Here is a 56,997-nt window from a genome sequence, read left to right on the forward strand (position 1 = left end):
CGCCGCTATAATGATTTTCCTGTGTTTCGGGCAATTGCCTATCCGTGAAGTTTCCCTTGCCCGGTCGCGGCAAACCTACCATCCTGTCAGGAAAGAGAAGAGCTCGGATAGCCGAGAGGATGGAGGCCCCCGCGTGATCGAGCCGCTGGTGTTCTTGCCTGGATTTATGTGTGATGCCCGACTGTTTCGCCCGCAGGTCGAGCTGTTGTCCCGCACGCGGGCAGTGACGGTTGCGCCTGTATCCGGTGGCGAGCGGATTGAAGAAATCGCTTCGGGTCTGGTGGACCAACTGCCGCATCGTTTCGCGCTGGCCGGTCTGAATCTTGGGGGCGTCGTGGCACTGGAGTTGATCAGACGGGCACCGGAACGCGTTTCGCGCTTGTGTTTGATGGCTACTGACGCGCAGGCAGATACACCGCAAATAGCGGCCAGCAGGGAAGATCTGATCATTGCAGCTCAAGGCGGTCGGCTGGAAGAGGGGATGCGTAAACTTGTGGGGTCTGACGCTCTGGCACCGGGGCCGCAGCGTATTCCCATTCTAAACGATCTTCTGGCAATGGCTGAGGGGATGGGGGTCGAGACCTTTGTACGTCAGATGCGCGCTTTACAGCGCCGCTCCGACCAGCAAGCCGCTTTACGGAAGATCAAGGTGCCCACATTGGTACTGTGCGGTGCGCACGACACTCTGACGCCGGTCCGGCGGCATTCCTTCATGGCCGATCTGATCCCGGGCGCTGAACTGCATGTTATTGAAAACGCGGGGCATCTGTTGCCCATCGAGGCACCTGAAGCCGTAAACGAAGCTTTGCAAAACTGGCTCAACGCCCCGCAGCGTTTCGACTAGGGGTAAAGTGTCGCGCGTTCGTCTTTCGTGATAACCAGCGGTGTGACAACTGGCTCACCGGTTTCACTGTCGAAAAACGGTGTGTTCCTCCACCGCCCTGACAGGCGCGAACCTGCGACGCGGCGCAGTAGCCCAAAGGCCGCAAACCTTATTTTCTCATGTTTTTGCTTGCCGTTCGGCTGAGGGACAAACCCACGTGTCGTCACGGGTCCCAGAACCGAAATGTCACCTGTAAATCTGCGAACAATAAACCCGGCAAAGGGAAGATTTGGGCCAGGTGGAGTTGTTGCCAGCGGGGCATTGCAGCAACTGGCGTACCATCGCAGCATCCCCTTGGGGCTAAGCCTCATGGTCGCAAGAAATTTTTTGCCTTTGGTGATCTTAATTTCATCCGGTGCCATCTGGAGTATATCGACGGCTCCGGGCGCTGGGTCCGGTCGTTTGAAATACAGCTGCGCGGCCCGGCAATCGTGGCAGAAACACGCGACATGCGTCCCTTGCCGGACACCTCGGGCCGAAATGTTTCCCCGCAAGCTGCCGCACTGACAGGAAAAGGCGAGACCGCTATACGCAGGCTCGCTCATGTTTTTCAGGCTACTTTGTTTGTGTTGGCAGCGTTGCGGCGCTTGTTGCGGCTGTTTTCGTTCATGAAATCAATCACAAGTGGGCGGATGTTGTCACGCCAGCTGCGGCCCGCGAAGATGCCATAGTGGCCTGCGCCGGGTTCCACATGGCTTGCCTTTTTGCTGTCCGGCAGGCCGGTGCACAGATCAAGCGCGGCAATGCACTGTCCGGGGGCTGAAATGTCGTCGTTTGCCCCTTCGACCGTTTTCACCGCTACATTGGTGATCTTGGACATGTCCACCTTGTGTCCGGCAACGACAAACTCGTTCCGCGCAATCTCGCGGTTCTTAAAGACACGCTCGACGGTCGACAGGTAAAACTCGGCGGTCATGTCCATAACGGCAAGATATTCATCATAGAAGCGATTGTGCGCATCCTGATCCGAGGCTTCGTCACGAATGACCCGCTGGATTTGATCCGAGAACGCCTTGGAGTGTCGCTCGGCGTTCATCGACATGAACGAGGCCAGCTGCAACAGCCCCGGATAAACCATGCGACCGACGCCCTTGTACTTGAAGCCAACACGCTGGATCATTGTCTCTTCCAGTTGGCCCATTGTGACGCGTCGTCCGAAATCGGTCACATCAGTCGGTGTCGCATCGGGATCCACCGGTCCACCGATCAGGGTCAATGTGCTGGGTTGCGCCTTAGGTTCAACCTCGGCCAAATAAGCTGTGGCCGCAAGGGTCAGGGGCGCAGGCTGGCATACGGCAACAACGTGGGTGTCAGGGCCCAGCTCTTTCATAAAATCGACAAGATAGAGGGTGTAATCTTCGACATCGAACTTGCCCGCAGACACTGGAATATCGCGCGCGTTATGCCAATCGGTGATGTAGACTTCGCAATTGACCAGCAGGCTTTTTACGGTCGAGCGCAGCAGGGTCGCGTAGTGGCCGGACATGGGCGCAACCAAAAGGACCTTGCGTGGCTGTTCTTCGCGGCCATTGACGCGGAAATGGACCAGATCGCCAAAGGGGCGTTCAAGAACGGTTGTGACTTCGACCAGATGATCTTTCCCGTCTTCACAGGTGAAGGTCCGGATGCCCCAGTCAGGTTTGACAACCATCCGCTGGAAGGTCCGCTCGGTCACTTCCCCCCAGGCCGCCATCCAGTTGAACGTGGGGTTGGGCACCATGGAAAACATCGGATAAGATGCCATCGCGCTGGCCGTCGCACCCAGCCATTGGTTGGTGTTGCGCATGGTTTCCATAAGGTCGTAGGTCGTCATGTAGCGCATAAATGGGGCCTCCTGAGTGTCAGCCTGAGAGTTCGGACCATTCGTCGCTTTGCCCCCCAGCACCCACGACGTTATTCTGCATAGCAGCGAGGTTAGGGGGGAATTGTTAAAATGACAACAAGTGAAGACCAAATGCCAGACGTATCAGATGAACATATTGAACGCCTTAAAGAAAATATGGGTAAGGTCGAGCAGCTCTCGAAACGTTTGATCGATGTTATGGCGACAAAAAAGTCGCACACCCCTGCTTTAGATGGCCCGAATCAAGAGCTTTTTGCACGAGCAGCAACGGCCTATTGGGCCGAGGCTTGGCAAAATCCCGCCAAACTGTTGGAACAGCAGATAGAATTTTGGGGAAAGTCGGTTTTGAACTTTGCTGAAGCGCAGCAAGCCCTGACAACCGGTGAAGTGGAGGACGAAGAAGCCAAACCCGGGGACAAGCGCTTTGCCAACCCCATGTGGGAAACCAACCCCTATTTCCGTCTGATCCGTCAACAGTACCAAACCAACGCTCAGGCCATTGCGCAGGCTGTCGCCTCGGTCGACGATTTGGATGTCAGGGACAAGCGACGCTTGCAGTATTTCTCGCAGCAGATCATCGACATGATGTCGCCGACCAATTTTCTGGCGACAAACCCGGATGCGCTGCAAAAGGCGGTCGAAACCGAGGGTCAATCGTTGATTCAAGGGTTGGAGAACCTTGTTGCAGACCTGGAAGCCAATGATGGCGAACTGGTCGTGAAGCTGGCAGATGAAAGTGCATTCGAGGTTGGTGGAAACCTGGCAACCACGCCGGGAGACGTGGTTTACCGCAATCGGATGATGGAACTGATCCAGTACAAACCTGCGACGGATACTGTGCATGAGACACCGATCGTCTTGTTCCCGCCCTGGATCAACAAGTTTTATATTCTGGACATGAAAGCCCAGAACAGCCTGATCAAGTGGATCACCGAGCAAGGTTACACCCTGTTTGTTGTAAGCTGGGTCAATCCGGATGAAAGCTATGCCGAAACCGGCATGGAGGATTATATTCAGGACGGCTTTTTGACGGCAATCGACGTTGCCAAGAAGATCTGCAAGGTCAAACAGGTCAATGCAGTTGGCTACTGCATCGCGGGCACCACGCTCAGCCTGACTCTGTCACTGCTGAAACAGCGTGGCGACAAGTCGGTAAAATCGGCAACGCTGTTCACGGCGCTTACGGATTTTTCTGATCAGGGTGAATTTACACCATTCCTGCAAAACGATTTCATCGACGGGATTGAGGAAGAGGTGAACAAGGAAGGTGTGCTGCGCTCGTGGATCATGGCACGTACGATGTCATTCCTGCGGTCGCGCGATCTGATCTATGGACCGGCCATTCGCAGTTATATGATGGGCGAGATGCCTCCGGCCTTTGATCTGCTGTATTGGAACGGCGATGGCGCGAACCTTCCGGCCAGAATGGCCGTCGAGTATCTACGCGGTCTGTGTCAACGCAACGAGTTTGCAACTGACGGTATTGAGCTGATGGGACACAAGTTGTCCGTCAGTGATGTGGACGTGCCCTTGATGGCCATTACCTGTGAAACCGATCATATCGCCGCTTGGAAAGACTGCTATCGTGGTGTTCAGAAGATGGGATCGCGGTCGAAGACTTTCGTGGTTTCAGAGTCTGGTCATATTGCAGGTATTGTGAACCCGCCAAGTAAAAAGAAATACGGGCATTACACAAACCCGGACCTGAAAGCGGATTCTGCTACCTGGCTGAAAGAGGCGGATTATCACGAAGGGTCCTGGTGGCCAATGTGGGACGCCTGGCTGAAGAAACGGTCCGGCAAACAAGTGCCTGCGCGCGTTGCCGGCGATTCGGATTATGCCAGCCTTGCACCCGCTCCGGGGACGTATGTTTTGGCAAATCCAAACGTCTGATTTCATTTTGAAACTTAAATTATTCTGCGCTGCAGCAAGAAAAAACTTGCAATGCTGCGACGCAGCATTCATATTGTCCTCAAGCTGATGAAGCCCGGGGTGGGCCCGGACCGGCTAAAAGGATTAGGACAATGGCAAAGACCCAAGACTTTAGCGCGATCATGAAAGACATGATGGGCGCGTTCCCGGTGGACACCACCGCAATGGAAGATGCATTCAAATCGACCGCTTCGCTGAACGAGAAGCTGTCGGGTGTTGCTCTGGAAGCTGCTGAGAAATCGGCCGAGATCTCGAACAAATGGACCAAGGAAACCCTGGCCAAACTGACCGAGATGTCGAAAGCAAAGACAGAGCCTGCCGATTACGCAAAAGCGGCAACCGACTTTGCAAGCGCGTCGGCTGAAGTTGCAGCTGAAAACCTGGCTGCTTTCGCTGAAATCGCGAAAAAAGTTCAGACCGAAACCGTTGAGCTGCTGATGGCTGCTGGCAAAGACGTTGCAGAAGAAGCAACTGCTGCTGTCAAGAAAGCGACCGACGAGGTCACCACTGCAGCCAAAAAAGCTGCAACTGCAAAGTAAGAAACGTCCGCGAACCGCACCCAATCCTCCCATCTGGTGCAATCGCGTTGGGCAGGTCCATTGACCTGCCCTTTCTTTTTGTGCTGCAGTCGCATAACCTGTGCTGCAACGCATCATCCTTGGGGAGGGTACCCGGTGTCGGACCAAGAAAAACCGCTGCTGATCAAGCGCTATGCCAGCCGTCGGCTGTATAACACCGAGACCAGCGACTACGTGACGCTCGAAGATATTGCGGGGTTTATCCGCGAAGGGCGCGAAGTGCAGATCATCGACCTGAAAACCGGGGATGACCTGACACGTCAATATCTGCTTCAGATCATTGCCGAACATGAAAGCCGGGGCGAGAATGTGTTGCCGGTGAATGTGCTGAACGATCTGGTCCGCAGCTACATGGTGCCGGGCGGGGGAATGATGCCGCAATTCCTGCAAAGCTCATTCGAGATGCTGCGCGAAAGCCAAAGCAAGATGATGGAGAATATGAACGCCATGAACCCGATGTCGCAAATGCCGGGGTTCGACGCGCTGCAAGCGCAGCAAAAAGCGTTCTTGAAAGCCATGACTGGTGGTTTGTCTGGCGGATGGTCCTCGCCAGACGAAGAAGAGGGCAAGGCAGAGCCCAAAGAAGATCTGGACGAAATAAAGAAGCAGTTGGCAGAACTTCAGCAGAAGTTATCCAAGCTGAATTGAACTGATCTTGAAATGAAATGGCCCACGTTTAGCGGGCCTTTTTCGTTTCAGGTGCCATAGACAGGTACTGGGCCGGTCACTTCACCCACCGAGGCCAACAGAATATCCGCGATCACGTCCAGCTCTTCGCGGGTCAGACGCACGGGAAGGCGCACATCACAGGCTTTCATCAGCATGGCACGAGTCTGGGGAAGCTCGAATTTTTCGGGCATGAACTGCCAGTTCCAGAAAGCGCGGGCATTGTCCTCGCTCAGGCCAAAGACCTGTACCTTCACGCCACGTGCCTCGGACGCGGCGGCAAAGGCGCGAATGTCGTCTTCGTGCATCCCAACCAGATTGAATTGAATCGAGTCTGGCGCGCGCTTCTCGGGTGCCAGCGGATCGGGAACGTTGATGTAAGTTGAGCTGTTAAGACGTTCGGCCACATAATCGTGGTTTGCCAGGCCGTCGCGTACACGGCGCGCCAGTTCCGGGATCTGCGGGCGGATCACCGCGGCACTCAGATTGCTCAGGCGCAGGTTGTACAGCGGCAGTTTATTCTGCCAGCGGGCAAAAGCTTCTTCCAGTTCGGGCGAATTGTCGCCATGCGGACCTTTGTGCTTCTTCCAGTTATGCTCATACGCGCCGGACATGATGACGGCGCGAGCGACCAGATCGGCATCGTCTGTGATCAGGATGCCGCCTTCACCGGCGTTGATCATCTTGTAGGACTGGAACGAGAAACAGCCGACTTTGCCAATGGTGCCTATATTGCCGCCATGCCATGTGGTGCCCAGCGAATGCGCGGCGTCTTCGATCACAGGAATGCCGTGCGCGTCGCACAGTTCCATGATTGCGTCCATGTCGGACGTATGTCCGCGCATGTGGCTGATGATCACTGCTTGAACGTTGCCCAGCTTGCCCTCGAAATCGGCCAAGTCGATGCGATAGTTTTCGCCCACTTCGCACAGAACCGGAATACAGCCCGCGTGCACGACGGATGAAGGCACTGCCGCAAATGTAAAGCCAGGGATCAGAACGCGCGCGTCGCGGGGCAAATCCAGCGCCTTGAGCGACAGGAACAGCGCGGCAGAGCAGGACGATACTGCAAGCGCATATTTCGAGCCCAGCAATTCCGCGAACTCGGCTTCCAGCAAGGCCACCGGGGCATCTTGTGGCGCGGTATAGCGGAACAGATCGCCTGATTGCATCAAGGCGTCGATGGCTTCGCGGGCTGCTGCGGGGATGGGTTCGGCGTCATGGACGTTTGGTGGAAGCGTCATATTTGGATTTCCCGAATTCTATCTTTGGGAAAGATAAAGCTATTCACGGGGCAAGCCAAGCGCTCATTCGGCGCAGTGGCAAGAATTCACCAATCTGTCGTAAAGTACCTGGATCAGACCCCAAGCCGGTCGCGCAAAGCGAACCACGTCATCGCCAGCACCAGCAACGGGTTGCGCAAGGCAGGGCCGCCGGGGAAAGGCAGGGCAGGCACGCGCGCCATCGTGTCAAACCCCTCGGCTTGTCCCTGAATGGCCAGTGCCATGAGCTGCCCGGCATGTGTCGCGGTTCCGACACCATGGCCGGAATACCCCGAAGCTGACAGGATATTTGGTGCAACGCGGGCAAGGTAAGGCATCCGCCGCATGGTGATCGCAAGCGTTCCACCCCATGCATAGTCGATTTTGACATTGCGCAGATGCGGGAAAATCTCGGTCATGGGTTTGCGGACCTTGGCGGCTATGTCCGAAGGGAAACGGTAGCCGTAGCTTTCCCCGCCCCCGAACAACAGGCGACCATCCGCACTCAGGCGGAAATAGTTCACCACAAACTTGGTGTCCGCAACCGCGACATCCTGAGCCAGAACCCGCGCCGCATCGCTGCCCAAAGGTTCGGTGGCGGCAATGAAGTTGTTGATAGGCATGACCCGAGAGGCCACAGATCGATTGAGGTCGCCCAGATAGCCGTTGCAGGCCAGAATCACATGCTCGGCGCGGACACTCCCGTTTGAGGTTCGGATCACCGCAGGCTGCGATTCATCTATCCCGGTGACCTCGGTGCTTTCGTAGATCCGAACGCCCGCTTTCGCCGCCGCTCTCGCCAACCCCAACGCAAAGTTCAAAGGATGCAGGTGCGCCGCACCCGTATCCAGATAACCGCCTTTGTATGCCGGGGACGGGCAGAGCGCACGGCCTGCGTTTTCATCCAACAATTCGATCTGGTCATAGCCGTACCGTTCAGACAGATGACCGGCATGATCATGCAACTCTTTCTGCTCTGAGGTGCTTAGGCCCAAAACCGCGATTCCGGGTTTCAAGTCACAGTTGATCTGGTGTTTGGCAATCAGGGACTTAACCAGATCCTTGGCGTCTTCGGCCAAATCCCACAGCTTTGCAGCATCCTCGTCGCCGACAAGACGTTCTAGATCTTCCTGATCCATCCGTTGCGCACTGCCCAACTGACCGCCATTGCGGCCCGATGCGCCAAAGCCGACACGGTGTGCCTCAAGCAGCACGACATCGATCCCGGCTTCGGCCAGATGCAGCGCTGCGGACAGGCCGGTGTAACCGCCGCCGACAACACACACTTCCGCCTTGATATCTCCTGATAGCGGGGGAAAACGATCCATCGGGTTCGCCGTCGCAGCGTACCAGCTGGCAGGGTATTCGCCCCTGCGGTCATTGGAATAAAGCAGGTTCACGGTGTGTCTCAGACGTTGATCAGAAGGTGCTCGCGTTCCCACGGAGAAATGACCTGCAGGAACTCCTCATACTCAGCCCGTTTCACGATGCCATAAACGCGGGCAAATTCGGGCCCAAGGACCTCGTGCAGGGCAGTGGCCCCGTCGAACAGATCCAGCGCTTCCCCCATGACCTGAGGAATATCCCCTTCGCCTTCATAAGCGTCGCCATAGAACTGGCGGCGTGGGCGTTCCTGTTCGATCAGGCCCAGATAGCCACAGGCCAGCGACAAGGCGATGCCAAGATACGGGTTGCAATCCATCCCGGCGATACGGTTTTCGACACGGCGCGCTGCGGGGCCAGACAGCGGGACGCGGATACCGGTTGTGCGGTTGTCGCGGGCCCATTCCAGATTGATTGGCGCAGCGTGGTCCTTCACATAACGACGGTAGGAATTCACATAGGGCGCCATCACGGCCAGACCGGAGGGCAAGTGGTTCTGCAGCCCTGCAACGAAGTGGTAAAACGCATCCGTCTCACCGCCCTGTGGACCCGAAAAGATATTCTCACCCGTTTCCATGTCGATGATCGAATGGTGGATGTGCATGGCCGATCCTGGCTCTTCCTCGATCGGTTTGGCCATGAAGGTCGCAAAACAATTGTGGCGCAGCGCGGCTTCGCGGATCAGGCGTTTGAAATAGAAAACCTCATCGGCCAGCTTGATCGGATTGCCGTGACGCAGGTTGATCTCCAACTGTCCGGCACCGCCTTCCTGCGTGATGCCGTCGATCTCGAACCCCTGATGTTCGGCGAAATCATAGATGTCGTCGATCACCGGACCGAACTCGTCCACCGCTGTCATGGAATAGGCCTGCCTGGCAGCCGCCGGGCGACCGGAACGGCCCATCATCGGCTTGATGCCCTGTGCCGGGTCGACATTGGGGGCGACCAAGAAAAACTCCATCTCAGGCGCAACAACGGGTTTCCAACCCCTGTCGTGATAGAGCTGCACAACACGCTTCAGCACGTTGCGTGGGCTGTAAGGGATTGGATTGTCATCCCGGTCATAGGCGTCGTGGATCACCTGTAGCGTCCAGTCTCCGGTCCAGGGCGCGGCGGATGTGGTCGAGAAATCGGGCTTCAGGATCATGTCCCGCTCGATAAAGCCATCTTCACCCGCAGCCTCGCCCCAGCCACCTGTGATGGTCTGGTAAAAGATACTATCGGGCAGATGGAAATACGACTGCTTTGCAAATTTCGAAGCAGGCACCGCCTTGCCCCGTGCAATGCCCGGTAGGTCCGAGATGATACATTCAACCTCGTCCAGTCGCTGTCCGTGAAAGTACGCTTTGGCGGCGTCCGGCAGTTTATCAGTCCAATCAGCCATCAGGCTCTCTCTTTCTTTAGAAACTCGGCCATCTGGCGCGCGATGTTGGCATTGTCGTCAGGGGCCGTCTCGCGATTTTCGGCTTCGCGCATCAGGTCTTCGGGCACGACGCCTTTACCCCGCGTCCGCATCAGGCCCGAAACGAATCCGTTGGAAAATTCGGGATGGGCCTGAACTGTCCAGATCGTGTCACCGTAGGCCAGCATCGCATTCTCGCAGAACGCATTCTGGCCTAGAACGCGTGCCCCTTTGGGTGGTTCAACAACCTGATCCTGATGCCAGGCATTTAGCCAGATCTTGTTTCCTTCATAGTCGTATTCAGTGCGACCCACGGCCCATCCGCCCGAAAACTTTTCGACCTTCCCACCCAAAGCTTGAGCAATGATTTGGTGGCCAAAGCACACACCAATGAGCGGCTTGCCGCTTTGCTGGATTTCGCGCACCAGCTTTTCCAGTGGGGCAATCCAAGGCAGATCTTCATAAACCCCGTGGCGCGAGCCAGTAATGACCCAGCCATCCGCATCGTCCGCACTGCTTGGGAAAACTCCATCTACGACCGCAAAGGTTTCGAACTCGAACCCATTGCTACTTAGAAGTTTGGGGAACAAAGCGTCATAGTCCCCGAATTCACCTTGCAGCACATTGGGGGTGTGACCGGTTTGTAGAATGCCGATTTTCATGTGTCACCAAATTTGATCAAATTAATCCTACCCGAGTCAGGCAGAAGCGGCAAGAGGGGTTAAACCGCCTCGAGATAGCTTAGCCAATGATCCTCTGGCGGAATATTTGTAAATCGAGTGACCTCTTGCCGCTTGGTCATGGTCAGATAGCGGATCAGATCGGCAGGGAACAGCCGGGCCACCAAAGGGTCGGAATCGAACCTGTCGATAGCGGTGGACCAGTCCGGCATCAACAGGGGCAGGTCGGCGATGTCATAGGCGTTTCCCGTGATCGGGGCAGGGGGCTGCAACCCGTCTTCGATGCCAACAAGCGCCGCGCCCAGCACTGCGGTCAGCATCAGATAAGGGTTGATATCCCCGCCCGCGACGCGGTGTTCGATGCGGCGTGCCGCCGGCGCGCCGCCCGGAATACGAATGGCCGCGGTTCTGTTTTCGTAGGCCCAGCACGCCCCCGTCGGCGCGTGTGCACCCGGAATAAGCCGTGTGTAGGAGTTGCCGTGGGGCGCAAAGATCAGCGTGCTGCCAGGCATAGCCGCGACACAGCCTGCCACGGCAGAATGAAGGATGTCGGTGCCCTCAGTTCCGCCATTGTCGAACACGTTACGCCCGTCTTGATCCAGAACCGAGAAATGCACGTGCATCCCGTTACCTGCATCATCCGCATAGGGTTTGGACATGAAAGTTGCCGCAAACCCGTGTTTGCGGGCCAGCCCGCGCGTCAATGCCTTGAAAAGCCACGTATCGTCTGCACAGCGCATGGCGTCTTGGTGGTTCAGGTTGATCTCGAACTGGCCGATACCGCTTTCTGATATGGCCGTCTGTGCAGGAATGTCCATATCGGCACAGCCGTCGTAAAGGTCAGTAAAGAAAGCCTCGAACGCATCCATCTCGGCAACCGACAAAACAGCCTCGTCTGACAGGCGGCGTCCGGTGTTCGGGTTCATGGGAGGTTGCGGTTGCGGGCCAGAGGCATCAATGAGCGTAAACTCCAGCTCTGTCGCAGCGACAACCGACCAGCCGCGTAGTGCATAGCGGTCCAGCATGTCTGACAAGGCGTGGCGCGGGTCTCCTGCAAATGGGTTTCCTTCGTCATCAAACAGGCTCATCGGCACCAAAGCCGTCTCACTCTCTAGCCAGGGAACCGGCACCGGCCCACGTTCGGTTGGACGTAACACGCCATCTGCGTCGCCGGTTTCAAAAACCAGCGGGCTTCCGTCGATATCAGCGCCCCACAGGTCTACGTTCAGTGCCGAAAATGGCATCCGTACCGCGCCCTTTTCCAGTTTGTCGGCGTAATCGGGGGGCACTCGTTTACCACGCATCTGTCCATTCAGATCACATGCTGCAACGCGAAAATTGTGCAGGGCGCTCAGGTCCATTGGGGGCTCCGTCGGTGCTACTCCCCCGAGATGTACTTCAATGTATCTGCTTTGTCATCAAATTTGATCAAATTTTGAAGGCAGTGTAATTGGAACTTCCCCGCGCCAGTTCGGCCCGGCGCGGGGAGGTGCTTTTAGGCAAAGCTCACGCCATGCTCTTCCATGGGCAGTTGCGCCACATGCACACCTGACAGGGCATTGATCGCGTTTGCCAGTGCAGGTGCCGACGGCGGCGTGCCAGGTTCTCCGACGCCTGTCGGCGCTTCGGCCGATGGCACGATATGCACGTCAATTGCAGCTATATCCCCAATACGCAGCGGCTCGTAATCCGGGAAGTTGTATTGATCCACAGCGCCGCTGGTCAGCGTGATCTGGTCACGCATCACGTGTCCAATGCCATAGCCGATACCACCTTCCATCTGGGCGCGTACAACATCGGGGTTCACCGCAATGCCGCAATCCACGGCGCAGGTGACCCTTTCGATCTTGATGCCAGTTTCGGGATCACCCGAGACCTCAACCACTTCAGCTGCGTAGGACCCAAAGGACTTGTGAACCGCAATCCCCTGTGACCGGCCTTCTGGCGCGTTGCCCCAGCCGGCTTTTTCAGCCGCCAGTTTCAAAACGGCCGCCTTGCGTTGTTGGTCAGGATTACTGGTGTCGGACAGGTAGGACAGACGGAATTCTACCGGATCACGGCCTGCGGCCTCTGCTACCAGATCCATCATGGTTTCCATCGTATAGGCCGTGTGGGTATGGCCAACCGAGCGCCACCACAGCACCGAGGTTGCTTTTGGTGTGTCCGTTAGTCCCAGAGCCATGCCAGGAATATTGTATGGGCTGTCTGCAATACCTTCGATGGAACTGTGATCGACTCCGTCATGGACGGCAAAAGCCTCAAATGCCGTGCCTTTCATGATCGACTGACCGGCGACTTGATGTTGCCATCCGAGTATTCCGCCTTGTGTATCCAGTCCGACACGGACCTTGTGACCAAACGCAGGTCGATAATACCCACTGCGGATATCATCCTCGCGTGTCCATACCAGTTTCACCGGACGAGAGCGGTCGGTAACGACAAAGGCCAAGGCAGCCTCGACTTGATAATCGGCATCCGGGGTTGCCCGGCGCCCGAATGAACCACCTGCCAGCATCGTTTTGATGTGAATCTTCTCGGGCGGCAGCTGGAAGATCTGCTGATAGGCCATATGCGGACCAGTTGGCATCTGCGCACCATCATGGAGCACTATGTCCCCGTCGGCTGTCTGCTCAATAGTGCAGTTCAGCGGCTCCATTGGTGCATGGGCAAGCAGCGGGAAGTAGAAGGTCTTTTCGATAACCTTGTCCGCCCCTTCGATGGCCGCCGACACAGCCGCAAAGTCTGCCTTGTTCACGTTATACGTGGGTGCGGCGTCCAGAGCGGCCATGATCTCGGCCTTGATCTGGTCCGAGTCACGGGTTTCAGCACCGGACATGTCCCATTCGACCTCAAGCGCTTCACGCGCCTGAATCGCGGCCCAGGTGTTTTCTGCGTAAACAGCAACGCCCGCTTGATTGGGCAGGACTGCGGCGTTGATGTAACCTTTGACCTCTTTCGACGCGCTGTCGTCAAAGCCAAGCGCGATGCCGCCTTTCGATTCCGGGCGCTTGATCATGGCGACCATCTGGTTCGGCAGATGCACGTCCATAGCGTACATCGCCTGACCGTTGCCTTTGATCGCCGAATCCTTGCGGCGCACTGTGTTATTGCCGATCAGGCGAAACTCGGACGGGTCTTTCAGGCGCGGTTCAGCCGGGGCCTCCAACTGAGACGCGGCGGCCACGAATTCAGCAATCGGTGCTGATTTGTCGCCCGCCTTAACGATGCCTTCTTGGATGGAAATGCCCGATACATCCACGCCCCAACTTTGAGCTGCAGCGTTGATCAGCATCTCGCGCGCTGCGGCACCTGCCTGACGGTATTGCATCCAAGAGTTCGCCATCGCCGTCGAACCTCCTGTGCCCTGGAAAGGACCGAACAGAAGGTTGTTGTAAACGTTCGGATCAGACGGCGCGAACTCGTACTCGATCTGGTCCATGGTCAGGCCGATTTCTTCTGCAATCAGCGTCGGCAGGCCGGTCGCAGGGCCCTGACCTTTTTCAAAGTGTTTGACGATGGCAGTCACCGTGCCATCGGCATCAATCTTCACAAACGGGTTGAACTTAGCGGTCTCGGACGAGGCTGCCGCCAGCGCACCATCAGGGCGGGTGCCAACCAGCAGCACAGCACCGGCAGCGGCGGCACCTTTCAGAAATCCACGGCGAGAGGTGTTGATGGTCATGGATCAGGCCTCCAGAATAACAGACGCGCGCTGGATCCCGGCGCGGATGCGTTGATAAGTGGCGCAGCGGCAAGCGTTGCCAGACATGTAGTCGTCGATCTCTTCAACCGAAGGCTTGGGGTTTTCTGACAGCAGCCCGACAGCCGACATCACCTGACCGGACTGGCAATAGCCGCACTGGACCACGTCCAGCTCGACCCACGCCTGCTGAACGGCAGCGCCGATCCTGTCTTCACCAACCGCCTCGATTGTGGTGATTTCGGCGTCTTCGACGTCTTCGATATAGGTCTGGCACGAGCGGACAGGCTCGCCATTCATATGCACGGTACATGCACCGCACGAAGCAACGCCGCACCCGAATTTTGTTCCGGTCAGTTTCAGTTCGTCGCGGATCACCCAGAGCAGGGGGGTTCCGGCTTCGGCGTCAACCTCATGGGTCTTACCGTTCAATTTCAAAGTTAAGGACATTGGGGACTCTCCTGTTCGCGCTTGCTTCCTCAAGAGGTAAACTGGCGGGTTTACTAATGGCACATGATTTCACCTTTGTAAACTCTTGCGTTTACCTAGGATTTGACCAGCCCCTGTCAATGGGTCTATAGCTCGGGTATGAACGAATGCAGCGCACCGAATGCGTCCAAATACGCACAGATCATCGAAGCTGCCGTGACCGAGTTCCAGGAAAAGGGCTTTGCCGCGGCCAGTATGGATCGGATTTCAGCGCGGGCTGAGGTGTCCAAGCGTACGCTGTATAAGTATTTTGAAAGCAAGGATAATCTGTTCCGTTCCATCGTGGTTGAACTGTCCAGCCGTTTTGCCGAAGTACTCGAACTCCGTTACGAAAAGGGTCGTGATATTCGAGAGCAATTGACCGAGCTGGCATGGGCCGAGGGGCGGATATTGATGCTTCCCGACGTGATCGCCATGGCTCGGATGGTGGTCAGCGAAACTTTGCGCAATCCAGAGCTCGCGGCTGCGGCTCAGGGCAAACTCGATAAAACCAAGACCTTTATCACCATGCTGAAAGAAGCGGCCGAGGATGGGCAGCTGCGGATTGATGATCCGGAACGGGCAGGGCAAGAATTTATTGGTCTGATCAAGGCGCGGGCGTTCTGGCCATTGATGTTCAGCGGCGGCGCCCTGAGTGAACCTGAAATGGCCGAAACGATCGAAAACAGCGTTCAGATGATAATGAGCCGATATGGCATCGACCCGGATACCGGTGCCGCCTGAGGTCATCGGGACGGTGGTCTAGGAATGTGTTAGGGCTTTCCCGTCTGATTCGGGCGGCGGCAGTGCCATCCGAGCAGGCACCAGGATTTCAGGATTTGTCAGGACGGAGACGTTGCTGTGACAGGCAAGGCGACACAGGCGGCACGATTGAGCGTCGCACCGATGATGGATTGGACAGATCGGCACTGTCGTTATTTCCACCGACTGCTCAGCTCGCAGACCCTGTTGTATACCGAGATGGTGACTGCCCCTGCGCTTGTGCGCGGCGGTGCTTTGCACCTGTTGGACTTTTCACCGGATGAACATCCAGTAGCTTTGCAACTTGGCGGTTCGGACCCGAAAGAGTTGGCGCAAGCCGCGCGGTTGGGGGCCGAGGCTGGATATGATGAGATCAACCTAAACTGTGGCTGCCCGTCGGATCGGGTGCAATCAGGCACCTTTGGGGCGGTTCTGATGAAGGATCCGGGTCGCGTAGCAGACTGCGTGTCCTCCATGCGTGCGGTGGTGGACATAGATGTGACGGTAAAGTGCCGCATCGGTGTGGACGATCAGAATCCCGAAGAGGTGCTGCCCACGTTTCTGGAGCAGATCCGCGCAGCAGGCTGTCAGAGGGTCACGGTCCACGCGCGCAAGGCGTGGCTGCAGGGGCTGAGTCCCAAGGAAAACCGGGATATTCCGCCTCTGGACTATGATCTGGTGCACCGGATGAAAGCGGCGTTTTCGGACCTTCACATCTCGATCAATGGTGGTATCGCCTCATTGGACGAGGCAAGGGCCCACCTGGAGGCTGGTCTGGATGGCGTGATGATCGGGCGCGCAGCCTATCACCAGCCGGGCGATATCCTGTCAGCAGCCGATCAGCGCATCTTTGCAACCGGAACTCCGCGTGATCCCTTTAAGGTCGTTCAACAAATGGTGCCTTATGTCGAGCAACACCTTGCCAATGGAGGACGGTTGCACCAGATCACGCGTCATATGCTGGGTCTCTTTGCAGGCCGCCCCGGAGCGCGTGCATGGCGTCGCGCCTTGTCCGAGGGGGCGGTGCACGAGGGGGCCGGGCCCGAGGTGATGCTGAAGGCGCTGGACCGCGTTGCGCCCATGGCAGAAGTTTAAGCGGCAGGGGGAACGATGCCCGAGACGATGTTGCTGGCCCAGATGCTGGGCCTTTTGCTTGTGATTGGGGCGCTGGCCGGCGTGCTGGCCGGATTGCTGGGCGTCGGCGGCGGCATTGTTCTTGTGCCGGCTTTCTTTTACGCGTTCCAATCCCTTGGGTACGGCGGTCCGCAGCTGATGCAACTGTGCCTGGCGACATCGCTTGCCACGATCATCGTGACATCGGTGCGCTCGGTTATGGCGCATAACAAAAAGGGTGTCGTAGATTGGGATATTCTGCGTAGTTGGGGCCCGGGTATCGTCATTGGCGCGATAATCGGCGTTCTGGTCGCGTCCGCCCTGCGGACCGAAGCCTTGCAGGCGCTGTTCGGAGTTCTGGGGATGGTAATCGGTGCTTATCTTGGGCTGGGCCGCGCTGAATGGCGGCTGGGCGATGTCATGCCCGGCGGGATCAAACGGGCAATTCTGTCGCCCTTGGTCGGGTTCCTCTCGGTTCTGATGGGGATTGGCGGGGGCAGCTTTGGGGTGCCACTGATGAGTCTCTACAACACGTCGATCCACCGCGCTGTCGCAACTGCGGCCGGGTTCGGAGTGATCATCGCCGTGCCGTCGGTCATCGGCTTTCTGTTTCTTGAGATCGCGCCCGAACATCGGCCTCCATTAACCATCGGGGCCGTCAATATTGTGGCCTTTGGAATTGTTGTCGCGATGACGATGATCACCGCACCCTGGGGGGTGAAAGTGGCCCACGCGATGGATCCAAAACCTTTGAAGCGGGTTTTTGCGGTATTTCTGACGCTGGTGGCCCTGAACATGCTGCGCAAAGCGGTTGGGCTATGAGTGATTTCTGGGCCAAAGGCTGGGTGACGTTCCCCTATGATCCAACATTGGCAGAGTGGGTGAGCCATGCGTTACCTGCTGCGCTTGCATCAACAACAGATCCAGCTCATGCGGAATGGTTGGACTGCGAAGGCACATGGTTTATTGGCGTGGATGCCTTGCCCAATGACGCGCGGGGCAGGGTCGGAACGTCCGGACCGCTGACCGGGCAAGCTATGGCATTCATTGGCGAACATTTTCGCGATTTGCCCCTGCACAAAGGGCAGGTTTCGGTGATCTATCCGGGCTACCCGCGCCCTCGCCGAGGGGAAAATGAGGCCGCCACTCGGTACCGTCGAAACCGGGATGCAGCCCATGTGGACGGTTTGCGCCCAATGGGCCCGGATCGTCGTCGGCGCGTGGATGAACCTCATGCATGGATATTGGGCATACCGCTGACCGAGGCCAGCGCCGATGCGTCTCCCATGGTGCTGTGGGAAGGCAGCCATCACATACTGGGGGCTGCGTTCAGGGATGCGCTGAAAGATGAGCCGCCAGAGGCCCAGCACGAAGTTGACATTACAGACATCTATCAGGCCGCCCGCCGAGAGGTTTTTGACACCTGCCCGAAGGTTGAGTTGCCCGCCAAGCCGGGAGAAGCCTATCTGTTGCATCGCCATTGTTTACACGGCGTTGCACCCTGGGCCGACGCGGCCACGGCTGGGCCAGATGGACGGATGATCGCCTATTTCCGCCCTGAATGCTCTGGGGGAGTAGCCGAATGGGCCGAATCTGCCTAACCTCCTGTCATTATTTGGCTTTGGAGGATTTGACCGATGATTGTGGTCCAGACGAGTTCTGATGGTGCGCTGATAGAAGTTGAGTTGTCAGGGCAGGTTACAAGCGCCGATTACACAAACACCCTGGTTCCCGCGATCGAGGCCGCCCTGGCCGAGCATGACGCGGTGCGGCTGCTGGCCATCGTGCAGCCTGAATTCAAAGGGTATGATCTGGGTGCTGCATGGTCGGATACGAAGCTGGGGCTTAGCCATTGGCGCGGCTTTGACCGGATCGCCGTTGTTGCCGATCAGGGCTGGGTGCAGACCAGCATCCGACTGGCAGCCCCGATCCTGCCCTGTCCGGTTCAACTGTTTGATCTGGCCGATCTGGAAGCCGCCCGCCGCTGGATGCGCGAGTCGCTGGGCTCGATCCACGTGACAGATTTGGGCGGGCCTTGTGTGCAGATCAGCCTGTTGGGCAAACTGGACCCCGAGGAATACAAGCAGGCAGAGCGTGATCTGGATGCTTTGCTGGAGGACCGCAACGGGTTCCGCTTGCTGATCGACCTGCGGGAATTCGACGGGTGGCAGGGGTTGTCTGCGCTGGCCGCACATTTTCGATTGGCCAGTCGTCACATCGGCCAGTTGGACCGTGCAGCGATCGTTGGGGACAAATCCTGGCAGCATATGGCGCAAAGGGTTGCTAGCCATGTTCTGGGCACCCGGACCCAATTCTTCCCGTCCGAAGAGTTCGACAACGCAAAAACCTGGCTGGCTGCCGGATAAAAATCAAAAACCAGCGGTCAGGTTCTTGAGCGTTGACCGCTGCCTGCGCCCTGTAGTTCCACACGCGATCTGGCAGTTTTCCCGTTTTTGCCGCTGCACACTTTCTGACGGCATTAAGAAAACATCCTGAAAAGCTGACGCAAGGGAAGCTTGAAGCCGTGCTTGTTTTTGTTGACTGGTGCATCAAAAACAAGCACTAATCCGCGCGTTTTCCCCCTTATTTTGACGGAAAACATCTTTTACCACGCCTTGTCGCTGCGGGTTGCCACTCACGTTGAACTTACCGTTCAAGAGCTTGATCCCCTCGGAGCTCTTACTCGATCCGCAGCGACACAATTATTAAAATTAGATTTTCTGAGATGAAGCTAATGGGTTTAATGGAAAGAGTTCTGGAGCGCGCCGCTTGGGTCAAACAGCGATCAGAGCATGAGCGCACCACCGTCCAGCATGACAAAGCCACACGATCCGAAATGACGGCCTTGTTTGGAAATGAGCTACGCGTATCAAGCTTTGAACGTGCCAATCAGGGTAAAACCGCGGCGCGGGAAACGGCAGGCTGAAGGCTTAAGACTCTTTCAGGCGAGCTGCCCGTCCACCGCGCCGTTTCGCCAGCCGCGGCTTGCGAGATGGCAGATCATCCATGATTTCAGCTCGCTCGCTGCTGTCCATTTTGGACCAGCGCGAGATTTCGTCAATCGTGCGATAGCACCCGGTGCAGATGCGTTCGGTCGGGTGAACAACGCAGATTTGGATGCAAGGGCTTTCGACCTCATTCCGTTTCCAAACCATGTTCGTCATTGACGGTCTCCGACCTCGTTACAAAAAGCGCAGCCTGTCCAGCGCCCCTTGCAAGATATAACCTGCGGCAACGTGATCAATAACCTGTCCGCGACGTTTTCGTGTCGTATCCGCCTCGAGCAGTGCTTTTTCTGCCGCAACCGTGCTCAATCGTTCATCCCAGAACCCGATGGGCAGATCGGTCAAACGCGACAGATTTCGTGCAAAAGCCCGTGTTGACTGGCAGCGTGGTCCCTCGGACCCATCCATGTTTTTTGGCAATCCCAACAGGATGCCACCGATCTCACGATCGGTCACGATCTCGATCAGACGTGCAGAATCCAACGTGAATTTCTTGCGTCGTACAGTCTCCAGCGGACTGGCCACTCCGCGCATTCGGTCGGACACGGCAACGCCGATTGTCTTTTCACCAAGATCCAGACCCATGAGCGCCGCCATCGGTGGCAACGCTGCTGCGAAGTCCTCGAATGCGTCGTGGATCATTGGGCAATCCCGGCCTGCAAAGCGGCTGCGTCCAGGATTTCAAGCGCTTCGGAATTCCCGGCAAAGACTTGCATCGCCTCCTTGTGAATATCGATGGCCCGCTGACCCTGACCCAGAACACCCAAAGCTGCAATCAGGCGAGCCCATTCCTCGGGCGCTCCACCTTCAGTGGCCAGACGGTCGGACAGCTGGTTTACCATCCCCTGAATCATCTCTTGCCGTTCCTCTGGTGTCAATTCTGCCGCAGCGGCCATGTCTTCCTGACTGGGTCCGGGCGCTTCGCTCAGGTCTGGTGCGTTGAAGACACCGGCGCGAAAAGCCAGCTCATCGATCTGCGCCCGAATGGCCCCGGCCCAAGGCGCGCTGCTCGGGGAATCCTGAAGGGTTTGCACCCACATGCGATAGGCCAGATCCGGGCGTCCGACCTGAGCCAGCATCTGCCCCCAGTAGTAACGCGCCGGACCATGGCGCGGGTCTCGGTTAAGCGCTCCGGTCAGGGCCTGTTCCGCTTCGGGCGACACATATCCGCCTGCTGCAAGGATCATCATCTCGGCAAGATCGGCATAGGCGTCGGCGGTGGCTGTGTCACCGGACAGTTCGATCACCTTTTGCTGCGCAGTATATCCCGCCTTGAAGTTACCTGCGTTGGTCTCGTGCTGTGCCAACAGCATCTGCCCCTGCAAATCATCCGGACGGGCGGCAACGGTGTCCCGCAGCTGGGTCAGGAGTGCTGCATAGCTTTCGTCCAGCTGCGCGGGCTGCGGAGGGGTCGCGAGCTGCTCGGCCGCGTCCTGAGGCGGGCGATTGGCGCGGACTTCTTCAGCCAGCTCCATACGCGCCGTCAGCGGCATGTCAGGCAAACCCACCGCGCCGGTTCGATCATACATAGCCATTGCGCCGCCGATCAGAAGCAGGGCGACAATAGTTACCGACACGATGGAAACGACCCGCGATGGCCCGGCATCTGCGCTGCCGTTTTTCATGTGCTCGTCAGCAGCCAGAATACGACGAGAGATTTCGGTCCGGACCCGTTCGGCATCCACCTCACCGATCACGCCGCGTGCAAGGTCTTTGTCGACCCCTGCCAGTTGCTCGCGATAAACCTCGAGGTCATACGCAGCCGCAGGTTTTTTCCCTCGGCGTTTGCGCAGAAGTGTAAAGCTCAGGAAAGCCGCGATCAGCAGCGCGACAAGAAAAATCAGAACCCAGAACGTCATTGTCTCTCCGAAGATGTTGTCCTGACTTAGACCTGCTGGCCGCCCGACAAAAGGGACAAATGGCCGCGAATGAGCGACATGTCGCAATAGTGCGATATTGCGGCGTTGCGCGGCAGGGGTAATATGCAGTCACACGGCATATCTGCGCCCAATCACCGAACCGGATGGATTCGCACATGAAACACTATTCAGCCTTTGCTGTTGCGCGGGAAGCTCTGCGCTATCACACCGGATGGGAGCGCGCCTGGCGCTCGCCCGAACCCAAGAAACGTTATGACGTCATCATCGTCGGTGCTGGCGGGCACGGTCTGGCGACCGCGTATTATCTGGGTAAGAATTACGGCATTCAGAATGTCGCGGTTATCGAAAAAGGCTGGCTGGGCGGTGGCAACACCGGTCGCAACACGACCATCATCCGCTCGAACTATCTGCAGGACCCGTCTGCGGCGATCTACGAAAAAGCACGCAGCCTTTATGAAGACCTGAGCCAGGACCTGAATTACAACATCATGTTCAGCCCTCGTGGCGTGATGATGCTGGCGCAGACTCAGCACGAAATTCGCGGGTATCAGCGCACGGCGCACGCCAACGCACTGCAGGGTGTAAAGACCGAATGGATCACCCCTGAGCGTGTCAAAGAACTGGTACCGATCATTAACCTCGACGGCCCACGTTACCCGGTTCTGGGTGCGCTGTGGCAGGAACGCGGCGGTACCGCCCGTCACGACGCCGTGGCGTGGGGCTATGCGCGCGCGTGTTCTGCCATGGGCATGGACATCATCCAGCAATGCGAAGTCACCGGCGTGCGCTCGGATAATGGCCGAGTGGTTGGCGTCGACACCACCAAGGGCGCGATCGATTGCGACAAGCTGGGTATCGTGGTTGCGGGTCATTCCGGTCAACTGGCCGAGATGGCGGGTTTCCGTCTGCCGCTGGAAGCGATTGCGCTGCAGGCGCTGGTATCCGAGCCGATAAAGCCCTGCATGGATGTGGTCGTGATGGCGAACACCGTGCATGGGTACATGTCGCAATCAGACAAAGGCGAGATGGTGATCGGTGGCGGCACCGACGGGTTCAACAACTATACCCAGCGCGGCTCGTTCCACCACATTGAGGAAACCGTGCGCGCGCTGGTCGAAACGTTCCCGATGATCTCGCGCCTGAAAATGCTGCGGCAATGGGGTGGGATCGTGGATATGACCGGCGACCGCTCTCCCATCTTGTCGAAGACACCGCTGCAAGGCTGCTTCATCAATGGTGGCTGGGGTACCGGTGGCTTCAAAGCCATTCCGGGCTCGGGTTGGGGCATGGCACAGCTGATGGCCACGGGCCACTCACCGCTGACCGAAGCCTTTTCACTGGACCGCTTCAAGGAAGGCCGCTTCATCGACGAAAGCGTCGCCGCCGGGGTGGCGCATTGATGGAGCTTGGTGTCAGGGCAATTTCCCAAACTTCCGAAACAGGTCCCTTTGATCTCACGGTTTGGTACTTGTCGGTCAGGTTTTCCACAACATTGGAAAGAGGCAGTCGTTTTGAAAATTGACACTCTACCAACTGCCATTGATGGGCGGCCGCGCAAGACAAAGCTGGCGTTACTTGATTTTCTGTTAAGATGCTTCGACGCCCAAGCGGAACTGGTTACTGTCGTTCAGGTCGGCGCAAATGATGGGCGACTGGATGACCCAATCTGGCAATTTTGGTCCAAAGACTATTGGCGCGGTGTTTTGATCGAGCCACACCCTGTTTACTTCTCTGATCTCTCATCGATGCATGAAGAGAATCCGAATGTTGCGCTGGTTAATTGCGCTGTTTCCGAGTGGCCGGGCAAAATGGACTTGTATCATATGGATGAAGGGGTTCGCGACCGATGCCCGCGTTGGTTGCGTGGCTGCGCTTCGTTGACTGAAGAGCGGATGCTTTCAGCCGTTCAAAGGGCCAATCGCAATCGAGGCGAAGATATCCCGCTCAGTGCCGTGGTTTGCACTCAGGTTTCGGCCCGACGTCTTGACGATATTCTGCATGACTTGGAAATAACCCAAGCTGATCTTCTTTTGATCGACGTCGAGGGGCACGAAGTTTCCGTTTTGAACAGCTTCGATCTCTCAAGTCTCAATCTCAAGCTTGCCATCATCGAATGCAACGTAGGTGACAGAGGTGATGAGGAAACGATCGTGTCAACACTGAACGACGCTGGCTTGCTTACTTACAAGTTCGTCAACGACATCGTTGCTGTGCGCCCTGAGGTCATCAATGTGCCCGTTGAAGCGATGCTTCACTTTCAAAATTTTGTGCCACTGGTTGGAGATCGACAGCCGGTACCAACTGACCGGGAATAGGTGTGGAGTGACCAAATGCTAATCCTGAATTGCCCCTACTGCAGCGTCGCTGCCGAAGAAACCGAGCTGGCTGCGGGTGGCGAGGCGCATCTGAAGCGTTTCGGCCCGGACTCGTCAGATGAAGACTTCCACGACTACCTGTTCATGCGTGAAAACCCCAAGGGCGTTCATTTCGAACGCTGGCGCCATGCTAATGGCTGCGGCAAGTGGTTCCATGCCGCGCGCTGCACACAAACGCTCGAGGTCTTTGGAACCTATCCCGCCCAGACCACTGAGCCACCGCAAGAAATCAAGGACGCCATCACGGCGAAACGTCCGGGATGGAGCAGGAGAGACTTCTCCTGATGCTTCATCTTTTCCAAAATACTCCCGTCGGAGGCGCTGACGCCTCCACCTGCGAAAGGTCCGCACCATGAGCACCCGTCTCGCAAAACAAGGCCGGCTGATTGACCGGTCGAAAAAGGTCACGTTTACGTTCAACGGCACCTCAATGCAGGGGTACGAAGGCGATACGCTCGCTTCTGCTCTGCTGGCCAACGATCAGATGATGATGGGCCGGTCGTTCAAGTATCACCGGCCCCGTGGCGTTGTCGCCAGCGGTGCGGAAGAGCCGAACGCACTGGTCGGTCTGGGGCAGGGCAACCGGTTCGAACCGAACCAGCGTGCCACCACGACCGAGGTCTTCAACGGTCTGACCGCGATCTCGCAGAACCACTGGCCGAACCTCGAGTTCGACATTGGTGCGGTGAACACGGCGTTCGCGCGGTTCCTGCCGGCTGGCTTCTACTACAAGACGTTTATCCATCCCAAACCGTTTTGGAAACACGTTTACGAACCGATCATCCGCCAGTCGGCCGGTCTGGGCAAAGCGCCCGACAAGGACGGCAGTGATGCGGATACCTATGAACATTTTTATGCCTTCACCGATGTCTTGGTGATCGGCGGCGGTGTGGCCGGTCTGCTGGCCGCCAAGGCTGCGGCGCAATCGGGTGCCAAAGTCCTGCTGATCGAGCAGACTGCGCATTGGGGTGGTCGCGCTCCGGTTGACGGTGGCACCGTGGATGGTGAGCCTGTGGATAAGTTCGTGGAGCAATTGGTTTCCGAACTCGAAACAATGGGCAACGTTACTATGCGCGCACGCTGCATGGGCGCGGGTGTTTATGACCATGGTTATGTGCTGGGTTACGAGCGTCTGACCGACCACACGCCGGGCGTGCAAGGCCCGCGCCATCGCTTGTGGCGCATTCGTGCCAAACAAGTTGTAACTGCAACAGGCGCAATCGAAAGGCCTTTGTCCTTTGCTGGAAACGATGTTCCTGGCGTGATGCTGGCTTCGGCCATGCGCGACTATGTTGTGAACTGGGGGGTGACTCCGGGGGATCGGGTCATCGTCGCCACCAACAATGATGACGCTTACCGCACCGCGATCACCTTGAAACAGGCGGGTGTGGATGTTTTGCGTATTGTTGACGCTCGGGCAACGGCTGGGCCATTGGCAGAAGAAGCGCGTCAGTTGGGTATCCGCGTCGATCCGGGCAAAGCCATTGCCAAAGTCAAAGGCGGCAAGCGCGTCAAAAAGGTTGCAATCTGTAATCAGGAAGGCGTCGGCGGTGCGCGTGAAGAGGTTGAGGCAGATGCGGTCGCCATGTCGGGCGGCTGGTCACCGGTGGTGCACATGTGGTCCCATTGCGGCGGCAAGCTGATTTGGGACGACGCGAATGCTCATTTCCGTCCCGACCCGTCTCGTCCGCCTTTGGGTGCGAACGGAGAGGGGTTTGTCGTTGCCGCAGGCGCGTCTAACGGCCCTCTGGCGTTGGAAGACGTCCTGACTGACGCCCACGCCGCAGGTAAGGCTGCCGCCAAGGCGGCTGGCTTCAAGCCCAAGAACACCAAGGCACCAGCTGGTGAAACAACCGTCGAAGCACCGATGGAAGCAGTTTGGCTGATGCCCGCCAATGCCGAGGTGCAACTGCGTATGAAGTCCTGGCTGGACTTCCAGAACGACGTCAAAGTTTCGGACGTCCAACTGGCTGCACGTGAGGGTTACGAGAGCGTAGAGCACACCAAACGCTATACCACGCTTGGTATGGCGACGGATCAGGGTAAGTTGAGCAACATCAACGGCTTGGCGATCCTTGCTGACGCACTTGAATCTGAAATCCCGAAGGTCGGTACAACCACGTTCCGCCCGCCGTACACTCCCATCTCTATGGGTGCGATCGGTGGCGAAGCGCGCGGCGATGTATTCCAGCCGATCCGTCAGACTCCGATGCACAACTGGCACGACAAGAACGGCGCCGATTGGGAACCGGTCGGTCACTGGCGCCGGACCTATGCCTATGTCCGTCCCGGTGAATCCGTGCATGATGCGGTCAATCGCGAGGTGAAGAACACGCGTGAGAACCTGGGCCTGCTGGATGCCTCGACGCTGGGAAAGCTGATCGTCAAAGGGCCTGATGCTGGCAAGTTTCTGGACATGATGTACACCAACATGATGTCCACGCTGAAGGTCGGCAAATGCCGCTATGGCCTGATGTGTTCCGAGAATGGATTCCTGATCGACGACGGCGTTGTCGCCCGGATCGACGAAGACACTTGGCTGTGCCACACCACCACCGGCGGGGCCGAGCGCATCCATGGTCACATGGAAGAATGGTTGCAGACCGAATGGTGGGACTGGAAAGTCTATGTCGCCAACGTGACTGAGCAATACGCGCAAGTCGCCGTGGTCGGCCCCAACGCGCGAAAGGTGCTCGAGAAACTCGGCGGCATGGATGTCAGCAAAGAGGCGCTGCCGTTTATGGAGTGGCGCGATGGCAAGATCGGCGCGTTCGATTGCCGTGCTTACCGCATCTCATTCTCGGGCGAGTTGTCCTATGAGATCGCTGTTCCCGCTTCTCAGGGTCAGGCGTTCTGGGATGCTCTGATCGAGGCAGGAAAAGAGTTTGGTGTCATGCCATACGGCACTGAATGTCTGCACATCCTGCGGGCCGAGAAGGGCTTTATCATGATCGGCGATGAGACCGACGGCACGGTCATTCCGCAGGATCTGGGGCTGCACTGGGCGCTGTCGAAAAAGAAAGAGGACTACCTCGGCAAACGCGCCCATTCGCGCAGCCACATGGCCGATCCCGAGCGCTGGAAACTGGTCGGGCTCGAGACTGTGGATGGATCTGTTATTCCCGACGGTGCTTATGCGGTGGGTGAAGGCGTCAACGCCAACGGTCAGCGCAACATGATCGGGCGTGTGACCTCGACTTATTACTCGGCCAATCTGGGCAAAGGGATCGCAATGGGCCTGATCAAGCATGGACCAGATCGCATGGGCGAGATTGTCGAGTTCCCGGGCACCGATGGTAAAACCTACAAAGCCAAGATCGTGGACCCGATCTTCTTCGACAAGGACGGGGAGAAGCAGAATGTCTGAACCCATCAGCGCACTGAACCACGCCAGCTATGACGGTATCGCCAGGGTCACGGAATGCGGCCTGCAAGGCATGATCACTCTGCGCGGTGATCTGTCCGACAAGGTTCTGGCCAAGGCCATCAGGGACGCCACCGGGCAGAAAGTACCCGGTCTGCGCGAGGCACTGGTCAAGGGCGACACCGGAGTCTGCTGGATGTCTACCGACGAATTGCTGGTGCTGGTGCCATACGCCGAGGTTGAGGCCAAATTGGCCGCAATGACCAACGCGCTCAGCGGCACTCATGCTCTGGCGGTCAACGTCTCGGATGCGCGCGCGGTTTTCAGTATCTCGGGTGCCAGCGCGCGTGAGGTCCTGGGCAAAGTCGCTCCGGTTGAACTATCGGCAGAGGCATTCCAACCCGGCCAAATCCGCCGCTCGCGTCTGGCGCAGGTGGCGGGGGCGTTCTGGATGGACGACGCCGAAACCTTCCGTGTTGTCTGCTTCCGGTCGGCGGCCGATTACGTTTTTAAACTGCTCAAGGTTGCAGCGCAGCCAGGCAGTGAGGTTGGCGTTTACTAACCTTTGAATCAGCACCGTAGATTAGAGCCGCCCGCGTCTCGTGGGCGGTTTTTTTGTGGAAAGGCATTCAAGTCGGTTTTCCTGCGGTTAGTTGCACCTGTGGTCCTGGACATAATCGATTTGCATTCATTTGGGGAAAGTGGTTCTGTAAATTCGCGTTAGATGCGAAAGAGTTTTAGGTTCAAAAGGTTAAGTGCGAACATAGAATTAAAGTTCTTAGGTATTTGGATCGATTTTTCCTAGCAAAGCTCTGTTATTCGCAGCGGCGGTTTGACGAAAAACACCATCACCCCTTCAAACAATTCAACTCGTACACGCTCTTCTCACGCTAGAAAGCAGGGCGAGGCTTTCAAGGTGACGATGGAAAGACTTTGGAACGAGGTAGTTTAAATGAAATTAGCGTGTCTTTTCTTGGCTTTTGGCCTGTTCGCAACTGCGGTGCAGGCGGAAGTGAAAAGCTATGATTGCGACCTACACAGCACACAGGACCGTGGTTGGATTCCGTCCACGGTGATCTTGAGTGTTGACGCGGATAATGGTCTCGCAAGGGCCTATGACGGGGCAATTCGGTATTCGAACGAGCTGAATAATATTGATGTTGAAACTCCAATTGATGCACAGTTCAAAAAGACACGAAAAGGAGAGTACCGCCTGTCGTGGCGCGTAACGTTACCTGCGCAGGCGACGGGTAACTATAGGGTCGCCTACACCGCAACGCTCGATCCCAAAAGTAACGCCTTAAAAATGCGGGTCAGTTTCCCACAATCAAATGTATCGACACGTCCTTTTGGAAAAGGCGCGTGTAAACCAATCGCATCTGGCAGCCTGTATTAAATCGTCTTGGTGTTGTCGGGCTAAGTGTAACTCTCAGCCCGTCAGCAAAAACGTTTCGAAGCCGGACAGGGCCGTTTCGTTGGTCAAACCTTCGAACCCGGCAGCGGGTTGGCCGCTTGCCTGACACTCTGAGTAGAATGAAAGAAGATTTGCGATCTGATCCATACGGTCTTTTCGGACTTTCGGGTCCAGCAAACCGGCATGTGTCGAAAGGTAGAGCGCAGGTCGATGTTCCTTTAGCCAGGGCACCAGTGTCGGTAGAACCGTGTATTCCGCCCCTTCGATGTCCATCTTGACCAATGACACGCGGGAAAGATCGTTTGCGGCCGAGAACTGATCCCACGCGATGGTCAACGCATCAGACCCATGCGCCCCGTCATGCAGAAGCGAACTGGTGGAGTCCCCCGGCTCGCCCCGAACAGACGCCATGCGGGCTACGCCAAATTTGTCGGACAGGGCGACGCCAAAGGCCGATACATTCTGAATACCATTCAGATCCAGGTTCCAGGCCAGATGCCTGTACGCGGTGGGGTCCGGTTCAAAACACCACACGTGACGCGCCTTGCGGGCGCCGTAAAGGACCGTGGGGCCGATCCATGCCCCGATGTCCAGATAATCGCTTTCCAGAGACAGGAACTGATCCAACACCGCAAAGGTTTCGGGTTCCCAAGCACCAGCAGAGGCTTTGCGCCAGAATTTCGAATGGTAGGGGTCCAGGCGAAATGGCTCTCCGTTCAGGTTGCCTTCATAGTAGCCGCGGGCACGGTAGAACATCTTGCGCACCTGTGTCAGCATCGCGGACCTCCGGGTTTTATTGTCTCGCCCCTTGACCTGCGGCGGCTGCCACAGCATTTAACCGTTGGGAACCGCAACTTTCATTTAACAGGGGGCCGACATGGCTTTTGAACTTCCTGATCTTCCTTATGCACATGATGCGCTGGCAGCCAAGGGTATGTCCGCGGAAACGTTGGAATATCACCACGACCTGCACCACAAAGCCTATGTCGACAATGGCAACAAGCTGATCGCTGGCACCGAGTGGGACGGCAAGTCGTTGGAAGAGATCATCGTTGGCACCTACGACGCAAATGCAGTGGCGCAGAACGGTATCTTCAACAACATCAGCCAGCTGTGGAACCACAACCAGTTCTGGGAAATGATGGGCCCCGGCGACAATGCCATGCCTGGTGAACTGGAAAAGGCGCTGACCGAGAGCTTTGGCTCGGTTGACGAGTTCAAATCGCAGTTCAGCGCCGCTGGTGCCGGTCAGTTCGGCTCGGGCTGGGCGTGGCTGGTCAAGAACGCAGACGGCGCGCTGGCTATCACCAAAACAGAGAACGGTGTGAACCCGCTGTGCTTTGGTCAGACCGCCCTGCTGGGGTGCGATGTGTGGGAGCACTCGTACTACATCGACTTCCGCAACAAACGCCCCGCCTACCTGTCGAACTTCCTCGACAACCTGGTGAACTGGGAAAACGTCGCGTCGCGGATGTAGTGAATTGAACCGACGTCGGTTTATAAAGGGCCTGCTGGCGGTGACGCTGGCAGGTCTAATCTCTTCAGCCTACGGGTTTTTCATCGAACCCGCAGTGCGGCTACGCGTGCGTAAATGGCGCGTGCGGCGGGACGATTGGACCGCACCACCGCTCAGGATTGCCGTGCTGTCCGATTTTCATGTGGGCGAGCCCTATGTTGGATTGGAGCGCGTGAGGCAGGTTGTGCGTCGTACCAACGCGCTGGCACCTGATGTGATCCTGCTGCTGGGCGATTTCTTTGCAAGCCACAAGGGTGCCTCTGATACCGTTGAGATGCAGGATCTAGCACCTGTGCTGGCAGGGCTTGAGGCGAAGAATGGTGTCTTTGCCGTGCTGGGCAATCATGACTGGTGGGATGACAAGCCGGCACAGCGCCGTGGAGCAGGGCCCAATCGCTATGCCGACATTCTTGAACAGAACGGTATTGCGGTTTTGTCTAATGCCGCCGTGAAACTCGAGACCCCTGGCATCTGGCTGGCAGGGCTTGAGGATCAACTGGCGATCTGGCGCAATGGCAAGACGCAGGGGTTGGATGATCTGGAAGGAACCATGGCCCAGATCACCGATGATGCACCGGTTGTGATGATGGCGCATGAGCCCGATATTTTCCCTCAAATGCCCGACCGGGTGGCTTTGACACTGTCAGGGCATACTCACGGCGGACAGGTGCGTCTGTTTGGATGGTCGCCCGTAGTACCGTCGAAATTCGGCAACCGGTACGCTTATGGCCATGTGCGCGAAGGCGCGCGCGATCTGGTGGTGTCGGGCGGTATCGGATGTTCGATCCTGCCGGTGCGCTTTGGCGTGACGCCCGAAATCACCGTCATCGAGATGTCTGCCTAAAGGGTTGATGACCCGCAGGTGAAAACCCGCCGATGTGTTCCCTTTCGGTTCAACCGCATCTTGTTTGCCACTCTGCAATACACATCTTTGTAGGGCGGAGGGAGAGAACCGCACACCAAATCAAAATGACCGGGCTGCGCACAGTTGGTGCGTCAACGAACTCGTGTGCCCGGCAGGTCGAGGGATACCCGGAGAACAACCTTAACAGGAGATCGCAATGGTCGCACTTACACAGGGAACTTGGGTTATTGTTGCAGATGGTGAAAAAGCGCTGGTGATGGAGAACATCACCGATGCAGACGATCCCAATCTTGTCGTTGTCGCTGTTGAAGAACAGGACAGTCCGACCGCAAAGCCGTCAGACCGTGCAGGTCGCCGGAATGACGGTGGGCCAAAACAAAAATCCGCATTAGAAGATCCGACATGGAAGGCCCATGCAAAATCCTTGTTTGTGCAGGACCTGGCGAATTTGCTGAATCGCAAAGGGCTGAAAGGGGCGTATAACCGGTTGGTTCTGGTAGCTAGCCCTCATGTTCTGGGTCTGCTCCGGCGCCGGTTGCACACTGAGGTACTGGGCAAGGTCGTGGCCGAGGTCAACAAGACCCTGACCAATCATCCTTTGCACAAGGTCGAGCAGGTTTTGCACCAAAGCCTGAAACCCAAGGCCCGACTGGCTTGATCAATACGGCGGGCGGATTTTCCGCCCGCACCGTTTTCCAGCGTCAGTTCAGTTTGTCACGCAAGGCGACCATGGCCGCATCGGCGTCTTCAACCCATGTGATAAAGTCCGACAGGGACGCGTCGGCAAAACCTTGACCGATCACCTGATCCAACAGCGTATGCAACGTATCCCAATATCCATTCACGTTCACCACTACGATGGGCTTGTCGTGCAATCCCAACTGGCGCCATGTGAGTGCCTCGAACAATTCGTCTAATGAACCGGGACCACCGGGCAACACGACCACCGCATCGGCGTTCATGATCATGACCTTCTTGCGCTCGTGCATTGTTTCGGTGATCACGAAATGGGTCAGATCCGTTTTTCCGACCTCACGCTGAACCAGATGCACCGGAATGACGCCAAAGGTCTCACCACCGGCATTTTGCGCGGCGCGGGCCACTTCACCCATCAAACCCACATCCCCGGCACCATAAACCAGCCGCCAGCTTTCCTGCGCAAGTAGCATGCCGAACTGCCTTGCGGTTTCAGAATAAGACTTCTCGGCTCCATTGCGTGACCCGCAATACACACAGATTGATTTCTGAAACATCAAAGGGGGGCTCCGGGGTTGTGTCAGAGGTTTTGACCCGTGATAGCGGGATTGATAAGTTGGCTCAACTGTCCGCCGGAAGGCTTTTGAACGTAAAGCTTTTGCTCGGTGGAGTGAAAGGAAAATAATGGACGCCAAATCGGGAAACGGAAGCTCGGGCAATTTCATCTGGGGAGTGATTGCGGGTCTTGTTGCAATATTGGCTGCGGGGGGCATGTATCTGTCCGGATTCTTCACCAACGCGCCTGAGCCTGATGCAAGCGCACCGCAGGAAACCGCTTCTGCCCCGGTTGTTTCTGAACCGGCAGAAGAAGTGCCGGAAGAAGCAGAGGTAACGGAAGAGATTGCAGGAGCAGAGCCGTCTGAGCCCGGCACCGCAAAGACAGACGAAGCACCTGCAACAGCAGAAGACCCGGTTGAGACGGAAACAGCCGACGCCGCAGAGGCAGAGGGTGCGCCCGCGCCAGCCGCGCCTCCGGTCTTGGACCAGATTTTTGTCGAGACTGACGGCACCGCGCTTCTTTCGGGTGACGCAGAACCCGGCAGCCAGATTGAGGTTCTGCTGAACGGCGAAGTCGCGCATTCCTTTACCGTAGATGGCAGCGGTCAGTTTGCGGAATTTGTGACAATCCCCTTCAGCGAGTCCGCACAGGGGCTTGTTTTGCAAAGTACGGACGGGGCGCAAACGACGCAATCCGACGACTATTTGATCGCCGCCTTGCCCAAGCCGGTCGAAGAAGAACCTGTTGCCGAGACAACGCCCGAAGCCGAACAGAGCACGTCGGAGGACGTGCAGGAGCAGGTGGCCACAGTCGACGACACGCAGCCGGATGCCGGTGCCGCAGCAGAAGATTCGGAATCTGAATCTTCCGAGCCCGAGGCTGAGACAGTTGAAACCGCCGATCTGCCTGACGAAACCCCAGAGCAGGACCAGCAGGTCGCCGTGCTGCGATCTGGCGAAGAGGGTGTTGAACTGGTGCAGCCTCCGGTCGTGCGGGATACCCCGCCTGAGCAGGTCGCGCTGGATACGATCGGGTATTCTGATACCGGCGACGTGCAACTGACAGGACGCGTTCAGGATGGGGCCGCTATTCGGTTGTACCTGAACAATCGTCTGGTTGCAGATCTTGCCCCGGATCAGGATGGATCCTGGCGCAGCGATCTGGAGGACATTGACCCTGGTGTCTACACACTGCGGGTTGACGCCGTGAACACGGATGGCACGGTCCTCAGCCGGGTCGAAACCCCGTTCAAACGTGAACCGCTTGACGTATTGCAGGCCGCAACGGAGGTGGATCAGACGGGAACGCCGCAAGCAACCCCCTCGATCCGGTCTGTCACGGTGCAGCAGGGCGACACTTTGTGGGCCATCTCGCGTGATAGATTTGGCGATGGTGTCCTTTATGTGCGGCTGTTCGAAGCCAATCGTGGCTTGATCCGCGACCCAGACCTGATCTATCCCGGGCAAATCTTTACAATCCCGGAATAATCAGCCCTTCTGGCCTTTTATGGGCAGAGGTCTAACTCTGACCGCAGACAAGGCACGTGATGAGACGCACAGCTCCTATGACTTCGCAAGACATGGTGTCAGATGACGAACGCAGCTCGGGCTGGCGGACAATCCGCAAGGTTACCCCTTATCTATGGCCCGAAGATGAGCCATGGGTAAAACACCGCGTGGTCCTCGCCATGGGAATGCTGGTTCTGGCCAAGCTGATCGCGGTCTATACTCCTATCCTTTATAAAGGTGCGGTTGACGCACTGGCGGGTGAGGGCGTGCCGCCGCTGGCGCTGGGCGCGGTTGGGTTGACCGTGGCCTATGGCGTGGCGCGGATGATGACGGTGGGCTTTCAGCAATTGCGGGACGCGGCCTTTGCCCCTGTCGGTCAGCGAGCCTTGCGGGCGCTTGCGCTCGAGACGTTTCAGCACATCCACAACCTGTCGATGCGTTACCACGTCACCCGACGCACCGGCGGGCTGAGCCGTATCATCGAACGGGGCGTCAAAGGGGTCGAGTTTCTGCTGCGCTTTATGCTGTTCTCGATCGGGCCGCTTATTCTGGAACTGTTGCTGGTCGCCATCATCCTGATGTGGCTGTTCGACGTCTGGTATCTGGTTGTCGTGGCCGCAACCATTGGCCTTTATATCTGGTTCACCTTTGCGGTGACAGAATGGCGGGTGAAGCTGCGGCGTGAGATGAACGATCAGGACACCGAGGCCAACCAGCGCGCCATCGACAGCTTACTGAACTTCGAAACTGTCAAATATTTCAATGCCGAAACCCGCGAAGCTGAACGGTATGACGTGTCGATGAAGGCGTATGCGGGGGCCGCGCTGAAGACGGCCTATTCGCTGGCATTTCTGAACTTCGGACAGTCGCTCCTGATCACCTGCGGTTTGATCGGTGTGATGGTTCTGGCCGCAATGGGTGTGCAGAGCGGCAGCCTGACGGTGGGCGATTTCGTCATGGTCAACGCCTACATGATCCAGATTACCGTGCCATTGAACTTTCTTGGGACGGTTTATCGGGAAATCCGGCAATCCCTGGTCGATATGGGGCAAATGTTCGATCTGCTTGAACAACCCGCCGAGGTTACAGACAAGCCCTGTGCGCCGAACCTGAAGGTGAACGGGGGCGAAGTCACGCTTGAGGATGTGCATTTCGGCTATGACCCGGAACGCGAAATCCTCAAGGGTGTGTCCCTGACTGTCCCGGCCGGGAAAACCGTGGCCATCGTTGGGGCAACGGGATCGGGTAAATCGACCATCGGGCGGCTCTTGTTCCGGTTTTATGATGTGACCAAAGGGGCGTTGAAGATCGACGGTCAGGACGTTCGCGACGTAATGCAGGCCAGCCTGCATTCTGCCATCGGTGTCGTGCCGCAGGACACGGTGCTGTTCAACGATACCATACGCTACAACATCGCCTATGGCCGTGACGGTGCCACCATGGAAGAAGTCGAAGCCGCAGCCAAAGCGGCGCAGATTCACGATTTCATTTCCTTATTACCGGATGGGTACGACACCAAGGTGGGCGAGCGGGGCCTGAAACTCTCGGGTGGTGAAAAACAGCGCGTCGGGATTGCACGTACCTTGCTGAAAAACCCGCCGATCCTGTTGCTGGACGAAGCAACCTCGGCGCTGGATACGGATACCGAGCAGGACATCAAGGATGCTCTGGCTCGCGCAGGCAAAGGGCGGACAGTGATCACCATCGCCCATCGCCTCAGCACCATAGCCGAGGCGGATCAGATCGTGGTTCTCGAGGCCGGAGAGATCATCGAACAGGGTACGCATGATCAACTGCTGGCAAGGTCCGGGCGGTATGCTCAACTTTGGAGTCGTCAGCAATCAGACGGAGAGGCGGCCTAGGCTCCTTGCACAATGCGATATGTGGTAGGATACGATGAGCGAAGGAGGTTGCTGCCATGGTTACCAGAGTGAAAAAACGATTGCTGCCGTTTGCTATTGCGGTTTTTCTTCCTGTCGCCGCTGCGGCGGACCCCATCGTCGGGGATTGGAAAACCGAACCGGATCGAAAGAACCTGATCTCACACATCAAAATCTCAGCCTGTGGAGATAAGTTTTGCGGCCAGATTCTTTCGGCCTATGACGCGTCAGGCAAGCAAGTCCAAACGCCAAACGTCGGGAAAAAGCTGTTCTGGGATGTCGCCAGCGAAGGCAGTGGAAAGTATGGCGGCGGTGAGTTCTGGGTTCCACTGATCAACGTAGACGCCGTACCGCAAATGACGTTGCAGGGGGATAAACTGCTGGTGAAGGGCTGTGAGCATGAGATTTGCGCACACCAGACATGGTCTCGTCTGTGATTTCAGCCGAATAGAAAAGGACCGGAAGTTCCGGTCCTTTATGTTATTCAGCGGCTTTTAAAGGCGGCTCTGAAGGATGATCGGGTTGATTCGAACCGCCGTCTTGTGTCGGCCTTCCGGATAGGAATTCATCCTCCCAAATAATCTCGGTTGCCTGCATTTGACGGGCAGAGAGACCAATGGCCATATCCTGCGCAATCTGGCTGGATCGGCCTGCGGTAACGCGCGCCAGCAAGCGGCTGAGCCACACTACATAGGTCGTCACCCAAACCCGCAACGCCAGAAGGGACGGGGTCACGATCAATGTCAGAACAGTCGCGATCCCCAGACCAAAGACCACCGCTGTTGCCAGCTGTTTCCACCACAGGGCAGTGGGGCTGTCGATGGAATAGCCGCCATTGATAAAATCCAGCGACAGACCGAACATCATCGGTGTCAGACCAGCCATCGTGGTCAAGGTGGTCAGCAACACCGGGCGAATCCGAGCTTCCGCGGTGCGGATGATCGCCTCGATCCGGGGCATGTAGGCACTGTATTCCTGATAGGTATCGATCAGAACGATATTGTTGTTCACCACAATTCCCGCCAGCGCCACGATGCCGGTCCCGGTCATGATGATCGAAAACGGTTGTTCCATCACGATCATACCGATCAGAACCCCGGTGGTCGAAAGAATGACTGCCAGCAAAACCAAAACCGAGTTGTAGAACGAGTTGAACTGCGCCAACAGGATGACGAACATCAAGCCCAGAGCGCCCATGAACGCGTTCACCAGGAAGGCACCGGATTCTGCCTGTTCTTCCTGATCGCCGGTCCATTCCCAACTGATCGAATTGGCAAACGGGCTGGTTTCAAGCCATTCGGTCAGAACCGCGATCCGTTCATTCGGGTTGATCAGCGCGAACTGAGCATCGCCGTTTTCAATTGCACCGCGCAGTTGATCGATACTCTCTGCCCCGGTCAGTTGAACCAGCTCGTACGACTTGCCGCCTGCGCTGTTCAACACCGTACCAGTTGGCGTGGCACCCTCTGCCACTTCCCTCATGACGGCCAGCCGCACGAGTTCACCATCGGGGCCTTCGGTCGTGACCTTACTTAGCCCCGGTTCGACATCGGCTTTGACGTCGTAATAGCGCTGCTGATCGACGCGGTTGATCTCGGCCAGTTTGGCCACGGGCTTACGTGTCACGAAGTTGGACAAAGGCACCAACCCGTCCGGCGTGCGGACCTTGAGCGCATCCAGTGTCGAAAGGACGCGATCCTGTTCAGGCAAGCGCACACGGATCTCAATCTCTTCATCATTGCTGTCCGGGCGCATCTCGCCCAGCAGAATGCCGCGCGTCACCAACTGCACCATGGCGCCAACCGTGGCTACATCGGCTCCGAACCGACCGGCCTTGGCGACGTCCACGTCGATCTGCCAATCGATGCCGGGCAGGGGCAGGGTGTCTTCGGTTTTGATCAGACCCGGCGTGGAATCAAACATCTCGCGTGCGGCGAGCGTCGCCGTGGTCAGATCTTCCCACCCGTCACCCTTGATGCGCAAATGTACAGGCTTGGCTGAGGCTGGGCCTTGCTCAAGCGGCAGGATTTCGACGACGATGCCGGGGATTTCCGCAAGTTGCGCGTTGATTTCGTCAATCACGAAGTCGCCGTCAAATTCAGGCGCAACAAAGTTACGATCGAACAGGCCCCACAGGACCGATTCCGAGACGTTGGGGCGGTCTTCCCAGGGGATGATCTCGAACTGAACGCGGCCCACTGTATCGGCAGGTTCCTGAGCGCCCCCGTTGTTCTGGTTCAGACCGCCTTCGCCCGCGAAAGAAAACACGTTGATAACGGCAGGGTGGGCCGCGATCACATCTTCTGCCGCCAAGACCATGCCATCTTTTTCCACAAGCGAGATGTTGCCCCGCGCGCGGACATACGCGGTGGCCTGTTCCGGTTCGCTTTCTACGAAGAATTCGACGCCGCGGGACTCTTGGGGGAACCAGATGAAAGCCACCGAATAGACCGCAATGAATACCGCCGCCAAAGACACGATAGGCATGATCGGGTTGCCAACAAGGAATCTAACCACATGACCAAAGGGGGTGTGTTCGTCGGCCGAATGAACACGCTCTTCTACTTTGCGTTCGATCCTGGCCGCGCTTAGGGTGACAGAGCCAGCAAACGCCCCGAACAGGAACAGAAGCGCCCCTGCTATTGAACCTCCGGGCAGTAAATAGTCGGGGTTCAGGGTCTGCATCGCGCCCAGAAAGATCATGTACAACGACGGTGGCACCATCACCGCCCGCAGCCACCAAGGCGTGCGTGCGCGCAACCAGGTCGAGGATCGGTCGAAGATGCGGCTTAACCGGCCGGATACACCGCCCATGACCGGCAGGTAAATCAGAGCCACTATCAGAGACGCCGAAAGAACAAAGATCAGCGTGACAGGCAACATACCCATGAACTCACCCGGCACACCGGGCCAGAACAGCATGGGCAGGAAGGCGCAGAGTGTTGTCGCAGTCGACGATACGATGGGCCAGAACATGCGTTGCGCCGCCTCGACATAGGCGTGCATCGGGCCGACGCCGTCCTTGATGCGTTTGTCGGCGTACTCGACAACAACGATGGCGCCATCCACCAGCATCCCGACCGCCAGAATAAGACCGAACATCACGATATTGGAAACGCTGACACCCATGACCGCCAGGAAGGCAAAACATAGCAGGAACGAGGTAGGGATCGCAAAACCCACCAGTAGGGCAGCCCGTGTGCCCAGCGAAGCCAGCACCACGATCATCACCAATGCAATTGCGGTTAGAACCGAGCCTTCCAACTGACTGACCATAGAGCCAACGATGCGGCTTTGGTCGTTGGACGTGCCCAGATCGACGGCGGCCTGAAGCTCGGGCGGCCATTTCGTTTTGGCCTGTGCAATCGTCTCTTTCACCTGCGCAACTGTGTCGATCAGGTTGAAGCCCTTGCGCTTTACCACTTGCAAGGCGACAGTCGATTCCCCGTTGAACCGGGCCGTTCCGGCGCGGTCTTCGAAGGTATAGTTAATTTGCGCCAGCTCACCCAGAGTTACGACCCGGTCGCCGTTGACCTTGATCGGCAGGCCATAAACGTCTTGCGCCGTTTTGAACGACGACGGAATCTTGACCGAGAATGTGCCCTGCGCAGTTTCGACCTCACCCGCTGCAATTAGCTGGTTGTTGTTCTGAACAACGTTGATCAGCTCATCTGCGGTGACGTTGTATGCCTCAAGCCGCAGAGGATCGATGACAACCTCGAGCATCTCATCACGATTGCCTGCGATCCCGGCCTCAAGCACCGAATCCAGCGCCTCAAGCTCGTCCTGCAAGTCTTTGGCAACGCGCGCCATTGTGCGCTCGGGAACCGCACCGGTCAGGTTCACGATGACAATGGGAAACTCGGAAAAGTTGATCTCGGTCAGCGAATATTGCTCCGCGCCTTCCGGGAAATCCGCCTGTGCCGTGTTCATCGCGTCGCGGACATCGGCCATGATCGCGGTTTTGTCCCAGCCAAAATCAAATTCTAGCGCGACACCGGCATAGCCTTCGGCAGCGGTCGAGGTCATTTCCTTCAGGCCGTCGAGATCCGCCAACTCGGTCTCCATCGGCTTGACCAGAAGGTTTTCTGAGTCTTCCGCCGAAATGCCTGGGAACTGCACTGAAACGAAAAGGGCAGGGATTTCAATGTCCGGCTCGCCCTCTTTCGGCAACGAGACATAGGCAAACCCGCCGATAACCAGCGAGATGGCGATAAACGCCAGAACCATTCGGGCCCGATCAGCGGCCCAGGCGACAATACCTGTCATTGTGATGCTTCCCGATAGGTGGGTTTCACAGTGACGCCGCGGGTCACAAACTCTTGCCCAACGACGATGATGTCAGTCGTCTCCGGCAGCCCGCCGATCCAGACGCCTTCTGCGGTGTCGCGCAGAATTTGGACCGGCTTGAAGTCGACAATGTTGCCTGCGCCGACCGTTCGTACACCCAATTGACCTTCATTGCTGAGCGTCAGTGCGGATTGTGGCAGCAGGTGCGCCTTGGCCCCTTCGGCGGCGATCTGGATGGTTGCGGTCTGGCCGTCGCGGATGGTCAGATCGGAGTTGGGCACAGTGATTTCCACTTCGAATGTGCGCGTCGTCTCATCGGCCGAGCGGCTGAGGAACGTCACCCGGCCATTCAGTTGCCGTCCAGTGACCAGCGTTGCAGATGCCTCGGAACCGACAATGACGCGGTTGACCTCGGTCTCGGGCACAAAGCCCACCAGCTTGATCGGATCCAGCTGAATAACCGTGGCGCAGAGCGATCCGGGCTGCATCAGGCTGCCCAGTTCCGCAGTGTCGCTTTCCAGCAGACCTTTGAATGGCGAGGTGATGATCACACGCCTGGCCTCGCGCTGTGCGGCCTCAACAGCTGCGGCTGCGGCTTCGATTCCGGCGCGGGTGGCTTCCAATCCGGCCTCTGCCGATTTCACCCCGGCTTTGGCGGTGCTCATCGCGGCTTCGCTGGAAATCCGGCGGGTTTCCGAAGCAAAGCCGGTTTCAGCAAGCTTGCGTGATGCGGTCAGATTGATTTCGGCCTCGGCGACCAAAGCATGCGCTTCTTGCAGGCGGGCTTCGGCCTCGGGGATACGACTTTCGGCCTCAAGCTTGCCAGCCATGACTTCGGCAAGTTGCGCCGGGCGCGAGCCGGGGTCAAGCTCGCACAGAACATCCCCGGCTTCGACAAATGAACCTTTGCGCTTGGGCTCAGAGATTACGGTCGAAGTGGTTTCCGCCAGAACTTCCACCTGCCGATTTGCCTTGGTCTGACCGCGCAACAAGACCGCGCTGTCAATCTCGCGCGCTTGCGAACGCAGGACGACAACACCCACCGCCGCGATTTCAGAATTTTCGACTACAGCAGCTTCATTTTGCGCTGTTTCCGCTGCTTCGCCACGTCCAGCGAATGCAAACAGCGCATCACGCTCGAATACAAGAAAATACAATGCTACAATGACCAGAATGGCGTTGATGAATGAAATCAAACGCATACGGGGATTCTCCTAGAATTCTCTGCCCAAAAACACAAGGCGTGTACGCCTAGAAATGGGGCTTAGGCTATGTCTTTTCTACACTGAACTGAATAGTTCGGTTTACTTTTTTTCGCAAGAGTAACGCCCGGGGGTGAAAATGTGCAAATTCCGACCCTTGGCTTGGCGTTGGTGCCGGGGTATGACATGGCGCACTTAGACAAGACACACAGCCCAGGGGGCAGGGATGAGCGACACAGACAGTTTCATTGATGAGGTCACGGAAGAGGTGCGCCGCGACCGCATGTACCTGCTGTTGCGCCGCTGGGGCTGGGTCGGTGTAGTTGCCGTGGTGCTTATCGTGGGGGGCGCGGCCTTTAACGAATACCGCAAATCCCGCGACGCGGCGCAGGCACAAGAACTGGGAGACTCGATTCTTGCCGCTTTGACTCAGAACGGTTCCGAGGCACGAGCTGCCGGATTGCAGAGCATTGAGACCGTGTCGCCCGGCGGGGACGCCGTGTTGAACATGTTGCTGGCGACCTCCCAGGTCGAGGCTGGATCGCGCGAAGATGCGGTCAACAGCCTGAATGCTGTTGCCGTTCAGGGCGATCTGCCTGAAATTTACCGCGCCATTGCAAGCTTCAAGGCCCTGCTTTTGCAGAGCGAAACCTTGCCGGCAGACGACCGTCGCCAACAGTTTGAGGCGCTTGCCGCGCCGGGCGCGCCGCTGCGTCTGCTGGCTGAAGAGCAACTGGCGTTGATTGATGTTTCTGAAGGCAATGTCGAGGCTGCTCTGGAACGTTTGCAGGCGCTGCGGCAGGATGCTGAAGTTGGTATTGATCTGCAGCAGCGCGCAGCGCAATTGATTGTCGCTTTGGGCGGCGAACCGGAACCTGTGGTGACGCAACAGGGCTGACCATAGGTAAGAAAAGACGTAATGACAGGCGAGTTCGGAATATCATGGTAACAAGACTATTTTCCCGCGTGGGATTGCCGGTCGCAGCGCTGGCCTTGACCGCACTGGCCGCCTGTGAAGAACCCGAGCCCATTCTGCCCGGTGAACGCGAAGACATCCGCCCCTTGTCGGATTTGGAAACGGTGGAAAAGCGGGGCTCTCAACCCATCAGTCTGCCGTCGCAGCAGGCGAATGCAAACTGGTCACAAAGCCCGGGGACACCGGCCTATCGGACTACAAACGCAGCACTGCGTGCAACACCACAGCGAGTTTGGTCTGCTTCGATCGGTCAGGGTGACTCGCGCAAGCAACGTATCACCGCCGAGCCGGTCGTTGCGGGTGGGCTGATTTACACGCTGGACTCCTCAGCTACGGTTTCCGCTGTGACACCCCAGGGGCAGGTTGCCTGGGAAACCGATCTGATCCCGGCAAGCGACGGGGATTCAGACGCCACGGGCGGTGGCATGGCCTATGCCGATGGTGTTCTGTATGTGTCTTCAGGTTATGGTCGCCTGACCGCGCTGGACGCCAAGACCGGTACGATGCGCTGGCAAAAACGCCTGCAAGCCACCGGCAGCGGCGCACCGCTGGTCAATGATGGCCTGCTATATCTGGTGGCCGGAGATGAAACTGGATGGACCATCGCCACGAAGGACGGTCGTATTGCCTGGCAAATCGAAGGCACGCCCAGCGTCGGCAACGTCTTGGGTGCACCCGCACCTGTGATTGCCTCGGATCTGGCCGTGTTTGCCTTTGGCTCGGGCGATGTTGCCGCCGCTTTTCGTCGAGGCGGCATCCGTCGCTGGAATGCTTCGGTCGCCGGTGGGCGTCGGGGGCGGGCTGCAGCACAGATCGTTGATGTGACAGGCGGCCCGATGGTGTCAGGAAGCACCATCTATATCGGCAATCATTCTGGCCGGACCGTTGCGTTTGATGCTGGGACGGGTGAGCGTCGTTGGACAGCGGACGAAGGCGCCGTGGATGCCGTATGGCCCGCGGGCAACAGCGTTTTCCTGATCAGTGACCGCAGCCAGCTGGTGCGTCTGAACGCGGCGGATGGCTCTGTCATCTGGGCGCAGGATCTGCCAGGCTTTGTCAAAGACAAGCGCGGTCGCCGCGGTCCGATCTTTGCGCATTACGGTCCGATCCTTGCGGGCGGCCGCATTGTTATTGCGTCCAATGACGGTTATCTGCGGTTCTTCAATCCGGTCGACGGAACGCTGGTTCATCAGGTCGAAGTACCCGGCGGCGCGACAACAGCGCCGGTTGTTGCCGGGCAAACGCTGTATGTCGTTTCGACAAAGGGTGATCTACACGCTTTCCGTTGACGGCAAGATGCGCTAAAGGGCGCATCTTGAGTCTTGAAAGTTGAGTATCATGTCGCTGACCCTCGCCATCGTGGGGCGCCCGAATGTGGGCAAATCCACACTGTTCAATCGCCTTGTGGGCAAACGTCTGGCCTTGGTCGACGACCAGCCCGGCGTGACCCGTGACCTGCGCGAAGGCGAAGCGCGGTTGGGCGATCTGCGTTTTACCGTGATCGATACAGCAGGGCTTGAAGATGCGACAGATGACAGCCTTCAGGGCAGGATGCGCCGTCTGACCGAACGCGCAGTGGACATGGCCGATGTCTGCCTGTTCATGATCGACGCGCGCGTGGGCCTGACCCCCACAGATGAGATGTTCGCGGAAATCCTGCGTAAACGCTCCAAGCATGTGATCCTTGCGGCCAACAAGGCCGAAGGCAATGCAGCGGATGCAGGTGTTCTGGAGGCATACAATCTGGGTTTGGGTGAACCGGTCCGCCTGTCAGGCGAGCATGGCGAAGGGATGACCGACCTTTATGCGCAGCTGATGCCTCTGGCCGATGCAGCAGAGGAAAAACAGGTCGAAGAGGCCCCTGAAACGGACATCGAGCTGGATGAGGATGGCGAGGGCGAGATGCCCCTGATCACCTCCGCCAAACCATTGCAGGTGGCCGTGGTGGGCCGTCCGAATGCGGGCAAGTCCACGCTGATCAACAAGATCGTTGGTGAAGATCGCCTGCTGACAGGACCCGAGGCGGGGATCACCCGCGATGCCATCAGCCTGCGGATCGATTGGGCCGATCCGGACGGCGACAGCACCCCGATGCGGATCTTTGACACGGCAGGGATGCGCAAAAAGGCCAAGGTTCAGGAAAAGCTCGAAAAGCTTTCGGTTTCCGATGGTCTGCGGGCCGTGAAGTTTGCAGAAGTTGTCGTGGTCTTGCTGGACGCAGAGATCCCGTTCGAACAGCAAGACTTGCGCATCGCCGACCTTGCCGAACGTGAAGGCCGGGCCGTAGTTGTTGCAGTCAACAAGTGGGATGTTGAAGAAAACAAGCAGGAAAAGCTGCGCGATCTCAAGGAGTCCTTTGACCGTCTGCTGCCGCAGCTACGCGGCGCGCCCTTGATTACGGTGTCCGCGAAGACGGGCCGGGGGCTGGAGCGCCTGCGTGCCGCGATATTGCGCGCCCATGACATTTGGAATCGCCGGGTGCCGACAGCTGCGTTGAACCGCTGGCTGATCGCGATGCTTGAACAACACCCGCCACCAGCGCCGCAAGGACGCCGGATCAAACTGCGGTATATGACGCAAGCCAAAACGCGTCCACCGGGCTTTGTTGTGATGTGCTCGCACCCTGACAAAATGCCGGCCAGTTATTCGCGCTATCTGGTCAACGGATTGCGCGAAGATTTCGACATGCCCGGTACGCCAATTCGTCTGACCTTGCGCGGGCAGGGGGACAAGAACCCCTACAAGGGCCGCCGCAAGAAAAACGCGGGCGCGCTGGCCAAGCATCTTAAGGGCCGAGGCTGAGCAAACGATCCGATCACGCTGTCTGCGTCTCGTTGGTTGTGGTTCCCGGTCTTCAGCTGCTGTGTGACCCGAGGACGCGGTGTTGTCGTTTCGGCAGATGCCGGGTGTTGCGCGGGGATCGTCTAGTGACGACAGTCGGACGGTTTCAGAATCGCCGTCACTCCCACGCGGCTCTCCTGTCTCGGCTAAATGAAAGAGAGTGCGTCACTTCTGACAATTCTTACTGCTCAAGCGCGTAACTGCGCCAATTTTCAGCGTTTTCACTCTGGGGGCGTGACAGCCCCGGTTCTGCGCGTTAGCATTCACGAGCGTGCATTTGTCTACGCGCGACATGCTTGTTTGTGGTCAAACCGTGCATAGATTTTGAACAGAACTTAACAGGACCATCGTGGGAGCGGGCTGGATGGATCTGAGGGAATATACAAGACAATACGCGGTTCAGGACAACAGATTGGCTGCGTTAAGCTATTTTGGAACGTTCGCGGCGTATTTTGCGTCACTGGCATTGGCGATCCATTTTGTGGACCTGTGGTACATCATGATACCTACCGGTGTCGTCTTTGCCTTTTCCGCTGTGCGACTTTACGTGCTGCAACATGATTGCGGGCACCATTCGCTTTTTGAAACGCGATTGCAGAACGAGTGGGCGGGACACGGCCTGTCGCCGTTTACCTTTGCGCCGTTCGAGGTGATGAAGCAGAACCACAACCTTCACCATGCAGGCATCGGTAATCTGGAACATCGCGAAACCGGCGAAATTCACACCATGACTGTGCGGGAATGGAACGCGGCAGATCGGAAAACGCGTTTGTTCTACAGGCTGTATCGCAATCCGTTCATCCTGGTGCCGATGGGGGCTTTGTTCACATACTTCATTCGCTACCGCTGGCCAAAGAACACTGTGCGCTTTGGCGTGAAAGGCGTGTTGCTACACAACGTGTCTATCGTGGTATTCCTAAGCTTGCTGTATCTGATCGCGGGAATGACCGGGATCTGGGTTTGGTTGGCATTTTCGTTTCTCGGCGGGATGTTGGGTGTGTTTCTCGTCTATCTGCAACATAATTTCGAGGACACCTATTGGGATCGCAGACCCGAGTTAAATCCTCAGGTCGCTGCGCTTCAGGGGTCTTCAGCACTGGATTTCGGATGGTGGTTCGATACCGCTGTGGCCTGTATCACGTTGCATGACATCCACCACTATAACGCGCGTATCCCTTCCTACCGCCTGCGCGCTTGCCACTATAATCTGCCGCCGGAATTCACACCGCGTCGGATCAAATTCCCCGAAGCCGTTGCAGCGTTGCAGCTGAAACTATGGGATGAGGATGCAAAACGTCTTGTGCCTTTTCCTAAGCAAACCCGAACGGCCGATCTTGCCCATGGCTAAAGCACTGGGTTTTGACTGGCTGACATAGAACTTGCTGATTGTACATCTGGTGTATATACGAATCTGCAGGGAGATTGAGAAAGGACAGATAATGACCGCAGTGACCAATATGAAAGGTGTAGGAGAGGCACTTGGACAGGCTCTTGTCGCCAATGGCTTCAAGACCGCAGAAGCAATAGCCAAGGCAAGCCCTGCTGACCTGGTCAAGGTCCCTCGGGTCGGTGAAGCACGTGCTGCTGTGTTGATTGCAGCCGCAAAAGAGGCCATCTCCGCGAAACCGGCCGCTGCGAAACCTGTTACACGCCGTGCTTCTGTGCGCAAGCCTGCGACCAGGAAGACAACCGCACGCAAAGCCACTACGCGCAAGACTGTCGCTGCGGCTGCGGCCGAAAAGCGGGCCGAGGAAGCTGCACGCAAGGCGGCAGAAGAAAAGGCTGCGGCTGATAAAGCCGAAGCCGCGGCCAAGAAAAAGGCCAAAGCCAAGGCCAAGGCAGAAAAAGCTGCCAAGAAGCGCAAGGAAATGGAAGCCGCGTTCTCCAAGGCCAAGGACAAGGTGAAGGCCAAATCCAAGAAGGACAAAAAGTCCAAGAAGGCTGACAAAAAGAAAGACGCCAAGAAGGCTGACAAAAAGAGCGACAAAAAGAAAGAAAAGAAAAAGGCGAAGAAGTAAGACTTCCTCGCCCTTCCATTTTGTCAGACCGGCGCCCTGCAGGGGGCCGGTTTTCTTATGCCAGCGTGCCGTCCAGTTGCAGCGTCAGCTTGCCACCCAGATAGGGGCTCAGGACTTCGGGCAGGGTCACGGTACCGTCAGCGTTCTGACCGTTTTCCAACACGGCGATCAAGCAGCGTCCAACAGCAAGGCCCGAGCCGTTCAGTGTGTGAACATATTCTGGCTTGCCGCCACCATCCGGGCGGAACCGGGCGTTCATCCGACGAGCCTGAAATGCGCCAGTGGTCGAGACCGAGCTGATCTCGCGATAGGTATCCTGACCGGGTAGCCATGCTTCGATGTCATAAGTGCGCCGCGCGCCAAAGCCCATGTCGCCGGTGCACAGAACGACGGTGCGATAGGGGATGCCCAACTGCTCCAACAAGTCTTCGGCACAGCGCAGCATACGCTTCTGTTCCTCATCCGATTTGTCCGGATGGGTGATCGAGACCATTTCGACCTTTTCGAACTGGTGCTGTCGCAAAATACCCGCAGTGTCCTTGCCGGCGCTGCCAGCCTCGGACCGGAAGCAGACGGTATGCGCGGTCATGCGGATGGGCAGAACGGATTCGTCAAGAATATCCCCGGCAACAGAATAGGTCAGCGTGACTTCAGAGGTCGGGATCAGCCACCAGCCGTTGGTTGTTTGATAGCTGTCGTCACCGAATTTCGGAAGCTTGTCAGTGCCGTACATCGCCTCATCCCGGACCAGAACCGGGGTCTGCATTTCGGTTAACCCATTCTTGTCGATATGCGTGTCCAGCATGAATTGCGCAAGCGCACGGTGGATGCGGGCCACGCCTTGGGACAGGTTCACAAAGCGACTGCCGCTGGTCTTGGATGCAGTCTCGAAATCCATCGCGGCAGCGACGGCGGGAACCTCGTAATGCTCTTTCGGAGCAAAGTCGAACGCGCGTGGGGTACCCCAACGGTTGACCTCGACATTGTCATTCTCGTCCGCGCCTTTCGGCACATCATCGGCGGGCAAGTTGGCAATGCGGGCGAGCTGATCCGTTAGCAAAGCGTCCAGATCTTTCGCCTCGGTCTGCATCCGGGCGATCTCGGCCTTTTTCTCGGCCACCAGTGCGCGCAGGCGTTCGAACTCGGCTTCATCACCGCGGCCCTTGGCGGCGCCGACCTCTTTGCTGGCCTTGTTCTGCTCAGCCTGTGCGGTTTCGGCGGCCAGAATCTTGGCGCGGCGGCTTTCATCTAACCTCAACAAATCTGACGACACCGGCGCGTCCCCACGGCGCGCAAGTGCGGCGTCGAAGGCGGCTGGGTTTTCGCGAATGGCGCGGATGTCGTGCATGTCTCAGATCCTTAAATGCGTGAATCACTGAAACCGCTTATGCACCATCTGTCGGGCGGGGTGTAGCACCGGTTACGACTTATCGCCATCGGCGTGGGTTTCATGCGCCAGATGGCCATCCCATTCCTCGGACGGGATTTTTGGTTCCGGTGGGTCGGCCATGTACGAGGGCGTCATAATCTGTACGCCATTCTCATTGAACACGGCGACAATGTTGCGGTGCAGGTCCGAGCGGATCTTCGGAATGATGCTGCCGCGCGTAGTGTAGCCATTGATCTGATAGTTGATTGCGTAATCTGCCAGTGCCGTCCACAATACAAAGGGTTCTGGCTTGGCTTTGATCCCCTTAGTACGATTGGCGGCTTCGATCAGCATTGCCTCGATCTTTTCCGGGGGTTCTTCATATCCGATTCCCACCGTGGTGTGCAGCAAAAGCCCGCTGCCATCAGTCTTCTTCGAAAAATTTACCACGTCTGAATTCATCAACTGAGCATTCGGGATTGAGATCAATTCATTCTTGATGGACTTCAGATGCGTTTCCATCAACTTGATCTGCACAACGTCTCCGATGTGATCTCCGATCTGGATACGGTCCCCTATGGATGTGGACCGACGGTAGATCACGAACAACCCGGCCAACATGTTGGACACGACCGAATTTGCGCCCAACGACAGCATCGCGCCAACCAGAATGGTCAGGCCTTGAAACGCGGCGGAATCCGAACCCGGAATGTAGGGCACTGCAAAAACAATTGCGATCAGAATGACGATGACACGGGCGATGTTGAACGTCGGGTTGACCCAATGCTTTTCGAAATCGGTCATTTCGAACGAACCCGCTTCGACCGCATCGAAGAACACGCGCATCCCTTTGATTATATACAACGCGACCCATGTGATCAGGCCCAGCATAATAAGGTTGGGAATGTAGCTCAAGATACCCTTGAATATCAGCAGTACGGGTTCAGTCAGGTAAGTGAGCAGCAGTTGCGCGAAATACCGTGTTTCGGCAAATGCAAGAAGGACGAAGGACAGGTAGTAGTAGAAACCGAGAAAGAAGATAACCAACAGGACAAAATTCAGCCCGTACCGGATCAGGGCTGCGATTGCTTCGGCTTGGACGCTTTTGGCAGTCGCCGTTTCGACATCCTTCAAATAACGCTTTACCAGTTTTAGGGTACGCCGCCTGATCCGCCGATGCAGCCATAAGATCAGCACCACGAAGGCGACAAAGCCAAGGGTCCATCCCGCTGCCTCAATTGCCCCTGACACCCGCGCCTGCTCCGAGCGGTTGGCACGATAGGCAAGAATGGCGTCTTCGATGGCCTGACCATGCAGAAACCCGAGAACGTCCAGCTCCATTTGATCCAGCTCGGCATCTGCAACTGTCACGATTGACACGATCACACCGTCAGCGCGGATGCGAATGCCCAGATCGGTTTCTTCGAAGGCGATGTCGACCGTGGGATTTTCCGAGGCTTCGGCGATCTCAATGATCTTGTCCTGAACGCTTGCAGCCCGTTCCGGCGCGGGCAGGGCGCTGGAGCCGCGCAGGAAGAACAACATGTCGCCGTCGACGATGACAGGCGCTTTGAAACTGTCCGTTTCTTCTGCCTCGGGTTCGGTGATTTCAGCGGGTGTTTCCTGCGCCTTCAGCGGTGCTGCCAGAAACAGGAGTATTGCCACGAGCGACAGCAAAAGCGTCAACGATTGGAACGGTTTGTAGGATTCTTTCATTGTCCCTCCTGATGCTTGACTATAGCCGAACTGCGATGTCTGCATAGGACATATCTGCAACGCTTGATTGGTTCTTATGTCACCAATGTCAGGTTCCAATGAGACACATCATCGCCTTTGCTTGCAAACACGCATTTCAAAGCATAGGTTCCGCCCAAATTTGCGGAACGGTGCCGCAAGATCTGAACAAAGGAATATCCCATGGAAGGTGGCGCAATCGCCCAGTTTCTCCCGCTGATCCTGATTTTCGCGATCATGTATTTCCTGCTGATCCGCCCACAGCAGAAGAAAATGAAAGAACATACGGCCATGGTCGAAGCCGTGCGTCGGGGTGATCAGGTGGTCACACAGGGCGGCGTGATCGGCAAGGTGTCAAAGGTCAAGGAAGGCGAGAACGAGATTGAGGTCGAGATCGCCGAGGGCGTCAAGATCCGCGTGGTCAAGTCGACCATCGCTCAGGTTCTGAACAAGACCGAACCTGCGAAGTAAGTTCGCGCGATAATCCCTTGAAAAGGCAGGGTAATGCTGCAAATTGATACCTGGAAGCGGGTTCTGATCTGGCTGGTTTGTGTGACTGGTCTGCTCATGGCCCTGCCAAACGCGTTTTACACGCGGGTCGAGCAATCGAATGACGCCAATACCGCGATTGAACTGGGCGTAGACACGCCTGAGATGCAGGCCGAAGCTGGGCAATGGCCCACTTGGCTGCCCTCATCGCTGGTCAATCTTGGACTGGACCTGCGCGGCGGTGCGCATCTTTTGGCTGAAGTTCAGGTGCAGGACGTCTATGAAGCGCGGATGGAGGCCATGTGGCCGGAAATCCGCGACGCGCTGCGTGATGAGCGTGCGACAGTTGGCACCATCCGTCGTCAGGACTCGGCCCCGGATGAGATTCGTGTGCGCATCAGCCAGCCCGAAGGGATGTCTCGGGCGCTGGAAGTGGTGCGTGGGCTGGCCCGTCAGGTGCAGACCCTGACCGGGGTTGGTGCCACGGATATCGAGGCCCGGGCCGATGGTGATACCATCGTTGTTCAGCTTTCCGAGGCTGAAAAGCTGGCCTCAGACGACCGCACAGTGCGTCAGGCGCTTGAAATCATCCGCCGCCGGATCGACGAAGTCGGTACCCGCGAGCCCACCATTCAGCGTCAGGGCGCGGATCGGATTCTGATCCAGGTGCCAGGTATCGGCAGCGCCGGTGAGTTGAAGGAAATCATCGGAACCACGGCGCAGTTGACGTTTAACCCGGTTGTTAATCGCGGCACCGACCCGGATGCAATTGCGGGCATTGGTGAAGAGGTTGTGCCTTCGATCGATGAAAGCGGAGTTTACTACATCATCGAGTCCGCTCCGGTTGTGACCGGAGAGGAATTGGTCGACGCCCAGCCTTCGTTCGATCAGAACGGTCGCCCGGCTGTCAGTTTCCGGTTCAATACATCGGGTGCGCGCAAGTTCGGCGATTATACACGTGACAATATCGGTGCACCTTTTGCCATTGTTCTGGATGATGAGGTGATCTCGGCTCCTGTGATCCAAAGTCACATTCCGGGCGGATCCGGCATCATCACCGGCAACTTCACCGTTGAGGAAAGCACCAATCTGGCGGTCCTGCTGCGGGCGGGTGCGCTACCTGCCGGGCTGGAATTCCTGGAAGAACGTACCATCGGCCCCGAACTTGGGCAGGACAGTATCGACGCGGGTAAAGTTGCCACCATCGTGGCCTTTGTTGCGGTGCTGGTCTTCATGGCGCTCAGTTATGGTCTGTTTGGACTCTTTGCCAACATCGCGCTGATCATCAACGTGGGCCTGCTGTTTGGCCTGCTGTCCCTGATCGGAGCAACCCTGACCTTGCCAGGCATCGCGGGAATCGTACTGACGGTCGGGATGGCGGTGGACGCCAACGTGCTGATCTTTGAACGTATCCGCGAGGAACTGAAATCTGCCAAAGGTCCGGCACGCGCCATCGAGCTTGGTTATGAAAAGGCGTTGTCGGCCATTCTGGATGCCAACGTAACCACCTTCATAACGGCGACCATCCTGTTTGCCATGGGCAGTGGCCCGGTGCGCGGGTTCGCCATCACTCTGGGGCTGGGTATTCTGACCTCGGTCTTCACTGCGATCTTCGTGACGCGCCTGATGGTCGTCACGTGGTTCGAACGCCGCCGTCCGAAAATGATCGAGGTTTGACATGAGACTGAAACTCGTACCCCAGAACACCTCGTTCGATTTCTTCAGCCGCTGGAAGATCTGGCTTGGGATTTCAGGCCTGATGATGGTTGTGGCTTTTGCTTCGTTCATGTTGCAGGGCCTGAATTTCGGCATCGACTTTCGGGGTGGTACAACCATCCGAACCGAAAGCACGCAGCCGATTGACGTGGGCACATACCGCGATGCAATCTCTCCGCTGGAACTTGGAGATGTGACGATCACCGAGATTTTCGATCCGACCTTCGGAGAAGACGAAAATGTCGCGATGATCCGCATTCAGGCGCAGGCTGATGCCGAAGCGGTCGAGGCCGCAACGATCACCGCTGTAGAAGAAGCGCTGCAAACCGTGATCCCGGATATTCAATTCGTCTCGGTGGAATCGGTGGGCCCGAAAGTTTCCGGAGAGCTGATCCAGACAGCGGTTATCGCCGTCGCCTTGGCTATCGGTGCGGTGCTTGTCTACATCTGGCTGCGGTTTGAATGGCAATTCGCGCTGGGGGCCGTGGCTGCGCTTGTGCATGACGTGATCCTGACCATCGGCATCTTCTCGGAACTGCAGATCCGTTTCGATCTGGCAATCATCGCGGCGCTTCTGACCATCGTGGGCTATTCGCTGAACGACACGGTGGTGGTTTTCGACCGCGTGCGCGAGAACCTTCGGAAGTACAAGAAGAAAGACCTCAAAGAGGTTCTGAACATCTCGATCAATGAAACCCTAAGCCGGACGGTGATGACCTCTGTCACCACTCTGCTGGCGTTGATTTCGCTTTATGTTCTGGGCGGAGATGTGATCCGTGGGTTTGTCTTTGCCATGATCTGGGGTGTCATCATCGGGACTTATTCGTCGGTCTTTGTGGCCTCGACCATATTGTTGTGGCTGGGGGTAAAGCGCGACTGGTCCAAGCCGTCGAACACGGCGGGCAACCAGTTTGCCAACATTGATGCCTGAGGCATTGCAGCAGGCCCTTGCCCTGCCGGGCCTGGGCTGGCTGATCCTGACCATCGGAGCCGCGGGACTTGTCCGCGGTTTCACAGGTTTTGGAACAGCAATGATCTTTGTGCCGGTCGCCGTCCAGTTCCTGCCCATCGCGGATGTGGTATTTCTGATGGCAGCCACCGGGATCGTCTCGACCTTTGCTCTTGCGCCTCAAGCTTGGCGCGAATGCGACAAGTCCGAGATCAGCACTTTGGGCATCGCTGCGGCTGTTACCGTGCCACTTGGGCTTTGGATCATGGCGCAAGTGGACACGCTTGTTCTACGCTGGATCGCCTGCGGCATCATCGGTCTGACACTGACGGCTGTCATTACCGGCTGGCGCTGGGAGGGGCGATTGGGCTTGAGCGGGCGATTGGCCATTGGGGGCAGCGCTGGGGTCATTGGCGGGATGACCGGCCTGACCGGCCCTGTTATCATTGTCTTCTATCTGGCCAGTTCGACAAATGTGCGCAAAATCCGGGCCAACACGATCATCTTTCTGGCCTTGCTGGATGTCGCGATTGTCTTCAGTATCTTGATCGGTGGCGCGGCGGATTTATCGATCCTGTGGATTGTTCTGCTGCTGGGGGTGCCTTATCTGACCACTACGCTGATCGGCAAAGCGCTGTTTGAACCGAAGCTGGAGCGCTTCTATCGCGTTGCGGCTTATTCGGTCATTCTGATCGCGGTGGTATCTGGACTGCCGATCCTGGATTGACGGAGAGACAACATGCGTCTGAACCAAGTGACCTTTAACGACGCAAAACCGGTGGACGGTTACGGCCCCGGGTTCTTCCGCATTGGCGGAGAAGTGTTCGAAGGTGCTGTTCTGACCGGCCCTGCGGGTCCGGTAAAATGGGGCGGTTATGAGGATACCCAATCCCTGCTTGATCTGGCCGATGAGATCGACGTCCTGTTCATAGGAACCGGCACGGACGTGGCGCATATTCCCCAAACCCTGCGCGCCGCCTTGGAAAACGCTGGGGTTGGCGTTGAAATCATGAATTCTCCTGCCGCTTGCCGCACCTATAATGTGTTGCTATCGGAAGGTCGCCGGATCGCCCTTGCCCTGATCCCCGTATGACAGGGTTCTTCAATCCGCTCCTGATTATTCCCAAGCCAGCAACGGCCCTGCGGCAAATCTTGCCTTTTGCCTCTGAAGACAATCCGCTAAGCGGGTTTCATGACTCTGACTGTATCTGACTTGTCGATCACCCGTGGTGGCATTCCCGTGCTGGAAGGTCTCAGCTTTGAACTGCCGCCCGGCAAGGCGCTGATTCTGCGTGGGCCGAACGGAATCGGCAAAACGACGCTCTTGCGCACTTTGGCGGGTTTGCAGCCTCCGCTTGAAGGTACCATCGAAGGCGCCGAGGACCAGATTGCCTATGCGGCCCACTCGGACGGGTTGAAGCCGACACTGACCGTGACCGAGAACCTGATGTTCTGGGCCTCGGTCTTTGGGACCAGCGGCATACAACGCGCATTGGATACGTTTGATCTGAATGAGCTGGCCGAGCGCCATGCCGGTAACCTGTCGGCCGGTCAGAAGCGGCGGCTGGGGCTTGCGCGGATGCTGGTGACAGGACGACCGATTTGGATGTTGGACGAACCCACCGTTTCGTTGGACATAAACGCAGTGCAGATGTTTGCCGACGCGGTGCGGGCTCATCTGGGGCAGGGCGGGTCGGCCCTGATCGCAACCCATATCGACCTTGGTCTGGATGGAGAGGTTCTGGACGTTGGGCCCAACAAGGCCAAACCCAAACCCATTGACGATTTCGACGGAGGCTTCCTGTGATCGCCCTATTGCTGCGCGACCTGAAACTGGCCTTCCGCGCGGGCGGCGGGTTTGGACTGGGACTTGCGTTTTTCCTGATCGTGACTGTGATGGTGCCGTTTGCGGTGGGTCCGCAATCTTCGCTGCTGTCCACAATCGCACCCGGTGTTCTTTGGCTGGGCGCGTTGCTGGCCTGTCTGCTGTCACTGGACCGATTGCTGGCTTTGGATTGGGAAGACGGGTCGCTGGATCTGTTGGCTACCGCGCCGCTACCGTTGGAATCGGTTGTGACCATCAAGGCGCTGGCCCATTGGCTGACCACCGGATTGCCTCTGGTTCTTGCGGCTCCGTTCCTGGGCGTCTTGCTGAATCTTCCTGTGCCGGGATTCTTCTGGCTGGTGATGTCACTGTTGATCGGAACCCCGGCGATGAGCGTGATCGGAACCTTTGGTGCAGCTCTGACCGTTGGTTTGAAGCGCGGCGGTTTGCTGCTGTCGCTGCTGGTGCTGCCGCTATACGTGCCCACCCTGATTTTCGGAGCCGAGGTCGCCCGGCGCGGAGCCACGGCGATGGAGGTCCAGACGCCGCTTCTCATGCTGGCAGGTATCACGGCAGCAACTATCGCGCTGTTACCCTTTGCCAGCGCGGCGGTGTTGCGTATCAATCTGCGGTGAACCGTCTCAACTTTGACCAAGGTCAATTGAGAACCACCCCAATTCGGACTAGATAGGGCCCATGTCTATCGCAGCCAAAGCCAACGCCCTCTGGGAATACGCCAACCCGCGTAAGTTTCTTGCAACCAGCGAGCGTGTCCTGCCGTTTTTCTGGATCACCTCACTTGCCTGCATCTGTGTGGGCCTGATCTGGGGCTTTTTCTTTACGCCGGACGATTACAAACAAGGGTCGACGGTCAAGATCATCTATCTGCATGTGCCTGCGGCGCTGATGGCGATCAACTGCTGGCTGATGATGCTGGTAACATCGCTGGTTTGGCTGGTACGGCGTCACCATGTCAGTGCGCTTGCCGCACGGGCGGCGGCACCGATCGGGATCGTGATGACAATGATTGCGTTGTTGACAGGTGCGATCTGGGGCCAGCCTATGTGGGGCACTTGGTGGGCCTGGGATCCGCGACTGACCTCGTTTCTGATCCTGTTCCTGTTCTACCTTGGATATGTCGCCCTGTGGGAGGCGATTGAAGACCCGGATACAGCGGCCGACCTGACCTCGGTCCTGTGCCTTGTGGGATCGGTTTTCGCGATCCTCAGCCGCTATGCGGTGAACTTCTGGAATCAGGGGCTGCATCAGGGGGCGTCTGTCATGAGGGCAGCGGCTGTGACCGGGGCAGATACCGAAGAAAAGGTCAGCAACGTATTCTTCTATCCGTTGTTGATCTGCATTATTGGTTTTGTTTTGCTGTTCATCGCATTGGTGCTGTATCGCACAGGGACCGAGATTCGCGCACGTCGAATCAAGGCGCTGATGGCACGGGAAAGGGTGGGCGGATGATCCCCGATCTTGGAAAATACGCTGACTCGGTTCTGTCGTCTTATGCTGTGTCTGTCGGTCTTCTGGTGGTATTGGTTGCGTACAGTGTGATACGTGGGCGCAAAATGCGCCGAGACATGGAAAAGATCGAACAAAGGATGTCGCGCAATGGCTAAGATATCGCCCTTGATGATCGCTCCACCGCTGATTTTTGGCGCCTTTGCCGTATTGGCCGGAATCGGCATGTTCCGCGATGATCCAAATGCCCTGCCATCCGCGCGCGAGGGCCAGCCCGCCCCGCCTGTGGTCCTAAGCGAGTTTCCCGGCAAAACCCCGTTCGATGACGCGACCCTGCGCGACGGAGAGGTCAAGCTGGTTAACTATTGGGCCAGCTGGTGTGCGCCT

General features: G+C 57.3%; 56 protein-coding genes (2 of these 56 running past the window's edge). 38 read left to right on the forward strand and 18 right to left on the reverse strand.

From position 1 onward, the window contains the following. Both ALB80_RS00310 and ALB80_RS00315 read left to right on the forward strand, forming a co-directional pair. Window positions 1-48, forward strand: partial view of a hypothetical protein gene (locus ALB80_RS00310; RefSeq protein WP_050602036.1) — the 3' end only. The gene continues 567 nt to the left of window position 1, outside the view; the window shows 48 of its 615 coding nt (coding positions 568-615); its start codon lies off the left edge, out of view; it ends in the stop codon at window positions 46-48. An 85-nt stretch (window positions 49-133) separates the two neighbouring features. Continuing rightward, complete coding sequence (locus ALB80_RS00315; protein WP_050602037.1) at window positions 134-844, forward strand: alpha/beta fold hydrolase; 711 nt, start codon at window positions 134-136, stop codon at window positions 842-844. Here the strand turns inward: ALB80_RS00315 and ALB80_RS00320 are convergent. Both ALB80_RS00320 and phaZ read right to left on the reverse strand, forming a co-directional pair. Next, window positions 841-1,428 carry a DUF6151 family protein gene (locus tag ALB80_RS00320; protein WP_050602038.1) on the reverse strand — a complete coding sequence of 196 codons (588 nt, stop codon included), beginning with the start codon at window positions 1,426-1,428 and terminating at the stop codon, window positions 841-843. The genes ALB80_RS00315 and ALB80_RS00320 overlap by 4 nt on opposite strands. Before the next feature lie 5 nt (window positions 1,429-1,433). Further along, window positions 1,434-2,705, reverse strand: a complete 1,272-nt coding sequence (gene phaZ / locus ALB80_RS00325) for a polyhydroxyalkanoate depolymerase (protein ID WP_050602039.1) — start codon at window positions 2,703-2,705, stop codon at window positions 1,434-1,436. A 111-nt stretch (window positions 2,706-2,816) separates the two neighbouring features. On the opposite strand from phaZ, the gene ALB80_RS00330 reads away from it, so the two are divergent. From ALB80_RS00330 to phaR, 3 genes are all read left to right on the forward strand, one after another. Next, window positions 2,817-4,619 carry an alpha/beta hydrolase gene (locus tag ALB80_RS00330; protein ID WP_050602040.1) on the forward strand — a complete coding sequence of 601 codons (1,803 nt, stop codon included), beginning with the start codon at window positions 2,817-2,819 and terminating at the stop codon, window positions 4,617-4,619. 131 nt (window positions 4,620-4,750) lie between these two features. Continuing rightward, window positions 4,751-5,197, forward strand: a complete 447-nt coding sequence (locus ALB80_RS00335) for a phasin family protein (RefSeq protein WP_050602041.1) — start codon at window positions 4,751-4,753, stop codon at window positions 5,195-5,197. 135 nt (window positions 5,198-5,332) lie between these two features. Next, a complete protein-coding gene (phaR, locus tag ALB80_RS00340; protein WP_050602042.1) occupies window positions 5,333-5,884 on the forward strand; it encodes a polyhydroxyalkanoate synthesis repressor PhaR in 552 nt (183 codons plus the stop codon). Between the two features lie 47 nt (window positions 5,885-5,931). Here phaR and ALB80_RS00345 read toward each other — a convergent pair whose 3' ends face one another. The 7 genes from ALB80_RS00345 to ALB80_RS00375 form a co-directional block, all read right to left on the reverse strand. After that, the gene (locus tag ALB80_RS00345) at window positions 5,932-7,146 is read right to left on the reverse strand and encodes a DegT/DnrJ/EryC1/StrS aminotransferase family protein (RefSeq protein WP_050602043.1); all 1,215 of its coding nucleotides are present in this window, start codon (window positions 7,144-7,146) and stop codon (window positions 5,932-5,934) included. A 113-nt stretch (window positions 7,147-7,259) separates the two neighbouring features. Further along, window positions 7,260-8,564, reverse strand: coding sequence for an FAD-binding oxidoreductase (locus tag ALB80_RS00350; RefSeq protein WP_050602044.1), 1,305 nt, complete (start codon window positions 8,562-8,564; stop codon window positions 7,260-7,262). Window positions 8,565-8,572: 8 nt separating this feature from the next. Continuing rightward, complete coding sequence (locus tag ALB80_RS00355) at window positions 8,573-9,931, reverse strand: glutamine synthetase family protein (protein WP_050602045.1); 1,359 nt, start codon at window positions 9,929-9,931, stop codon at window positions 8,573-8,575. Next, window positions 9,931-10,611 carry a type 1 glutamine amidotransferase gene (locus ALB80_RS00360; RefSeq protein ID WP_050602046.1) on the reverse strand — a complete coding sequence of 227 codons (681 nt, stop codon included), beginning with the start codon at window positions 10,609-10,611 and terminating at the stop codon, window positions 9,931-9,933. The genes ALB80_RS00355 and ALB80_RS00360 overlap by 1 nt, the downstream gene beginning before the upstream one ends. Before the next feature lie 59 nt (window positions 10,612-10,670). After that, a complete protein-coding gene (locus ALB80_RS00365) occupies window positions 10,671-11,990 on the reverse strand; it encodes a glutamine synthetase family protein (RefSeq protein WP_050602047.1) in 1,320 nt (439 codons plus the stop codon). A 134-nt stretch (window positions 11,991-12,124) separates the two neighbouring features. Continuing rightward, a complete protein-coding gene (locus tag ALB80_RS00370; protein ID WP_050602048.1) occupies window positions 12,125-14,311 on the reverse strand; it encodes a xanthine dehydrogenase family protein molybdopterin-binding subunit in 2,187 nt (728 codons plus the stop codon). Window positions 14,312-14,314: 3 nt separating this feature from the next. After that, the gene (locus tag ALB80_RS00375; protein ID WP_050602049.1) at window positions 14,315-14,779 is read right to left on the reverse strand and encodes a (2Fe-2S)-binding protein; all 465 of its coding nucleotides are present in this window, start codon (window positions 14,777-14,779) and stop codon (window positions 14,315-14,317) included. A 138-nt stretch (window positions 14,780-14,917) separates the two neighbouring features. On the opposite strand from ALB80_RS00375, the gene ALB80_RS00380 reads away from it, so the two are divergent. The 6 genes from ALB80_RS00380 (at window position 14,918) to ALB80_RS00405 (ending at window position 19,598) form a co-directional block, all read left to right on the forward strand. Next, complete coding sequence (locus tag ALB80_RS00380; RefSeq protein ID WP_050602050.1) at window positions 14,918-15,541, forward strand: TetR/AcrR family transcriptional regulator; 624 nt, start codon at window positions 14,918-14,920, stop codon at window positions 15,539-15,541. Between the two features lie 117 nt (window positions 15,542-15,658). Next, on the forward strand, window positions 15,659-16,654 hold the full coding sequence (gene dusA, locus ALB80_RS00385; protein ID WP_256364006.1) for a tRNA dihydrouridine(20/20a) synthase DusA: 996 nt from the start codon (window positions 15,659-15,661) through the stop codon (window positions 16,652-16,654). 15 nt (window positions 16,655-16,669) lie between these two features. Beyond that, on the forward strand, window positions 16,670-17,494 hold the full coding sequence (locus ALB80_RS00390) for a sulfite exporter TauE/SafE family protein (protein ID WP_050602051.1): 825 nt from the start codon (window positions 16,670-16,672) through the stop codon (window positions 17,492-17,494). Continuing rightward, complete coding sequence (locus ALB80_RS00395) at window positions 17,491-18,273, forward strand: hypothetical protein (protein WP_050602052.1); 783 nt, start codon at window positions 17,491-17,493, stop codon at window positions 18,271-18,273. Before ALB80_RS00390 ends, ALB80_RS00395 begins: the two co-directional genes overlap by 4 nt. Before the next feature lie 36 nt (window positions 18,274-18,309). Then, entirely contained in the window at window positions 18,310-19,038 is a 729-nt protein-coding gene (locus ALB80_RS00400) for an STAS/SEC14 domain-containing protein (RefSeq protein WP_050602053.1), read from the forward strand. Window positions 19,039-19,415: 377 nt separating this feature from the next. Further along, window positions 19,416-19,598, forward strand: coding sequence for a hypothetical protein (locus tag ALB80_RS00405; RefSeq protein ID WP_050602054.1), 183 nt, complete (start codon window positions 19,416-19,418; stop codon window positions 19,596-19,598). 4 nt (window positions 19,599-19,602) lie between these two features. On the opposite strand, the gene ALB80_RS00410 is transcribed toward ALB80_RS00405, so the two are convergent. The 3 genes from ALB80_RS00410 to ccmI are packed head-to-tail and all read right to left on the reverse strand — an operon-like array spanning window position 19,603 to window position 21,536. Further along, the gene (locus tag ALB80_RS00410; RefSeq protein ID WP_050602055.1) at window positions 19,603-19,836 is read right to left on the reverse strand and encodes a DUF1289 domain-containing protein; all 234 of its coding nucleotides are present in this window, start codon (window positions 19,834-19,836) and stop codon (window positions 19,603-19,605) included. Between the two features lie 18 nt (window positions 19,837-19,854). Continuing rightward, window positions 19,855-20,319 carry a Holliday junction resolvase RuvX gene (gene ruvX / locus ALB80_RS00415; RefSeq protein WP_050602056.1) on the reverse strand — a complete coding sequence of 155 codons (465 nt, stop codon included), beginning with the start codon at window positions 20,317-20,319 and terminating at the stop codon, window positions 19,855-19,857. Beyond that, window positions 20,316-21,536 (reverse strand): c-type cytochrome biogenesis protein CcmI, encoded by a 1,221-nt coding sequence (gene ccmI, locus ALB80_RS00420; RefSeq protein ID WP_050602057.1) that lies wholly within the window; start codon window positions 21,534-21,536, stop codon window positions 20,316-20,318. The genes ruvX and ccmI overlap by 4 nt, the downstream gene beginning before the upstream one ends. Before the next feature lie 176 nt (window positions 21,537-21,712). On the opposite strand from ccmI, the gene ALB80_RS00425 reads away from it, so the two are divergent. The 6 genes from ALB80_RS00425 to ALB80_RS00450 all read left to right on the forward strand — a co-directional run bounded on the left by ALB80_RS00425 (window position 21,713) and on the right by ALB80_RS00450 (window position 28,692). Beyond that, complete coding sequence (locus ALB80_RS00425; protein ID WP_050602537.1) at window positions 21,713-22,957, forward strand: sarcosine oxidase subunit beta family protein; 1,245 nt, start codon at window positions 21,713-21,715, stop codon at window positions 22,955-22,957. A 111-nt stretch (window positions 22,958-23,068) separates the two neighbouring features. Next, entirely contained in the window at window positions 23,069-23,872 is an 804-nt protein-coding gene (locus ALB80_RS00430; RefSeq protein WP_050602058.1) for an FkbM family methyltransferase, read from the forward strand. 15 nt (window positions 23,873-23,887) lie between these two features. Further along, on the forward strand, window positions 23,888-24,217 hold the full coding sequence (locus tag ALB80_RS00435; protein WP_050602059.1) for a sarcosine oxidase subunit delta: 330 nt from the start codon (window positions 23,888-23,890) through the stop codon (window positions 24,215-24,217). A gap of 67 nt (window positions 24,218-24,284) precedes the next feature. After that, window positions 24,285-27,299: a sarcosine oxidase subunit alpha family protein gene (locus ALB80_RS00440; RefSeq protein ID WP_050602060.1), complete on the forward strand. Its 3,015-nt coding sequence runs from the start codon at window positions 24,285-24,287 to the stop codon at window positions 27,297-27,299. Beyond that, a complete protein-coding gene (locus ALB80_RS00445) occupies window positions 27,292-27,858 on the forward strand; it encodes a sarcosine oxidase subunit gamma (RefSeq protein WP_050602061.1) in 567 nt (188 codons plus the stop codon). The genes ALB80_RS00440 and ALB80_RS00445 overlap by 8 nt, the downstream gene beginning before the upstream one ends. A 390-nt stretch (window positions 27,859-28,248) precedes the next feature. Beyond that, window positions 28,249-28,692, forward strand: a complete 444-nt coding sequence (locus tag ALB80_RS00450) for a hypothetical protein (protein WP_050602062.1) — start codon at window positions 28,249-28,251, stop codon at window positions 28,690-28,692. A gap of 33 nt (window positions 28,693-28,725) precedes the next feature. On the opposite strand, the gene ALB80_RS00455 is transcribed toward ALB80_RS00450, so the two are convergent. Beyond that, on the reverse strand, window positions 28,726-29,487 hold the full coding sequence (locus tag ALB80_RS00455; RefSeq protein ID WP_050602538.1) for an FkbM family methyltransferase: 762 nt from the start codon (window positions 29,485-29,487) through the stop codon (window positions 28,726-28,728). A gap of 100 nt (window positions 29,488-29,587) precedes the next feature. On the opposite strand from ALB80_RS00455, the gene ALB80_RS00460 reads away from it, so the two are divergent. The 3 genes from ALB80_RS00460 to ALB80_RS00470 all read left to right on the forward strand — a co-directional run bounded on the left by ALB80_RS00460 (window position 29,588) and on the right by ALB80_RS00470 (window position 31,749). Next, on the forward strand, window positions 29,588-30,187 hold the full coding sequence (locus ALB80_RS00460) for a superoxide dismutase (protein WP_050602063.1): 600 nt from the start codon (window positions 29,588-29,590) through the stop codon (window positions 30,185-30,187). A 4-nt stretch (window positions 30,188-30,191) separates the two neighbouring features. Next, window positions 30,192-31,070 (forward strand): metallophosphoesterase, encoded by an 879-nt coding sequence (locus ALB80_RS00465; protein ID WP_050602064.1) that lies wholly within the window; start codon window positions 30,192-30,194, stop codon window positions 31,068-31,070. Between the two features lie 217 nt (window positions 31,071-31,287). After that, complete coding sequence (locus tag ALB80_RS00470) at window positions 31,288-31,749, forward strand: host attachment protein (protein WP_050602065.1); 462 nt, start codon at window positions 31,288-31,290, stop codon at window positions 31,747-31,749. 43 nt (window positions 31,750-31,792) lie between these two features. On the opposite strand, the gene ALB80_RS00475 is transcribed toward ALB80_RS00470, so the two are convergent. Then, on the reverse strand, window positions 31,793-32,344 hold the full coding sequence (locus tag ALB80_RS00475; RefSeq protein WP_050602066.1) for a TIGR00730 family Rossman fold protein: 552 nt from the start codon (window positions 32,342-32,344) through the stop codon (window positions 31,793-31,795). Between the two features lie 127 nt (window positions 32,345-32,471). Between ALB80_RS00475 and ALB80_RS00480 the strand changes: the two genes are divergently transcribed. The 3 genes from ALB80_RS00480 (at window position 32,472) to ALB80_RS00490 (ending at window position 36,171) form a co-directional block, all read left to right on the forward strand. Further along, complete coding sequence (locus ALB80_RS00480; protein ID WP_050602067.1) at window positions 32,472-33,833, forward strand: LysM peptidoglycan-binding domain-containing protein; 1,362 nt, start codon at window positions 32,472-32,474, stop codon at window positions 33,831-33,833. A gap of 77 nt (window positions 33,834-33,910) precedes the next feature. After that, the gene (locus ALB80_RS00485; RefSeq protein WP_216597657.1) at window positions 33,911-35,716 is read left to right on the forward strand and encodes an ABC transporter ATP-binding protein/permease; all 1,806 of its coding nucleotides are present in this window, start codon (window positions 33,911-33,913) and stop codon (window positions 35,714-35,716) included. Between the two features lie 56 nt (window positions 35,717-35,772). After that, complete coding sequence (locus ALB80_RS00490) at window positions 35,773-36,171, forward strand: DUF2147 domain-containing protein (protein WP_050602069.1); 399 nt, start codon at window positions 35,773-35,775, stop codon at window positions 36,169-36,171. Window positions 36,172-36,214: 43 nt separating this feature from the next. On the opposite strand, the gene ALB80_RS00495 is transcribed toward ALB80_RS00490, so the two are convergent. Together ALB80_RS00495 and ALB80_RS00500 are read right to left on the reverse strand one after the other, a co-directional pair. After that, window positions 36,215-40,003 (reverse strand): efflux RND transporter permease subunit, encoded by a 3,789-nt coding sequence (locus tag ALB80_RS00495; RefSeq protein WP_050602070.1) that lies wholly within the window; start codon window positions 40,001-40,003, stop codon window positions 36,215-36,217. Further along, window positions 40,000-41,226, reverse strand: a complete 1,227-nt coding sequence (locus ALB80_RS00500) for an efflux RND transporter periplasmic adaptor subunit (RefSeq protein ID WP_050602071.1) — start codon at window positions 41,224-41,226, stop codon at window positions 40,000-40,002. Before ALB80_RS00500 ends, ALB80_RS00495 begins: the two co-directional genes overlap by 4 nt. A 226-nt stretch (window positions 41,227-41,452) precedes the next feature. On the opposite strand from ALB80_RS00500, the gene ALB80_RS00505 reads away from it, so the two are divergent. From ALB80_RS00505 to ALB80_RS00525, 5 genes are all read left to right on the forward strand, one after another. Beyond that, window positions 41,453-42,124 (forward strand): hypothetical protein, encoded by a 672-nt coding sequence (locus tag ALB80_RS00505; RefSeq protein ID WP_050602072.1) that lies wholly within the window; start codon window positions 41,453-41,455, stop codon window positions 42,122-42,124. Window positions 42,125-42,168: 44 nt separating this feature from the next. Continuing rightward, a complete protein-coding gene (locus ALB80_RS00510) occupies window positions 42,169-43,491 on the forward strand; it encodes a PQQ-like beta-propeller repeat protein (RefSeq protein ID WP_050602073.1) in 1,323 nt (440 codons plus the stop codon). Window positions 43,492-43,540: 49 nt separating this feature from the next. Beyond that, the gene (der, locus tag ALB80_RS00515) at window positions 43,541-45,004 is read left to right on the forward strand and encodes a ribosome biogenesis GTPase Der (RefSeq protein WP_050602074.1); all 1,464 of its coding nucleotides are present in this window, start codon (window positions 43,541-43,543) and stop codon (window positions 45,002-45,004) included. A 403-nt stretch (window positions 45,005-45,407) separates the two neighbouring features. Beyond that, entirely contained in the window at window positions 45,408-46,391 is a 984-nt protein-coding gene (locus tag ALB80_RS00520; protein WP_050602075.1) for a fatty acid desaturase, read from the forward strand. Window positions 46,392-46,482: 91 nt separating this feature from the next. Next, a complete protein-coding gene (locus tag ALB80_RS00525; RefSeq protein ID WP_050602076.1) occupies window positions 46,483-47,061 on the forward strand; it encodes a helix-hairpin-helix domain-containing protein in 579 nt (192 codons plus the stop codon). 55 nt (window positions 47,062-47,116) lie between these two features. Here ALB80_RS00525 and serS read toward each other — a convergent pair whose 3' ends face one another. Then, complete coding sequence (gene serS / locus ALB80_RS00530) at window positions 47,117-48,409, reverse strand: serine--tRNA ligase (RefSeq protein WP_050602077.1); 1,293 nt, start codon at window positions 48,407-48,409, stop codon at window positions 47,117-47,119. Between the two features lie 72 nt (window positions 48,410-48,481). Continuing rightward, complete coding sequence (locus ALB80_RS00535) at window positions 48,482-50,146, reverse strand: mechanosensitive ion channel family protein (protein WP_050602078.1); 1,665 nt, start codon at window positions 50,144-50,146, stop codon at window positions 48,482-48,484. Window positions 50,147-50,347: 201 nt separating this feature from the next. Between ALB80_RS00535 and yajC the strand changes: the two genes are divergently transcribed. From yajC to ALB80_RS00585, 10 genes are all read left to right on the forward strand, one after another. After that, window positions 50,348-50,635, forward strand: a complete 288-nt coding sequence (gene yajC, locus ALB80_RS00540; protein WP_050602079.1) for a preprotein translocase subunit YajC — start codon at window positions 50,348-50,350, stop codon at window positions 50,633-50,635. 33 nt (window positions 50,636-50,668) lie between these two features. After that, the gene (gene secD / locus ALB80_RS00545) at window positions 50,669-52,330 is read left to right on the forward strand and encodes a protein translocase subunit SecD (RefSeq protein ID WP_050602080.1); all 1,662 of its coding nucleotides are present in this window, start codon (window positions 50,669-50,671) and stop codon (window positions 52,328-52,330) included. A 1-nt stretch (window position 52,331) separates the two neighbouring features. Continuing rightward, window positions 52,332-53,300: a protein translocase subunit SecF gene (secF, locus tag ALB80_RS00550; RefSeq protein WP_050602081.1), complete on the forward strand. Its 969-nt coding sequence runs from the start codon at window positions 52,332-52,334 to the stop codon at window positions 53,298-53,300. Next, entirely contained in the window at window positions 53,281-54,045 is a 765-nt protein-coding gene (locus ALB80_RS00555) for a TSUP family transporter (RefSeq protein WP_371255940.1), read from the forward strand. Before secF ends, ALB80_RS00555 begins: the two co-directional genes overlap by 20 nt. Before the next feature lie 12 nt (window positions 54,046-54,057). Next, window positions 54,058-54,411 carry an Mth938-like domain-containing protein gene (locus ALB80_RS00560; protein ID WP_050602083.1) on the forward strand — a complete coding sequence of 118 codons (354 nt, stop codon included), beginning with the start codon at window positions 54,058-54,060 and terminating at the stop codon, window positions 54,409-54,411. A 99-nt stretch (window positions 54,412-54,510) separates the two neighbouring features. Continuing rightward, entirely contained in the window at window positions 54,511-55,125 is a 615-nt protein-coding gene (gene ccmA / locus ALB80_RS00565) for a heme ABC exporter ATP-binding protein CcmA (protein ID WP_050602084.1), read from the forward strand. Beyond that, window positions 55,122-55,778: a heme exporter protein CcmB gene (gene ccmB, locus ALB80_RS00570; RefSeq protein ID WP_050602085.1), complete on the forward strand. Its 657-nt coding sequence runs from the start codon at window positions 55,122-55,124 to the stop codon at window positions 55,776-55,778. The genes ccmA and ccmB overlap by 4 nt, the downstream gene beginning before the upstream one ends. Before the next feature lie 61 nt (window positions 55,779-55,839). Beyond that, window positions 55,840-56,613, forward strand: a complete 774-nt coding sequence (locus tag ALB80_RS00575) for a heme ABC transporter permease (protein WP_050602086.1) — start codon at window positions 55,840-55,842, stop codon at window positions 56,611-56,613. Next, the gene (gene ccmD / locus ALB80_RS00580; RefSeq protein WP_172677842.1) at window positions 56,610-56,768 is read left to right on the forward strand and encodes a heme exporter protein CcmD; all 159 of its coding nucleotides are present in this window, start codon (window positions 56,610-56,612) and stop codon (window positions 56,766-56,768) included. Before ALB80_RS00575 ends, ccmD begins: the two co-directional genes overlap by 4 nt. Continuing rightward, window positions 56,761-56,997, forward strand: partial view of a DsbE family thiol:disulfide interchange protein gene (locus ALB80_RS00585; protein ID WP_050602087.1) — the start only. The gene runs 303 nt beyond the window's last position; only the first 237 of its 540 coding nucleotides appear in the window; its start codon is at window positions 56,761-56,763; the stop codon falls past the right edge of the window. Before ccmD ends, ALB80_RS00585 begins: the two co-directional genes overlap by 8 nt.

It is taken from the genome of Ruegeria sp. 6PALISEP08, from assembly GCF_001238295.1.
GTDB lineage: Bacteria > Pseudomonadota > Alphaproteobacteria > Rhodobacterales > Rhodobacteraceae > Ruegeria.

Excerpts from the sequence above, each read along its gene's own strand:
- ALB80_RS00480 (WP_050602067.1), top strand. The coding sequence starts at position 32,472 with ATGGACGCCAAATCGGGAAACGGAAGCTCGGGCAATTTCATCTGGGGA.
- ALB80_RS00490 (WP_050602069.1), top strand. The coding sequence starts at position 35,773 with ATGGTTACCAGAGTGAAAAAACGATTGCTGCCGTTTGCTATTGCGGTT.
- ALB80_RS00380 (WP_050602050.1), top strand. The coding sequence starts at position 14,918 with ATGAACGAATGCAGCGCACCGAATGCGTCCAAATACGCACAGATCATC.
- ALB80_RS00375 (WP_050602049.1), bottom strand. The coding sequence starts at position 14,779 with ATGTCCTTAACTTTGAAATTGAACGGTAAGACCCATGAGGTTGACGCC.
- ALB80_RS00485 (WP_216597657.1), top strand. The coding sequence starts at position 33,911 with ATGACTTCGCAAGACATGGTGTCAGATGACGAACGCAGCTCGGGCTGG.
- ALB80_RS00390 (WP_050602051.1), top strand. The coding sequence starts at position 16,670 with ATGCCCGAGACGATGTTGCTGGCCCAGATGCTGGGCCTTTTGCTTGTG.
- ALB80_RS00330 (WP_050602040.1), top strand. The coding sequence starts at position 2,817 with ATGACAACAAGTGAAGACCAAATGCCAGACGTATCAGATGAACATATT.
- ALB80_RS00365 (WP_050602047.1), bottom strand. The coding sequence starts at position 11,990 with ATGGACCTGAGCGCCCTGCACAATTTTCGCGTTGCAGCATGTGATCTG.
- ALB80_RS00470 (WP_050602065.1), top strand. The coding sequence starts at position 31,288 with ATGGTCGCACTTACACAGGGAACTTGGGTTATTGTTGCAGATGGTGAA.
- secD (WP_050602080.1), top strand. The coding sequence starts at position 50,669 with ATGCTGCAAATTGATACCTGGAAGCGGGTTCTGATCTGGCTGGTTTGT.
- ALB80_RS00370 (WP_050602048.1), bottom strand. The coding sequence starts at position 14,311 with ATGACCATCAACACCTCTCGCCGTGGATTTCTGAAAGGTGCCGCCGCT.
- phaZ (WP_050602039.1), bottom strand. The coding sequence starts at position 2,705 with ATGCGCTACATGACGACCTACGACCTTATGGAAACCATGCGCAACACC.
- yajC (WP_050602079.1), top strand. The coding sequence starts at position 50,348 with ATGGAAGGTGGCGCAATCGCCCAGTTTCTCCCGCTGATCCTGATTTTC.
- ALB80_RS00395 (WP_050602052.1), top strand. The coding sequence starts at position 17,491 with ATGAGTGATTTCTGGGCCAAAGGCTGGGTGACGTTCCCCTATGATCCA.
- ALB80_RS00560 (WP_050602083.1), top strand. The coding sequence starts at position 54,058 with ATGCGTCTGAACCAAGTGACCTTTAACGACGCAAAACCGGTGGACGGT.
- ALB80_RS00335 (WP_050602041.1), top strand. The coding sequence starts at position 4,751 with ATGGCAAAGACCCAAGACTTTAGCGCGATCATGAAAGACATGATGGGC.
- ALB80_RS00460 (WP_050602063.1), top strand. The coding sequence starts at position 29,588 with ATGGCTTTTGAACTTCCTGATCTTCCTTATGCACATGATGCGCTGGCA.
- ALB80_RS00475 (WP_050602066.1), bottom strand. The coding sequence starts at position 32,344 with ATGTTTCAGAAATCAATCTGTGTGTATTGCGGGTCACGCAATGGAGCC.
- ALB80_RS00435 (WP_050602059.1), top strand. The coding sequence starts at position 23,888 with ATGCTAATCCTGAATTGCCCCTACTGCAGCGTCGCTGCCGAAGAAACC.
- ALB80_RS00355 (WP_050602045.1), bottom strand. The coding sequence starts at position 9,931 with ATGGCTGATTGGACTGATAAACTGCCGGACGCCGCCAAAGCGTACTTT.
- ALB80_RS00345 (WP_050602043.1), bottom strand. The coding sequence starts at position 7,146 with ATGACGCTTCCACCAAACGTCCATGACGCCGAACCCATCCCCGCAGCA.
- serS (WP_050602077.1), bottom strand. The coding sequence starts at position 48,409 with ATGCACGACATCCGCGCCATTCGCGAAAACCCAGCCGCCTTCGACGCC.
- ALB80_RS00505 (WP_050602072.1), top strand. The coding sequence starts at position 41,453 with ATGAGCGACACAGACAGTTTCATTGATGAGGTCACGGAAGAGGTGCGC.
- ccmD (WP_172677842.1), top strand. The coding sequence starts at position 56,610 with ATGATCCCCGATCTTGGAAAATACGCTGACTCGGTTCTGTCGTCTTAT.
- secF (WP_050602081.1), top strand. The coding sequence starts at position 52,332 with ATGAGACTGAAACTCGTACCCCAGAACACCTCGTTCGATTTCTTCAGC.
- ccmI (WP_050602057.1), bottom strand. The coding sequence starts at position 21,536 with ATGACGTTCTGGGTTCTGATTTTTCTTGTCGCGCTGCTGATCGCGGCT.
- ALB80_RS00520 (WP_050602075.1), top strand. The coding sequence starts at position 45,408 with ATGGATCTGAGGGAATATACAAGACAATACGCGGTTCAGGACAACAGA.
- der (WP_050602074.1), top strand. The coding sequence starts at position 43,541 with ATGTCGCTGACCCTCGCCATCGTGGGGCGCCCGAATGTGGGCAAATCC.
- ALB80_RS00495 (WP_050602070.1), bottom strand. The coding sequence starts at position 40,003 with ATGACAGGTATTGTCGCCTGGGCCGCTGATCGGGCCCGAATGGTTCTG.
- ALB80_RS00500 (WP_050602071.1), bottom strand. The coding sequence starts at position 41,226 with ATGCGTTTGATTTCATTCATCAACGCCATTCTGGTCATTGTAGCATTG.
- ALB80_RS00400 (WP_050602053.1), top strand. The coding sequence starts at position 18,310 with ATGATTGTGGTCCAGACGAGTTCTGATGGTGCGCTGATAGAAGTTGAG.
- ALB80_RS00425 (WP_050602537.1), top strand. The coding sequence starts at position 21,713 with ATGAAACACTATTCAGCCTTTGCTGTTGCGCGGGAAGCTCTGCGCTAT.
- ALB80_RS00510 (WP_050602073.1), top strand. The coding sequence starts at position 42,169 with ATGGTAACAAGACTATTTTCCCGCGTGGGATTGCCGGTCGCAGCGCTG.
- ALB80_RS00360 (WP_050602046.1), bottom strand. The coding sequence starts at position 10,611 with ATGAAAATCGGCATTCTACAAACCGGTCACACCCCCAATGTGCTGCAA.
- ALB80_RS00575 (WP_050602086.1), top strand. The coding sequence starts at position 55,840 with ATGTCTATCGCAGCCAAAGCCAACGCCCTCTGGGAATACGCCAACCCG.
- ruvX (WP_050602056.1), bottom strand. The coding sequence starts at position 20,319 with ATGATCCACGACGCATTCGAGGACTTCGCAGCAGCGTTGCCACCGATG.
- ALB80_RS00525 (WP_050602076.1), top strand. The coding sequence starts at position 46,483 with ATGACCGCAGTGACCAATATGAAAGGTGTAGGAGAGGCACTTGGACAG.
- ALB80_RS00535 (WP_050602078.1), bottom strand. The coding sequence starts at position 50,146 with ATGAAAGAATCCTACAAACCGTTCCAATCGTTGACGCTTTTGCTGTCG.
- ccmA (WP_050602084.1), top strand. The coding sequence starts at position 54,511 with ATGACTCTGACTGTATCTGACTTGTCGATCACCCGTGGTGGCATTCCC.
- ALB80_RS00450 (WP_050602062.1), top strand. The coding sequence starts at position 28,249 with ATGAAATTAGCGTGTCTTTTCTTGGCTTTTGGCCTGTTCGCAACTGCG.
- ALB80_RS00405 (WP_050602054.1), top strand. The coding sequence starts at position 19,416 with ATGGAAAGAGTTCTGGAGCGCGCCGCTTGGGTCAAACAGCGATCAGAG.
- ALB80_RS00455 (WP_050602538.1), bottom strand. The coding sequence starts at position 29,487 with ATGCTGACACAGGTGCGCAAGATGTTCTACCGTGCCCGCGGCTACTAT.
- ALB80_RS00410 (WP_050602055.1), bottom strand. The coding sequence starts at position 19,836 with ATGACGAACATGGTTTGGAAACGGAATGAGGTCGAAAGCCCTTGCATC.
- ALB80_RS00440 (WP_050602060.1), top strand. The coding sequence starts at position 24,285 with ATGAGCACCCGTCTCGCAAAACAAGGCCGGCTGATTGACCGGTCGAAA.
- ALB80_RS00320 (WP_050602038.1), bottom strand. The coding sequence starts at position 1,428 with ATGAGCGAGCCTGCGTATAGCGGTCTCGCCTTTTCCTGTCAGTGCGGC.
- ALB80_RS00445 (WP_050602061.1), top strand. The coding sequence starts at position 27,292 with ATGTCTGAACCCATCAGCGCACTGAACCACGCCAGCTATGACGGTATC.